Source organism: Nonomuraea sp. NPDC050328 (genome assembly GCF_044459405.1).
Lineage (GTDB): Bacteria > Actinomycetota > Actinomycetes > Streptosporangiales > Streptosporangiaceae > Nonomuraea.
In genome coordinates this window covers 665,293-722,186 of the sequence record NZ_JBITIW010000002.1, presented here as the reverse complement: position 1 = coordinate 722,186, position 56,894 = coordinate 665,293, and the positions used below count along the sequence as shown (strand labels likewise).

The 56,894-nt window shown below is 71.8% G+C and carries 48 protein-coding genes, 1 pseudogene and 1 riboswitch (2 of these 50 only partly in view); of the genes and pseudogenes, 15 read left to right on the top strand and 34 right to left on the bottom strand.

Going from position 1 to position 56,894, the window contains the following annotated elements; genetic code table 11:
- On the bottom strand, window positions 1-704 hold the 5' portion of the coding sequence (locus tag ACIBG7_RS09505; protein WP_357924115.1) for a metallophosphoesterase. 64 nt of this gene lie to the left of the window's left edge; the window shows 704 of its 768 coding nt (coding positions 1-704); the start codon lies at window positions 702-704; its stop codon lies beyond the left edge, outside the window.
- A gap of 60 nt (window positions 705-764) precedes the next feature.
- Between ACIBG7_RS09505 and ACIBG7_RS09500 the strand changes: the two genes are divergently transcribed.
- Window positions 765-2,474 carry an AMP-dependent synthetase/ligase gene (locus tag ACIBG7_RS09500; RefSeq protein WP_397335759.1) on the top strand — a complete coding sequence of 570 codons (1,710 nt, stop codon included), beginning with the start codon at window positions 765-767 and terminating at the stop codon, window positions 2,472-2,474.
- 12 nt (window positions 2,475-2,486) lie between these two features.
- Here ACIBG7_RS09500 and ACIBG7_RS09495 read toward each other — a convergent pair whose 3' ends face one another.
- The 6 genes from ACIBG7_RS09495 to ACIBG7_RS09470 form a co-directional block, all read right to left on the bottom strand.
- Window positions 2,487-3,095 carry an NAD(P)H-dependent oxidoreductase gene (locus ACIBG7_RS09495; protein WP_357924111.1) on the bottom strand — a complete coding sequence of 203 codons (609 nt, stop codon included), beginning with the start codon at window positions 3,093-3,095 and terminating at the stop codon, window positions 2,487-2,489.
- A gap of 116 nt (window positions 3,096-3,211) precedes the next feature.
- Window positions 3,212-3,772, bottom strand: a complete 561-nt coding sequence (locus ACIBG7_RS09490; protein ID WP_397335758.1) for a DUF1062 domain-containing protein — start codon at window positions 3,770-3,772, stop codon at window positions 3,212-3,214.
- A 267-nt stretch (window positions 3,773-4,039) separates the two neighbouring features.
- A complete protein-coding gene (locus ACIBG7_RS09485; RefSeq protein WP_397335757.1) occupies window positions 4,040-5,353 on the bottom strand; it encodes a family 2B encapsulin nanocompartment shell protein in 1,314 nt (437 codons plus the stop codon).
- 28 nt (window positions 5,354-5,381) lie between these two features.
- Window positions 5,382-7,484, bottom strand: a complete 2,103-nt coding sequence (locus ACIBG7_RS09480) for a germacradienol/geosmin synthase (protein WP_397335756.1) — start codon at window positions 7,482-7,484, stop codon at window positions 5,382-5,384.
- Window positions 7,484-8,878 (bottom strand): family 2B encapsulin nanocompartment shell protein, encoded by a 1,395-nt coding sequence (locus tag ACIBG7_RS09475; RefSeq protein WP_397335755.1) that lies wholly within the window; start codon window positions 8,876-8,878, stop codon window positions 7,484-7,486. The genes ACIBG7_RS09480 and ACIBG7_RS09475 overlap by 1 nt, the downstream gene beginning before the upstream one ends.
- A 57-nt stretch (window positions 8,879-8,935) precedes the next feature.
- On the bottom strand, window positions 8,936-9,976 hold the full coding sequence (locus ACIBG7_RS09470) for a polyprenyl synthetase family protein (protein WP_397335754.1): 1,041 nt from the start codon (window positions 9,974-9,976) through the stop codon (window positions 8,936-8,938).
- 130 nt (window positions 9,977-10,106) lie between these two features.
- On the opposite strand from ACIBG7_RS09470, the gene ACIBG7_RS09465 reads away from it, so the two are divergent.
- Together ACIBG7_RS09465 and ACIBG7_RS09460 are read left to right on the top strand one after the other, a co-directional pair.
- Window positions 10,107-11,843, top strand: coding sequence for a 1-deoxy-D-xylulose-5-phosphate synthase (locus ACIBG7_RS09465; RefSeq protein ID WP_397335753.1), 1,737 nt, complete (start codon window positions 10,107-10,109; stop codon window positions 11,841-11,843).
- A gap of 79 nt (window positions 11,844-11,922) precedes the next feature.
- Complete coding sequence (locus ACIBG7_RS09460) at window positions 11,923-12,714, top strand: IclR family transcriptional regulator (protein ID WP_397335752.1); 792 nt, start codon at window positions 11,923-11,925, stop codon at window positions 12,712-12,714.
- Between the two features lie 94 nt (window positions 12,715-12,808).
- Here ACIBG7_RS09460 and ACIBG7_RS09455 read toward each other — a convergent pair whose 3' ends face one another.
- From ACIBG7_RS09455 to ACIBG7_RS09390, 14 genes and pseudogenes are all read right to left on the bottom strand, one after another.
- On the bottom strand, window positions 12,809-13,669 hold the full coding sequence (locus tag ACIBG7_RS09455) for an NADP-dependent oxidoreductase (protein ID WP_397335751.1): 861 nt from the start codon (window positions 13,667-13,669) through the stop codon (window positions 12,809-12,811).
- Between the two features lie 206 nt (window positions 13,670-13,875).
- The gene (locus ACIBG7_RS09450; RefSeq protein WP_397335750.1) at window positions 13,876-14,736 is read right to left on the bottom strand and encodes an enoyl-CoA hydratase/isomerase family protein; all 861 of its coding nucleotides are present in this window, start codon (window positions 14,734-14,736) and stop codon (window positions 13,876-13,878) included.
- Window positions 14,733-16,625, bottom strand: coding sequence for a class I adenylate-forming enzyme family protein (locus ACIBG7_RS09445; RefSeq protein WP_397335948.1), 1,893 nt, complete (start codon window positions 16,623-16,625; stop codon window positions 14,733-14,735). The genes ACIBG7_RS09450 and ACIBG7_RS09445 overlap by 4 nt, the downstream gene beginning before the upstream one ends.
- Window positions 16,626-17,274: 649 nt before the next feature.
- Complete coding sequence (locus ACIBG7_RS09440; RefSeq protein WP_397335749.1) at window positions 17,275-17,979, bottom strand: TetR/AcrR family transcriptional regulator; 705 nt, start codon at window positions 17,977-17,979, stop codon at window positions 17,275-17,277.
- Between the two features lie 919 nt (window positions 17,980-18,898).
- Window positions 18,899-19,102, bottom strand: a complete 204-nt coding sequence (locus ACIBG7_RS09435) for a hypothetical protein (RefSeq protein ID WP_397335748.1) — start codon at window positions 19,100-19,102, stop codon at window positions 18,899-18,901.
- Window positions 19,099-19,842 (bottom strand): DUF4097 family beta strand repeat-containing protein, encoded by a 744-nt coding sequence (locus ACIBG7_RS09430; RefSeq protein WP_397335747.1) that lies wholly within the window; start codon window positions 19,840-19,842, stop codon window positions 19,099-19,101. Before ACIBG7_RS09430 ends, ACIBG7_RS09435 begins: the two co-directional genes overlap by 4 nt.
- Before the next feature lie 484 nt (window positions 19,843-20,326).
- Window positions 20,327-20,878, bottom strand: a complete 552-nt coding sequence (locus tag ACIBG7_RS09425; protein WP_357935658.1) for a toxin-antitoxin system HicB family antitoxin — start codon at window positions 20,876-20,878, stop codon at window positions 20,327-20,329.
- Window positions 20,879-20,904: 26 nt separating this feature from the next.
- Window positions 20,905-21,726: pseudogene (locus ACIBG7_RS09420) on the bottom strand (glycosyltransferase); the annotation flags it as partial.
- Window positions 21,727-22,226: 500 nt separating this feature from the next.
- Window positions 22,227-23,498, bottom strand: a complete 1,272-nt coding sequence (locus ACIBG7_RS09415; RefSeq protein WP_397335746.1) for a M48 family metallopeptidase — start codon at window positions 23,496-23,498, stop codon at window positions 22,227-22,229.
- A 34-nt stretch (window positions 23,499-23,532) separates the two neighbouring features.
- The gene (locus tag ACIBG7_RS09410; RefSeq protein ID WP_397335745.1) at window positions 23,533-24,309 is read right to left on the bottom strand and encodes a hypothetical protein; all 777 of its coding nucleotides are present in this window, start codon (window positions 24,307-24,309) and stop codon (window positions 23,533-23,535) included.
- Window positions 24,310-24,412: 103 nt separating this feature from the next.
- Complete coding sequence (locus ACIBG7_RS09405; protein WP_357935648.1) at window positions 24,413-24,973, bottom strand: C40 family peptidase; 561 nt, start codon at window positions 24,971-24,973, stop codon at window positions 24,413-24,415.
- 49 nt (window positions 24,974-25,022) lie between these two features.
- Window positions 25,023-25,167: riboswitch (cyclic di-AMP (ydaO/yuaA leader) on the bottom strand.
- Window positions 25,168-25,409: 242 nt separating this feature from the next.
- A complete protein-coding gene (locus ACIBG7_RS09400) occupies window positions 25,410-26,912 on the bottom strand; it encodes an alpha-amylase family glycosyl hydrolase (RefSeq protein WP_357935646.1) in 1,503 nt (500 codons plus the stop codon).
- A gap of 37 nt (window positions 26,913-26,949) precedes the next feature.
- On the bottom strand, window positions 26,950-27,924 hold the full coding sequence (locus tag ACIBG7_RS09395; protein WP_357935643.1) for an NlpC/P60 family protein: 975 nt from the start codon (window positions 27,922-27,924) through the stop codon (window positions 26,950-26,952).
- Window positions 27,925-28,016: 92 nt separating this feature from the next.
- On the bottom strand, window positions 28,017-29,330 hold the full coding sequence (locus tag ACIBG7_RS09390) for an NYN domain-containing protein (RefSeq protein ID WP_357935640.1): 1,314 nt from the start codon (window positions 29,328-29,330) through the stop codon (window positions 28,017-28,019).
- 101 nt (window positions 29,331-29,431) lie between these two features.
- Here ACIBG7_RS09390 and ACIBG7_RS09385 point away from each other — a divergent pair, with 101 nt between their 5' ends.
- A complete protein-coding gene (locus tag ACIBG7_RS09385; RefSeq protein WP_397335744.1) occupies window positions 29,432-30,490 on the top strand; it encodes a phosphotransferase family protein in 1,059 nt (352 codons plus the stop codon).
- Here the strand turns inward: ACIBG7_RS09385 and ACIBG7_RS09380 are convergent.
- On the bottom strand, window positions 30,487-31,131 hold the full coding sequence (locus ACIBG7_RS09380) for a response regulator transcription factor (protein WP_357935634.1): 645 nt from the start codon (window positions 31,129-31,131) through the stop codon (window positions 30,487-30,489). The genes ACIBG7_RS09385 and ACIBG7_RS09380 overlap by 4 nt on opposite strands.
- Entirely contained in the window at window positions 31,128-32,297 is a 1,170-nt protein-coding gene (locus ACIBG7_RS09375) for a histidine kinase (RefSeq protein WP_357935631.1), read from the bottom strand. Before ACIBG7_RS09375 ends, ACIBG7_RS09380 begins: the two co-directional genes overlap by 4 nt.
- 111 nt (window positions 32,298-32,408) lie before the next feature.
- Between ACIBG7_RS09375 and ACIBG7_RS09370 the strand changes: the two genes are divergently transcribed.
- The 6 genes from ACIBG7_RS09370 to ACIBG7_RS09345 all read left to right on the top strand — a co-directional run bounded on the left by ACIBG7_RS09370 (window position 32,409) and on the right by ACIBG7_RS09345 (window position 39,147).
- The gene (locus ACIBG7_RS09370) at window positions 32,409-32,621 is read left to right on the top strand and encodes a hypothetical protein (RefSeq protein ID WP_357935629.1); all 213 of its coding nucleotides are present in this window, start codon (window positions 32,409-32,411) and stop codon (window positions 32,619-32,621) included.
- Complete coding sequence (locus tag ACIBG7_RS09365) at window positions 32,608-33,093, top strand: PH domain-containing protein (protein WP_397335743.1); 486 nt, start codon at window positions 32,608-32,610, stop codon at window positions 33,091-33,093. Before ACIBG7_RS09370 ends, ACIBG7_RS09365 begins: the two co-directional genes overlap by 14 nt.
- Entirely contained in the window at window positions 33,090-34,586 is a 1,497-nt protein-coding gene (locus ACIBG7_RS09360; protein ID WP_397335742.1) for a PH domain-containing protein, read from the top strand. Before ACIBG7_RS09365 ends, ACIBG7_RS09360 begins: the two co-directional genes overlap by 4 nt.
- Window positions 34,587-34,713: 127 nt before the next feature.
- On the top strand, window positions 34,714-35,361 hold the full coding sequence (locus tag ACIBG7_RS09355; RefSeq protein WP_357935621.1) for an ATP-binding cassette domain-containing protein: 648 nt from the start codon (window positions 34,714-34,716) through the stop codon (window positions 35,359-35,361).
- The gene (locus tag ACIBG7_RS09350; protein WP_357935618.1) at window positions 35,342-36,154 is read left to right on the top strand and encodes an ATP-binding cassette domain-containing protein; all 813 of its coding nucleotides are present in this window, start codon (window positions 35,342-35,344) and stop codon (window positions 36,152-36,154) included. Before ACIBG7_RS09355 ends, ACIBG7_RS09350 begins: the two co-directional genes overlap by 20 nt.
- On the top strand, window positions 36,151-39,147 hold the full coding sequence (locus ACIBG7_RS09345; protein WP_397335741.1) for an FtsX-like permease family protein: 2,997 nt from the start codon (window positions 36,151-36,153) through the stop codon (window positions 39,145-39,147). The genes ACIBG7_RS09350 and ACIBG7_RS09345 overlap by 4 nt, the downstream gene beginning before the upstream one ends.
- A 17-nt stretch (window positions 39,148-39,164) precedes the next feature.
- On the opposite strand, the gene ACIBG7_RS09340 is transcribed toward ACIBG7_RS09345, so the two are convergent.
- From ACIBG7_RS09340 to ACIBG7_RS09330, 3 genes are all read right to left on the bottom strand, one after another.
- Window positions 39,165-40,658 carry a hypothetical protein gene (locus ACIBG7_RS09340; protein ID WP_397335740.1) on the bottom strand — a complete coding sequence of 498 codons (1,494 nt, stop codon included), beginning with the start codon at window positions 40,656-40,658 and terminating at the stop codon, window positions 39,165-39,167.
- 64 nt (window positions 40,659-40,722) lie between these two features.
- Window positions 40,723-42,144, bottom strand: coding sequence for a serine/threonine-protein kinase (locus ACIBG7_RS09335; RefSeq protein WP_397335739.1), 1,422 nt, complete (start codon window positions 42,142-42,144; stop codon window positions 40,723-40,725).
- Window positions 42,134-43,612, bottom strand: coding sequence for a protein kinase (locus tag ACIBG7_RS09330; RefSeq protein WP_397335737.1), 1,479 nt, complete (start codon window positions 43,610-43,612; stop codon window positions 42,134-42,136). Before ACIBG7_RS09330 ends, ACIBG7_RS09335 begins: the two co-directional genes overlap by 11 nt.
- Before the next feature lie 81 nt (window positions 43,613-43,693).
- Between ACIBG7_RS09330 and ACIBG7_RS09325 the strand changes: the two genes are divergently transcribed.
- Both ACIBG7_RS09325 and ACIBG7_RS09320 read left to right on the top strand, forming a co-directional pair.
- Window positions 43,694-45,436, top strand: coding sequence for a DEDD exonuclease domain-containing protein (locus ACIBG7_RS09325; RefSeq protein WP_397335947.1), 1,743 nt, complete (start codon window positions 43,694-43,696; stop codon window positions 45,434-45,436).
- 31 nt (window positions 45,437-45,467) lie between these two features.
- Window positions 45,468-45,755, top strand: a complete 288-nt coding sequence (locus tag ACIBG7_RS09320) for an Lrp/AsnC ligand binding domain-containing protein (protein ID WP_357935604.1) — start codon at window positions 45,468-45,470, stop codon at window positions 45,753-45,755.
- Window positions 45,756-46,029: 274 nt separating this feature from the next.
- Here the strand turns inward: ACIBG7_RS09320 and ACIBG7_RS09315 are convergent, their stop codons facing one another.
- Genes ACIBG7_RS09315 through ACIBG7_RS09300 form a run of 4 tightly spaced genes read right to left on the bottom strand, consistent with a single transcriptional unit; the run spans window position 46,030 to window position 50,273 of the window.
- The gene (locus ACIBG7_RS09315) at window positions 46,030-47,697 is read right to left on the bottom strand and encodes a ubiquinol-cytochrome c reductase cytochrome b subunit (RefSeq protein ID WP_357935603.1); all 1,668 of its coding nucleotides are present in this window, start codon (window positions 47,695-47,697) and stop codon (window positions 46,030-46,032) included.
- Complete coding sequence (locus ACIBG7_RS09310) at window positions 47,694-48,815, bottom strand: Rieske 2Fe-2S domain-containing protein (protein WP_357935600.1); 1,122 nt, start codon at window positions 48,813-48,815, stop codon at window positions 47,694-47,696. Before ACIBG7_RS09310 ends, ACIBG7_RS09315 begins: the two co-directional genes overlap by 4 nt.
- On the bottom strand, window positions 48,812-49,615 hold the full coding sequence (locus tag ACIBG7_RS09305) for a c-type cytochrome (protein WP_357935598.1): 804 nt from the start codon (window positions 49,613-49,615) through the stop codon (window positions 48,812-48,814). The genes ACIBG7_RS09310 and ACIBG7_RS09305 overlap by 4 nt, the downstream gene beginning before the upstream one ends.
- A gap of 13 nt (window positions 49,616-49,628) precedes the next feature.
- Window positions 49,629-50,273, bottom strand: coding sequence for a heme-copper oxidase subunit III (locus tag ACIBG7_RS09300; RefSeq protein WP_357935595.1), 645 nt, complete (start codon window positions 50,271-50,273; stop codon window positions 49,629-49,631).
- Window positions 50,274-50,480: 207 nt separating this feature from the next.
- Between ACIBG7_RS09300 and ACIBG7_RS09295 the strand changes: the two genes are divergently transcribed.
- A complete protein-coding gene (locus ACIBG7_RS09295; protein ID WP_357935664.1) occupies window positions 50,481-50,879 on the top strand; it encodes a hypothetical protein in 399 nt (132 codons plus the stop codon).
- Between the two features lie 8 nt (window positions 50,880-50,887).
- Entirely contained in the window at window positions 50,888-51,931 is a 1,044-nt protein-coding gene (trpD, locus tag ACIBG7_RS09290; RefSeq protein ID WP_357935592.1) for an anthranilate phosphoribosyltransferase, read from the top strand.
- A 435-nt stretch (window positions 51,932-52,366) separates the two neighbouring features.
- On the opposite strand, the gene ACIBG7_RS09285 is transcribed toward trpD, so the two are convergent.
- The 4 genes from ACIBG7_RS09285 to coxB all read right to left on the bottom strand — a co-directional run bounded on the left by ACIBG7_RS09285 (window position 52,367) and on the right by coxB (window position 56,554).
- A complete protein-coding gene (locus ACIBG7_RS09285; RefSeq protein ID WP_357935590.1) occupies window positions 52,367-53,557 on the bottom strand; it encodes an Ig-like domain-containing protein in 1,191 nt (396 codons plus the stop codon).
- Window positions 53,558-53,694: 137 nt separating this feature from the next.
- Window positions 53,695-54,111 carry a cytochrome c oxidase subunit 4 gene (locus tag ACIBG7_RS09280; protein ID WP_357935588.1) on the bottom strand — a complete coding sequence of 139 codons (417 nt, stop codon included), beginning with the start codon at window positions 54,109-54,111 and terminating at the stop codon, window positions 53,695-53,697.
- A complete protein-coding gene (gene ctaD, locus ACIBG7_RS09275; RefSeq protein WP_357935585.1) occupies window positions 54,108-55,778 on the bottom strand; it encodes a cytochrome c oxidase subunit I in 1,671 nt (556 codons plus the stop codon). Before ctaD ends, ACIBG7_RS09280 begins: the two co-directional genes overlap by 4 nt.
- Window positions 55,775-56,554 (bottom strand): cytochrome c oxidase subunit II, encoded by a 780-nt coding sequence (gene coxB, locus ACIBG7_RS09270; RefSeq protein WP_357935584.1) that lies wholly within the window; start codon window positions 56,552-56,554, stop codon window positions 55,775-55,777. The genes ctaD and coxB overlap by 4 nt, the downstream gene beginning before the upstream one ends.
- Window positions 56,555-56,743: 189 nt before the next feature.
- Here coxB and ACIBG7_RS09265 point away from each other — a divergent pair, with 189 nt between their 5' ends.
- On the top strand, window positions 56,744-56,894 hold the beginning of the coding sequence (locus ACIBG7_RS09265; RefSeq protein ID WP_357935581.1) for an aminotransferase class V-fold PLP-dependent enzyme. 956 nt of this gene lie beyond the right edge of the window; the window shows 151 of its 1,107 coding nt (coding positions 1-151); the start codon lies at window positions 56,744-56,746; the stop codon falls past the right edge of the window.

Below are 56,894 nucleotides of genomic sequence, written 5' to 3'. Positions count from 1 at the left end.
CGCCCGATCCGCGTGCGGGCGCACAACGGCTGGTGCACGTGCCCGAAGAGCGCGTAGCGCGGCTGGACCCGCTCGATCAGCCGCAGGATCGCCTCGCTGCCGCGCTCGAAGCGCCGCGCGACGGTGTCGTACAGCAGTTGCGGCACGGCCGGAGGGATGTGCGTGCACAGCACGTCCACCTCGCCGAGCGCCTCGACCTTGGCGGCGAAGCTCTCCTCGTCCAGCTCGTACGGCGTGCGGTAGGGCGTCTTCAGCCCGCCGCCGACGAACCCGAAGACCAGCCCGCCGAGCTCGACCGTCTGCCCGTCGAGCACGGTCTGTCCCGGCCTGAGGTGGTCGGCCCACAGGTTCGGCAGATCGACGTTGCCGTAGGTCAGGTAGGCGGGCGTGGGCATCGCCGTGAACAACGTCTCGTACTGCTGCCGGACGTTGCGCTCGATGTGCTCGCGCGGATCCCCCGGCAGCGTCCGCCACAGCCGCTGCGACATCGCCCGCGCCTCGTCGAACCGCTTGGCCGTGCGCAGCGCGATGAACTCCGCCGCCCGCTCGGCCCCGAACAGGTCGCCGAAGATGCCCTGCGCCGGGTCCTCGTAGTCGATGAACAGGATCAGGTCGCCCAGGCAGACCAGCGCGTCCGCGCCGTCACCCGCCCTGGCCAGCGCCTCGGAGTGACCGTGAACGTCGCTGACGACATGAACCCGCATGGGCGTCATCCTACGGAGCTGCTGCTAGCGTGAGTATCGTCCCTTCTGAGGAGTCTTTCCGTGCGTGAGTTCAGCATCCCTGTGCTGGTGGATGTGCCCGAATCGGCGAATCTGGCCGACACCGTCTTCAGCCGCGCCGAGCAGCAGCCCGACCTCGTGGTCATCCGGCGCCAGGACGGTGACTCGTGGGCCCCCGTGACCGCCCGTGACTTCCGCGACCAGGTCGCCGCCCTCGCCAAGGGCCTCATCGCGGCCGGCGTCGAGCCGGGCGACCGCGTGGCGCTGATGTCGCGCACCCGCTACGAGTGGACGCTCATCGACTACGCGGTCTGGGCGGCCGGTGCGGTCACCGTGCCGATCTACGAGACCTCCTCGGTCGAGCAGGTGCGCTGGATCCTCACCGACAGCGGGGCCAAGGCCGCCTTCGCCGAGCTCGACGGGCACGTCGAGACCATCCGCGAGGCCATGCCCGAGCTCAAGCACCTGTGGCAGGTGACCGACCTGCCGCTCGCCGAGGCGGACGTCCCGGACAGCGAGCTGGAGGCCCGCCGCAGCGCGCCGGTCGGGGCGGACCTGGCGACCATCGTCTACACCTCGGGGACCACCGGCCGGCCCAAGGGCTGCCGCATCACGCACGACAACCTGCTCTTCACCGCGCGCAACGTCGCCTTCGGCCCGCTCGACCCGCTCTTCAACGACCGCTCCGCCTCCGCGCTGCTCTTCCTGCCGCTCGCGCACATCTTCGCCCGCGTCATCCAGGTCGTCTTCGTCGAGACCGGCGCCGTGCTGGCGCACACCCCGAACATGAAGAACGTCGCGCCCGACCTGGCCTCCTTCCAGCCGTCGTTCCTGCTGGGCGTGCCGCGCGTCTTCGAGAAGGTCTACAACGGCGCCGAGCAGAAGGCCACCGCCGACGGCAAGGGCAAGATCTTCGCCAAGGCCGCCGAGGTGGCCATCGCGCACAGCCGCGACGGCAGCCACCGCTTCCTGCACTGGGTCTTCGACAAGCTGGTGTACGGCAAGCTGCGCGCCGCCACCGGCGGCCGGCTCACCGCGGCCGTGTGCGGCGGCTCCGCGCTCGGCGAGCGCCTGGGGCACTTCTTCCGCGGCGTCGGCATCGAGGTCTACGAGGGCTACGGCCTCACCGAGACCACCGCGCCCTGCTCGGTCAACATGCCCGGCGGCAACAAGGTCGGCACCGTCGGCAAGCCCTTCCCCGGCGTCACGCTGCGCATCGCCGAGGACGGCGAGGTGCTGGCCAAGGGCCGACACATCTTCGACGGCTACTGGAACAACCCGGCCGCCACCGCCGAGGCCCTCGACGCCGAGGGCTGGTACCACACCGGCGACGTCGGCGAGCTCGACTCCGACGGCTACCTGCGGATCACCGGGCGCAAGAAGGAGATCCTGGTCACCGCCGCCGGCAAGAACGTCGCGCCGGCGCCGCTGGAGGACGTCATCCGGGCGCACCCGCTGATCTCCCAGGCCATGGTCGTGGGCGAGAACCGGCCCTTCGTCGGCGCCCTGGTCACCCTCGACCCCGACGCCCTGGCGCAGACCCCGCTCAGCGACGTGGAGATCCACGCCGCCGTGCAGTCGGCGATCGACGCGGCCAACCTGACGGTGTCGCGGGCGGAGCAGATCAAGAAGTTCACCATCCTCGACATCGACCTCACCGAGGAGTCGGGGCACCTCACGCCCACCCTCAAGATCAAGCGCAACCTCGTCCTGCGCGACTTCGCCCCCCAGATCGAGGCCCTCTACTCCTAGGCCCCGAGGGGTTCAGGACGGAGGCGGGCCGATCGGGTTGGCGGCCAGGGCCTTGGCGGCGGCGTGCAGGTTGGCGGCCATGGCCCGGCCGGTCTTGGCCGACCACTCGTGCCCCTCGCCGGTCTCGCTGTAGCTGGGGCCCGGGCCAGGGCCGCGGTTCCAGTACGTCCAGGCCTGGCCGGGGATGGTGTAGCCGATGTCCATGAGCCCGCCGGCGATCTCGGAGATGACGTGGTGGGCGCCGTCCTCGTTGCCGGTGACCACCACGCCGGCGACCCGGTTGTAGGCCACCGGCCGGCCGGCGTCGTCGGTCTCGGAGATCATCGCGTCCATCCGCTCCAGCATCCGCTGCGCCAGCGAGGACGGGTGCCCGACCCAGGTGGGCGTGGCCACGACGAGGATCTCCGAGGCCAGCAGCTTCTCGTGCACGGCAGGCCACTGGTCGGCGCCGTCGCCGAGGTCGGTGACGACGCCGGGCGGGATGACCAGGTCGGCCAGCCGTACCGAGGCCACCTCCACCCCGCGCTCGCCCAGGGCGTCGACGACGACCTGGGCGAGCTGTTCGGTGTTGGACGGCGCAGGGGAGGCTTTCAACGTGCAGTTCAGGACCAGCGCCCGCATGGAACAGCTCCTCAACGATCGAGGTGGCCCGGCTACCCGGTGTAACGGCCACGAGTGGAAGCCTTACCCGCCACCCGCCGATCGAACGCCTCCCCCGCACCCTGACCTGCGGCTGTTCAGTCCGCGGGCAGCACCGTGAAGGTGAACCCGGTGGTGGCCGGCCGGCGGAGCGAGGTCTCGGACTTGACCCGGCGAGCCACCTCGTTCCGGCTGAGGCCGAGTGTCTGGGCGATGAGCCGGTCCGGGCGGATCGGCACGGGGTCCTCCAGCACGACCTCCACCTGGACCGGCCAGCCGGCCTCCACCCAGGGCACAGGGACCAGGAGCCGCCAGGCGCCGGTCCAGTCGAGGGCGAAGCGGTTGCGCCGGGCGAACAGCGGGTCGAGCAGCAGGGCGGCCACCAGGGCCGGGTCGTTGGCGTGGTAGCCGTCGAGGACGGCCGGATCGAGCGTCCGGACCGGCACGCGCTCGTGCACGGCGAGCTTGCGGGTCCGGTCGCAGGACACGCAGTGCACGAGCAGCCACACGTCCAGCAGCTTGCCGTTGGCGTTGACCCGGAAGCGGCCCTCGCCGGTGGTGGCCGTCTCCGCCGGGCAGTCCACGCAGCGCAGCGACAGCAGCGGCAGCCTGGTCCGGCGGACGATCCAGGGCAGCGCGATATGGGATTGTGAAGACATGATCTCTCAAGACCTGACACGAGGCCGATTGCGCGCGACCTCAAACGCGGAACGACCGGGTGCGCGAGGGCAGCCCGGCGGAGCCGGCGGCTGGGCGGCCGGCTGGGAATGAGCGGTAGGACGTGTCAGGTCAGGCGAGCGGGCGGCGTCACGCGGTGGAGTCCTCTGTCTTCACGGGGTACGGCGGGCGACGCCGCGGAAAGGGCGTCTCCCGGAGTCGCAACGTACGCGAGCGCGGGAGACGCCCTCAACCGGTTTTCCGGCCGCTCAGATCTCCACGTTCTCCAGCACCCCCAGCGCGTCCGGCACCAGCGGGGCCACGGAGTGGTAGGTCGTCACCAGGTAGTGCAGCACGGCCTGGTCGTTCACCCCCATGAACCGCACCGACAGGCCGGGCTCCCACTCGTCGGCCAGCCCGGTCCGGCGCAGCCCGATCACGCCCTGTTTCTCCTCGCCGGTCCGCATGACGATGATCGAGGTGAGCCCCCGCTCGGAGATCGGGATCTTGTCGCAGGGCAGGATCGGCACTCCCCGCCAGGACAGCACGCCGGGCAGGTCGGACACCCCGGGATTGACCCGGAGCCGGTTGCACTGGCGGGAGAAGGCGGCGATGGCCAGCGGGTGGGCGAAGAAGTAGTGCGAGCTGCGCCGCCGGCACAGCAGCTCGTCGAGGTCGTCCGGGGTCGGCGGCCCGGTGCGGGTGTGGATGCGCTGTTTCAGGTCGGCGTTGTGCAGCAGGCCGAAGTCGGGGTTGTTGACCAGCTCCGACTCCTGCGCCTCGCGCAGCGCCTCCACGGTCAGCCGGATCTGCTGCGCGGTCTGGTCCATGGGCTCGTTGTAGAGGTCGGCCACGCGGCTGTGCACCCGCAGCATGGTCTGCGCGACGCTCAGCTCGTACTCGCGGGGCGCGAGGTCGTAGTCGACGTAGGTGCCGGGCAGGACGGGCTCGCCGGAGTGGCCCGCCGCCAGGTCGATGGCGGCCTCGCCGTGCCGGTTGCTGGGCGGGGCGCCGGGCGGGCGGGACAGGTGGTCGCGCAGGTCGGGGTTGCGCGAGAGCGTCTCGTCGAGCGCCTCGCGCGACAGGACGAGGACGGTGCAGCCGGTGAGCGCCTCGCCCGAGGCCGAGGAGGGCAGGTGGTCGCCGCCGGCCAGCACGCCTAGCTGGGTGCGCTTGCCGTACGCTCCGGGACCGAAGACGGCGACCTTGCCGTGCGCGACGAGGACGATCTCGCCACCGGGCACCGGCTGCCCGGGGTCGAGGTCGTGCTGGACGAAACGGGCGGCCAGCGCGTGCAGGCCCGCCTGGTCGCCGTCGAAGTCACGGAAGGCGGGCAGCTCGCGCAGTTCCTCCGGGACGAGCCACACCCGGGTGCCCTCGTTGACGAAGGACAGCCGGCCGTCGCCCACGGTGAGGGTGAGCCGCCGGTTGACCCGGAAGGCGCCGCCGGGCACCTCCACCCAGGGCAGGACGCGCAGCAGGTGGCGAGGGGTGATCTCGCGCATCTGCGGCGGCGTCTTGGTGATGGAGGCGAGCTTGCGCGCCGCCGCCGTGCTGAGACTCAACTGGTGCTGTTCGGTCATCCCCCGGCCCCCAACCGTGCGGAAAACGTCAACGCCGGCCCCCGATCAGGTTCGCGATCCGGGTCGAGGCGGTCCCGAGGCCGCTCGGACCGGGCTTCCACTGCGCGTAGGCGCGGTAGCGCCCGGTTTCGAGATGCCAGCGAAGCACGCCGGCCATCCAGTCCTTGAGCTCCTGGACGTAGCCCGCCACCCGCTCGCGGACCGCCTCGCCGGCCGCGATGTCGTCGAGCCAGACCGGCAGGTCGTTGGTCTCGACGTGGCCGAACTGCCGCACCCGCGACTCCATCAGCGCGTGCACGATGTCCAGCGCCTCCTGCGTCCCGACGCCGAAGAAGGTCTCCATGACCAGGACGGCGTTGTGCAGCTCCCCCTCGAACTGGATCTCCTTCTGGTAGGAGACGACGTCGTTGGCCATGGCCATGAAGTCCATGGCCGCGTTGGTCATCGACCAGATCGGCCGTGCGCGGTACAGCTCCGGCGGCAGGTTCTTGCCGGGGGTCAGCCGAGCGAGGCCGATGGTCATGTCGGCGCCGAAGGTCTTGCGGCGCATCTCCAGGTAGTCGATCGGGTCGGGCACGCGGTGCTGGATGTGGTTGGCCAGCTCCCAGATCCAGCTGTCGGTCATGGCCTCCACGTAGCGGCGGAACTCGGCGCGCTCGGCCGGGCCGAACGGCTCCGCCGTACGGACCCAGAGGTCGGCGAGGCCGCGCTCCAGGGCGTTGACCGGCACGACGGTCTGCACCAGATCGAGCGGCATGAACTGGGCGAAGCGCGCGTTCTGCGCCTTGGCCCCGGCCAGGTCCCGGGCCTGGCCGAAGATCAGCGGGTAGTAGTCGTCGCCGTAGGTCCCCCAGGTCAGCCAGTGCGCGGACAGGATCAGCTCGGCCTCGGAGGCGTCGGGATCCATGCCGGAGGAGGCCAGCGCGAAGTCGTGCCCGGCGATCTTGCGCTCGTCCCAGACCACGTTGTCGCACATGCCCATCCGGTGGGTCCACTCCAGCTCGGCCGCGAGCGCGGCCTGCCGGTGCGGGCTCTCCCCGCACGGGTACGGCAGGACGACCCGGCACTCCAGCGGCCCCACCTGCCGGAACGGCACGGCCGCCAGGTTGCGCAGCCCGCCGGGCCCGGTCAGGTGGTGCACGGTCAGCCCGCCGGACGACTCCCCCTTGGTGTAGCGGTTGGACCGCATGTGCCACTCGTGCCCGCCGGCCTGCCAGTCCTGCAGGCCCTTGACGTAGGCCAGCACCGCCGCCTGCTCGTGCGGCAGCAACGCGTGGTCGGCGAACAACTGCGGCAGCTCGGTCAGCACGGTGTTCTCGAACTGGTGCAGCCGCGAGGTGAGCAGGTCGTTGGTGATCTCGACCGCGCGCCCGGTGTCGCAGCCGAAGAAGCGCTCGCAGACCAGCACGCAGTTGGACAGCTCGCCCTCCCGCTGCACCTCGCGCTCGTAGGAGAACAGGTCGTTGCGCAGGTGCACGGCGTCGGAGAAGGTCTCCATCAGCACCCGCACCGGCCGGGTGCGGGCGATCCGGGGCGGCAGCTCCGCCCCGGAGACGTGCTCGACCAGGCACGCCGACCAGGGGGCGCCGCCGACCTTGCGGCGCTCCTCGATGTACTCGATGGGGTTGGAGACCTGGCCGGTGTCGATGTGGAACAGCTCCCACATCGACTCCTGCATCAGGTCGCGGGTGACCTCGACGAAGCGCTCGCGCCAGCCCTCGCTGCGGTGCGGCACGGTGCGCGCCCACAGGTCGGCCAGGCCCTTCTCGCACGGGTTCTGCGGCTCCAGGCCGGGCTCGTCGGCCATGAAGGCCTCCAGCCGGTCGAGGTAGGCCTGGCCGCCGGCGATGTCGCGGGTGCGCTTGAAGGTCTCCAGGAAATGATCGTCGAAGTAGAAGACCCAGACGTACCAGTCGGTGACCAGGTCGAGCTCCTCGGCCGGGCAGTCGGGGTGGGTGTAGGCGCACATGAGGCCGTAGTCCATCCCGTCGAACCCGGCCTCGGTCCAGACCACCTCGTCGATCATGTCCATCGCGCAGGCCCACTGCTTGGTGTGGGCCCGGGCCCGCTCCATGTGCGGATTGAGGCGGGCCGGGTACGGAAGGTAGAACTCGGGCAGCCGGTAGGTCACTAGCCGACCTCGACGCTCTCCAGGATGCCCAGCGCGTCGGGCACCAGGACGGCGGCCGAGTAGTAGGTGGTCACCAGGTAGCTGGTGACGGCCTGGTCGTTGATGCCCATGAAGCGCACCGACAGGCCGGGCTCGTACTCGTCGGGCAGGCCGGTGCGCCACAGGCCGACGACGCCCTGGTTCTGCTGGCCGGTGCGCATCACCATGATCGAGCTGATGCCCTTGTCGGTGACCGGGATCTTGTTGCACGGCAGGATCGGCACGCCACGCCAGGCGGGCGCCTTCTGGCCGTTGATCTCGACGGCGTCGGGGTAGAGGCCACGGCTGTTGCACTGGCGGGCGAAGGCGGCGATGCCGCGCGGGTGGGCCAGGATGACGCTGGGCTCCTTCCACACCGTGGCCAGCAGGTCGTCCAGGTCGTCGGGGGTGGGCGGGCCGGTGCGGGTGTGGATGCGCTGCTTGAGGTCGGCGTTGTGCAGCAGGCCGAACTCGCGGTTGTTGACCAGCTCCGACTCCTGACGCTCGCGCAGCGCCTCGATGGTGAGGCGCAACTGCTGCTGCGTCTGGTTCATGGGCTCGTTGTAGAGGTCCGCGACGCGGGTGTGCACCCGCAGGATCGTCTGCGCGACGCTCAGCTCGTACTCGCGGGGGGACAGGTCGTAGTCGACGAAGGTGCCGGGCAGCCGGGGCTCGCCGGTGTGGCCGGCGGTGAGCGCGATCTCCGCCTCGCCGTGGGCGTTCTGGCCGCGGGACCCGCCCTCGGCGCGTTCCCGCAGGTGCTCGCGCAGGCTCGGCTCGCGTTCCAGCAGCTCCTCCAGCGCCGGGCGCGGCAGCGCCAGCACGGTGCAGGCGGTCACCGCCTGGACGGTGAAGCCCCACGGCTCCCGGTCGCCGGTCAGCACCTGCTCGCCCAGATGGTCGCCGTCGGCCAGCACGCCGAGCTGCGCCTGGTTGCCGTAGGCGCCCTCGCCCAGCTTGCGCACCTTGCCGTGCGCCAGCAGCAGCACCTCGTCGGAGGGGCCGCCCGACTCGGCGATGACCTGGCCGGCCTCGTACTCCCGTTGCACGAAGCGCCCGGCCAGCTCGGTCAGCACGTCGGTGTCGTCGAACCCGCGCAGCGGCGCCAGCTCGCACAGCTCCGCCGGGATGACGCGGACGGCGGCGCCGGTGGTGGTGAAGGTCACCCGGCCGTCGCCGACGGCGTAGCTCAGGCGCCTGTTGACCCGGTAGGCGCCACCAACGACCTCGATCCAGGGCAGCACCTTGAGCAGATGGCGGGAGGTGATCTCCTGCATCTGCGGGGCCGTCTTGGTGGTCGTCGCGAGATTTCGCGCAGCCGCGGTACCGAGGCTGAGCTGGCTCTCGTCGTGGCCGTTCACCGGAGTTTCCGTCATTCAGCACAACCCTTCATCGCTTTGCTCATTGCTCTTGCGCACTGCTGTGCTCACCGCTCACTGCTTGCGGTGGGCGATTCGGTCGGCCAGGGCGGTGAGGGCCTCCCTGGCCTCGGTGGCGATCGGTGCGGTGGTGAGGGTCTCCAGCGCCTCGTCGACGCGCTGGGTGATCATGGACTCGACGTGGGCGAGGGAGCCGGTGCCGGCGACGATCTCGCGGATCCCGGCCGCCTGCCGCTCGTCGAGTACGGCGTTGCCGTACCACTGGCGCAGGTGGGCGGCGGCGGGCCCGGAGGCGTGCGCCCGGGCGTGCGCGATCATCACGGTGTGCTTGCCCTCGCGCAGGTCGTCGAGGCAGGACTTGCCGGTCTGGGCGGGGTCGCCGAACATGCCCAGGATGTCGTCACGGAGCTGGAAGGCCTCGCCGAGCGGCAGGCCGAGGCGGGAGTAGGCGGCGAGCAGCGCGGGTTCGGCGCCGGCCAGCTCGCCGCCGATCTGGAGCGGGCGTTCTACGGTGTACTTGGCGGTCTTGTAGCGGATCGTGGTCAGCGTCTGGTCGACGGTGACGCCGGTTCGGGTGGGCGCGAGCAGGTCGAGGTACTGGCCGGTGATCACCTCGGTGCGCATCGCGTCGTAGCGGACCCGGGCGGCGCGCAGCCGTACCGGATCGGCGCCGCAGGTGGCCAGCAGCTCGTCGCCCCAGGTCATGGCGAGCACGCCGAGCAGGATCGCGGGCGACTCGCCGAGCGCCCGGTGCAGCGTGGGGCGGCCGCGGCGGGTCGCGCTGGCGTCCATGATGTCGTCGTGGATGAGCAGGCCGGCGTGGCACAGTTCGAGAGCCGCGGCGGCGTCCACGATCGGGCGCGGCTCCTCGGCCGCGCCGCCCGCGCCGCGCCAGCCCCAGTAGCACAGCACCGGCCGGATCCGTTTGCCGCCGTCGAGCACGAACTCGCGCAGCAGCTCGTAGGCCGCGCTCACCTCCGGATCGGGCACCGGCGAGGGGTGCTCGTCGAAGAAGGCGGCCAGGCGCCGGTCGACCCGGCCGCGGATCCACCCCGTCCGTCCGGCCACAACCATCTCCACGGTCTCGGCAGCCACTGCAGCCCCTTCGTTCCCCCCAGTGCGTGCATACGCAAGGTCATCTATCTGTCACGGGAAGTAAATGCGGCATCCCGGAGAGTGGAACAACTGGTTCCCGAGGCCGCCCGATCCGCCCACACTCGACCACATGTCGACGACTCTGAGCCGGCTGCTGGCCCGCGTCTCCTCCCCGGAGGAGCTCCGCGCGTTGCCGCCGGACGAGCTCCCCGCCCTGGCCGCCGAGATCCGCACCTTCCTGGTCCGGAAGGTCACCGCCGGCGGCGGGCATCTCGGGTCGAACCTCGGCGTCGTCGAGCTGACCATCGCGCTGCACCGCGTCTTCCGCTCCCCCGCCGACACGATCCTGTTCGACACCGGCCACCAGGCCTACGTGCACAAGCTGCTCACCGGCCGCCGGCCCGGCTTCGACCGGCTGCGCAAGCGCGGCGGGCTCAGCGGCTACCCCGAACCCGCCGAGTCCGAGCACGACCTGATCGCCAACTCGCACGCCTCGACCGCGCTCAGCTACGCCGACGGCCTGGCCAAGGCCCGCGCCCTCGCCGGCGAGCGGGACCGCGCGGTCGTCGCGGTAGTGGGCGACGGCGCGCTGACCGGCGGCCTGGCCTGGGAGGCGCTCAACAACCTGGGCACGGCCAAGGACCGGCCGGTGATCGTCGTGCTCAACGACAACGGCCGCTCCTACGCCCCCACCCACGGCGCGCTCGCCGACCACCTGGCCACGCTGCGCGGCAACCGGCTCACGATGACGCTCTTCGAGAACCTCGGCTTCCGCTACCTCGGCCCGGTGCACGGCCACGACGTCGCCGCCCTGGAAGGCTGCCTGCGTACGGCACGCGAACTGCCCGGCCCGGTCGTGGTGCACTGCGTCACCCGCAAGGGCGCCGGCTACCGCCCGGCCGAGCAGGACCTCGAAGACCACCTGCACGCCGTGCCCGCTCCCGGCGCGGGCACCCTGACGAGGGTCTTCGCCGACGAGCTCTGCGAGCTGGGCGAGCTCCGCCCCGAGCTGGTCTGCGTCACCGCGGCCATGCCCGGACCCACCGGCCTGTCCGCCTTCGGCGCGCGCTTCCCCGGGCGGATGTTCGACGTCGGCATCGCCGAGCAGCACGCCATCACCTCCGCCGCCGGGCTCGCCCTCGGCGGGCTGCGGCCGGTGGTCGCGGTCTACGCCAGCTTCCTCAACCGCGCCTTCGACCAGGTGCTGCTCGACGTCGCCCTGCACCGGCTGCCGGTCACCCTCGTCCTCGACCGGGCCGGCCTCACCGGGCCCGACGGGCCGAGCCACCACGGGATGTGGGACCTCGCCCTGCTGTCGGCCGTCCCCGGGCTCGGTGTCGCCGCGCCGCGTGACGCCCGCCGGCTTCGCGAGCTGCTGCGCGAGGCCGTCGCGCTGCCCGGCCCGGCCGCCGTGCGCTTCCCCAAGGGGTCGGCCGGGCCGGAACTGCCGGCTCTGGAACGTTCCGGAACCGTCGACGTTCTCTACCGCAGCGGCTCGCCGGACGTCCTGCTGGTCGCGGTCGGCGCCATGGCCGAGGCCTGCCTGGACGCCGCCGACCGGCTGGACGCCGGCGGCCTGGGCGTCACCGTCGCCGACCCCCGCTGGGCGCTGCCCGTCCCGCCCGACCTGGTCCACCTCGCCGCCGGGCACCGCCTGGTCGTCACCGTCGAGGACGGCGTGGTCTCCGGCGGCGTCGGCGCCGCCGTCGCGCAGGCCTGTTCGCCGGCAACCCGGGTCCGCACGCTCGGGCTCCCCCGGGCCTTCGTCGAGCACGGCACCCGCGACGAGCTCCTCACCGCCGCCGGACTGACCGGCCCCGGCATCGCCCGCTCCGTCCGGCGCGAGCTCTTGGAGCACCAGGTGTGACGGTTCGGCACTCAGGGTAGTCATCGGTTCGTCAACCACCGATCATTCCCCCGGGGCCACAGAGAGGTTCGATCTACCGATGGCGCGGGCCCTCTCCGCTCATGAGGACACCACCCTGCACACCCCCACCAGCCTGGAGAAGGGCGTCGAGATCCTTCGCGCGCTGGCGGGCCACCCCCACCCGGTCGGGCTCGCCCAGCTCTCCCGCCAGATCGGGCTGCCCAAGTCGACCGTGCACCGACTGCTCGGCGTGCTGTGCACGCAACGGCTGGCCCGTCGCGTCGGCACGGGCTACGCCCTCGACAGCCGCATGGCCGAACTGACCGGCGGCGGGCGGCTGCCCGGCGACCGGCGGCTCGTCCTGCCGCACCTGCTCCACCTGTACGAGAGCACCCGGCAGACGGTCAACCTCGCCATCACGCGGGGGCTCGAACTCGCCTACGTCGAACGGCTCTACGGGGGCGACCGGGTGCGGTCCCTCTCCGACGGGCTCGACCGGGCGCCCCTGCACTGCACGGCGGCCGGCAAGGTGCTGCTCGCCTTCGACGCCGAGCTGCGGCGGGCCTTCTTCACCCACGGGGCGCTCGACCGCTTCACCCGCCGGACCGTCACCCGGCTCTCCCCGCTGGAGCAGGAGCTCTCCGGGGTGCAGCGGCGGCGGGTGGCCTACTCGGTCGAGGAGTTCACCGGCGGCGTCTCGTGTGCGGCGGCGCCCGTTTTCGGGGCGGACGGGCGGGTGTGCATGGCCGTGGGGGTGGCGTTGCCCGCCGGGGACGGGCGGCTGGCCGACCTCGGCCTCACCGTGGTGCGGGCCGCCCTGGCCATCACCACCTCCCTCCGCGCCGCCGCCACCACCCTCCGCCAGGCTTAGCCTCGTCAGCTCGTCGCCTTTTGTCCCGCCTCTCTGTCCCGCCCTTATCCCGCCTCTTTGTCCCGCCTGTTCGTTCTGCCGCCCTGTCGGCCTGTCAGCCTGTGGTCAGAACGATCTTGCCCCGGACGTGGCCAGCCCTGCTCAGCTCGAACGCCTCGGCCGCCCGGTCGAGCGGCAACACCCAGGCGACCTCCGGAACGAGCAGCCCCTCCCCGAGCAGCCGCCCCAGCTCCTCAAGGTCGTCCGCGCTGGGCCGGGCGAAGACGAACCTGCCGCCCAGCTCCCGGATGCCGTCGTCAGCCAGCGAGACCGCCCACCCCTGCGGCGTCAGCAGCCGCACCGCCTCCCGCAGGTCGGCTCCGCCGTACATGTCGAGCACCACGCTGACCCCCTCAGGCGCGAGCTCCCGCACCCGCCCCTCCAGCCCAGGCCCGTAGACCACCGGCTCGGCCCCGAGCCCCCGCAGGTAAGGATGGTTCCGAGACGAAGCCGTCCCGATGACCCGCGCCCCGCGCAACCGCGCAAGCTGTACGGCGAAGCCCCCCACCCCACCGGCCGCCGCCTGGACCAGCACGGTGTCACCCCCGGACACCCCGTCCAGGGCCTGGTACGCGGTCAGCCCCGCCACCGGCACCGCCGCCGCCTGCTCCCAGCTCAGCCCGGCGGGCTTGCGGGCCACCGTACGCACGGGCGCGGCCACCCGCTCAGCGAACGTCCCCGCCCCGATCTCATCCCGCCGCACGTAGGCGAACACCTCGTCCCCCGGCCCGAACTCCCTCACCGTGGGCCCGACCCGGCTCACCACCCCGGCCACATCCCAGCCCGGGATCACCGGGAAGTGCACGTCGAACCGGCTGTCCAGCAGCCCGGCCGCCGTCTGCCAGTCGACCGGGTTCACTGAGACCGCCTTCACCTCGATGAGCACCGACTCCGGCCCCACCTTCGGCTCAGCCACCTCAGCCAGCTCCAAGACCTCCGAGCCCCCATAACGGCGATACACGACAGCCTTCACCCGCCCACCCCCCGCCCGCCACCTCGCGCTCGCTGCTCACCACGCCACCTCGTCCCCATTCACGCTCCCCACCGCTCCACCCCGCACCGGCCCTTCATCCACCTGCTGCGGACCCTCACCACGCCGGCTCGCGCCGGTGGCTGCGCCCTTCACGGCCCCACCTCGTGCTCACCCTCCCCCTCCTCCCGTTCCTGCTCCTGCTCCTGCTGACCCGAAGCCGCCGACGCCCTCCCCCGCTGGACAAACCGCTCGATCCCCGTACGAGCCACCCCAGCGGCATCCACCTCGGCAGCCGCCAAAGCCTCCCGCTCCATCGCCGCAGCCACCACCTCTGGATCCGGCCGCAACAACCGCAGATGCACCTCAGCCGCCCCACCCACCGGCGTCCACCGATGAACCAGCTCCACGCAGTGCTCCACCAGCCGATCCCGCGGAACCACCTCATCCACGAGCCCCAGCTCCACCGCCCGCTCGGCACCGACCCGCGCCGACCCCATCACCAGCCGCATCGCCCGGCCACCCACCAGCCTCGGCAACAGCACACTCGCGGCGTTGGAGACGGCCAGCCCGATCGTGTTCTCCGGCAGAAAGATCTCAGCCTCAGGAGCCGCGACCCGCGCGTCGAAGCAGAACGTCATCTCCGCCGCGCCCCCGACCGCGATGCCGTTGAGCGCCGCGACCACCGGCACCCGCGTCTCCAGCACCGCCCGGGTGATGTCGTTGAACAGCTCCGCCTCCGCGGTCAACGATCCTTCCGGCAGCCCGGCCGCCTCCCGCAGGTCCTCCCCCGCCGAGAACGCCCGCCCTTCCCCGGTCACGACGATCCCGCGGACCGCCTCCCCGGTCCCGAACCGCCTGATCACCGCGGCCAGCTCGCGCCGCATCACGCCGGTCAGCGCGTTCAGCTTCTCCGGCCGCCGCAACGTCACCACCGCCACGTCCCTGACCACCGCAATAGCTAAGTGGCCGCTCTCCTCCGTGTACGGCGCCGCATCCTTCCCAGCCATCATCGTTCCCCTTCCTCCTCCTGCCAGGAGCCCGCAGCCCCCGACCCTCGCCACGTATCCGTCGCCGCCTCGTACGCACCCGCCCGCTGATCCCGCTCCGGCTCCAGCAACGCCCGCTTCCGAATCCGCTCCGACGGCGTCATCTCGAACCCCTCGACGAACTCGAGATAGGCCGGAACCTTGAACGGCGCCAGCGACGCCCGCGCGTACTCGATCAACTCCCGCGCCCCCACCGTGCACCCCGTCTTGACCTGCACGAACGCCTTCGGCAACTCCCCGAACAGCTCATCCGGAATCGCCACCAGCGCCACCGCCGCCACCGCCGGGTGCTGCGCCAGCACGCTCTCCACCTCCGCGCACGAGATGTTCTCCCCACCCCGCCGCACGCTGTCCGTCAACCGCCCCGCGTGATGGATCCGCCCCTCCGGATCGCGGAACCCCAGGTCACCCGTGTGATACCAGCCCCCCGCGAACACCTCCGCGGTGGCCTCCGGCTGGTTCCAGTAGCCCAGCATCATGGGCAGCCCCCGCACCACGATCTCCCCGACCGCCCCCGCGGCCACCTCCCGCCCGTCCGGGCCCGCGACGCGCACCTCCTTGCCCGGCGGCGCGCACCCCATCGCCCCCGTCCCCACGGTCTCGTCCTCCTGGGGCGCGACCAGCAGATCCAGCCCGCTCTCGGTCGAGCCGTAGATCTCCCGCCACGGCACCCCCCACCGCTCCTCGAAGACCTCGTGCAGATGCGGCGCGATCCCCGAGCACAGCACCACCCGCATGTCGTTCACCCGATCCAGCGGGCTGGGCGGCTGCTTGTGCATCAGCAGCGGCATCGTCCCCAGCACGTAGGTCAGCGTCGCCCGATGCTCCCGCACCGCCGGCCAGAACCCCGACGCCGAGAACCTGGGCAGCACCACCAGCGGAATCCCCGCATACAGGCACAGCACCGCCATCCACTGGTCATCCATGTACGAGAACGGCTGCGTCATCAGCACCACGTCGTCTTCCCGCACCCTCACCTGCCGCGCCACCAGCCACGCGGTCCTCAGCCAGTAGTCGTGCGTGAGCATGCACGCCTTGGGAAACCCCGTCGTCCCGGACGTGTACTGAAAGTTGGCAATCCCCCCGCCGTCCCCGAGCGCTCTTTCCGAAGCGGCGATGCCACCCTTCGCGGCCGCACTCCCAGCCGAGGACCCCCCGCCCGCCGACCTCCCGCCCGTAGCCAGCCCACTCCCCGACCAGCCCCCCGGCCAGTCGTTCACCCAGCTACCAGGCCAGACACCCACCCCACACTCTGCCCCCTTGCCGCGCGGCCCGACCCCCGCTCCACCCTCTGGCCCCTCACCCCACGGCCAGACACTCGCTCCGCCCGGAGACTCCCCAGCCTGCGACCAGTTGCCCGCGCCCGGCCCCATCTCCCCACCATCCGGCGTAACCACCAGCGGAGTCTCCGGCGCCCGCCGAACCGCCGCCTCCAACCCCGCCAACGTCTGAACCACCGGAGCCCGCTCCAGCCGCCCCACCACCCCCTCGACGACCCCGAGATGCTCCTCTTCCGTCAACACGAAACAGGCGCCCGAATCCCGCAACACAAACCCGAGGTCCGCCTCCCGTAACCGCGGATTCACCGGCACCGCAATCGCCCCGGCCTTCAGAACCGCGAACCAACTCAGCGGCCACCCGAGCGTGTTCCCCATCATGATCGCCACGCGATCCCCCGAGCTCACCCCCTGAACCGCCAGCACGTGAGCCAGCCGCTCACTCCGCGCATCAACCTCCCGAAAACTCAGCGCCCCCTCCGCAAACCGCAAAAACTCCGCCTCCCCGAACCGCACCGCCGCCGCCCGCACCAACTCCGAAACCGAGCCGTACGGCGGAGCCACCCCGTCCCCCATCAGCCCAACCCGCGAACCACCCATGCCCACCACCACACGCCACCTCCACTACGAGCCCTCCACCGACAACGACCACTCACCCACCAGCCCGCACCCACCCACCCCAGAGACCGCCCTCGACACCACTGCGGTCCCCGGCCACCTGCCGCAGTCCAGCAATCACCGCTGCCGACCAGCGCTCACCGCCCCACCCCACCGTTCACCGCCCCGTCCGCCGGTCATCGCCCACTCCGCCGTTCGCCGCCCACTCCGCCGTTCACCGCCGGTCCACCGTTCACCGCCCACTCCACCGTTCACCGCCCGTCCACCGTTCACCGCCTGTCCACTGGTCACCGCCGCAGTGCACCGCCGCTACTGTGATCCAGCCGTCGTAGCCGCGATCTCGACCGCCACCACCACCGGTGCACCGGTGGCCGCCACGGCCACACCAGCCGGCCAACCGGATCTCACCGCGATCCACCGTCACCACTCAGGCCTTCGGGGATCTCCGCCATCCACCGCCGCAGCCGCGCTCCAGCAGAGGCCGCCCCCACGCGCCGCCACAACCGCGGTCCCATCCGTCATCTCCGCGGCCCGCCGATGCCGCCGTGATCCGCCGCTTGCCGCCCCGACCACCGCCACCACCGCAACCGTCGCCGCCACCTACTCCCTACGGCCTCTCAGCTCCACCGGCTCCCACAACTGCCGGAGCTCCCGCGGCCTCCCCAGGCCCTTCCGCTGCTGTGTCTCGAGGCTCAGACCCCAGCATCGAGACCCGAACCTCCGGCCCGCACTCCGCCCGAACCACCGCCCGAGCCCCGACCAACCGACAGGCCAGCTCAAGGTAGAGATCCTGCACCTGCGAGATCGACAACCGCCCACCAGGCCGGAACCAGTGAGCCACCCCGTTGCACATCTCGACCAACGCCAACCGCGTCACCCCGACATCGGTGATGCGAAAGTCCCCTCGCCTGACGCCCTCCTCCAGCACCCCCTGGAACAGGGCCTCGTACTCGTCCCGCATCTCGACCATCGCGACAAGATTGCCCCCCGTCAGCGACCGGATTTCCCGATCGTTCACCGTCGAGGTCAGCGGATTGACCGCCTCCATCGTCACGTGCGCCACCACCAGCCGCCCAAGCTGCACCGTCGGCTCTGTACTCAGACCGACCGCTTCCCGTCCCACCCTGAGCAGTTCCTCCATTCCGGCCCGCATGATGCCGACCAGCAGTTCCTCTTTGCCGCTCGCGTAGTGGTACAGCGTCCCCGAGTTCAGCCCCACTGCCTTGCCGATCTCCCGGATCCCCGTCGCGGCGAACCCCCGCTCCGCAAACAGCCGTACCGCTGCCTGCCGTACTCGGTCGAGATTCGACACTCCAACTCCCAATCAATCGATTGACTGGCTTTACTGTCACACCCCATCCGCGATCCCGTCAACGCCCAGTTCCGCTCTCTGCGCGGGTTCCCATCGCCTCCTCGCCGGCCCGGCTTCGGTCGCCTCCCGGCAGCAGGAGTGGAGCAGGTATGCGTCTCATGAGTCGCCTCATCGGTCGGGCGGCCACTTAGAGATGCCGCAGGAGGCGAAGCCGGAGCGGCGGGCAGTACGGGCGGAGGCGAGGAGCGCAGCCTGGGCGGGATGTCGGGAGCCGAGAGCAGCGGAGCTGGAAGCTGGGGATCAGGCCGCGATCGTGCTGGGCCGGAATTGGACTGACCCAGAGCCGGGGCTGAGAGCGAAACCGAAGCTGGGGCCGTAGACGAACCCGAGGCCGGAATCGGGGCTGAGGCCGATACCGGGCTGACTCAGGAGACGGAGGAAGTCGAGGGCAGCGGAGTCGGGCCGGCAGGCCGAAGAGTAGGCGGGACGGGAACGTCCGGTAGGGCGGAGGTCGCTAGGTAGCCCACGACCAGGGACGACGGCCAAGGCTGCGGGCCAGCCCGAGACAGAGGGCGGGACCGGGACCGGAAGCCCGCGACCGGGACGGAGGCCGGAGACGAAGGCATGGGCCGGGGGGTGGAGACCTGGGCCGGGGACACGCGGAGGGACGGCGAGGCAGGCCGCGGAGGCGGAGACCGGACCGGCGGGCCCGCGGGCGGGGGACGGTGTGGGCGGACGTTGGGGAAGGCAAAGAGTAGGCGGGGCGGGGCGGGGCGGGGCGGGGCGGGGGCGGGGGCGAGGGCGGAGGCGAGGGCGGAGGCCGGGGTCAGCGGACGGCGGGGGCGAAGTGGACGAGTGGGCCGGGGGCGTGAGGGTGCCCTTGGCGAAGGGGTCGTGAGGGTTCCGCTTGGCCGAGGGGCTAGGTGCGGTGGGGGGTGGGGTCGATGGTGTCGGCGAGGTGGTGGAGGGCGGTGGCCATGCGGTGGCGGAGGGGGGTGCGGAGGGTGGAGGGGTGAGGGCGGGGGTGGTGGGGGCGGGTGCGGGCTATCAGGCGGGCGTGCTCGGCTTCGGCGAGGCGCTCCTGATGGTCGAGGATGAGGAGTTCGGTCATGAAGGCGTTCATCGGGTGGCTCCTGCTCGGACGATGGTGATGGAACCGCTGATGGTGCGGACGCCGACCTCGACGGTGGGGTCGCCGTCGGCGGGGGCCGGGCTGTTCTCCAGACGGGAGGAGACGCGGCCGCTGATGGAGGAGACGTCCAGCCAGGCGGCGGTGCCGTCGGGGATGCCGACGGTGACGTCGCCGGAGGCGGTACGGGCGTTCAGGCTTCGGCCCTGGACGTTGGTGAAGTCGAGGTCGCCGGAGGCGGACTTGGCGGTGATGTCGCCGGCGACGTGGCGGAGGGTGTACTCGCCGGAGGCGGTGTCGATTTTGGCGTCGCCGGTGATGGAGGCGATGCGGACGTCGCCCGAGGCGGTGGTGATGTCGGCGTCGCCCTCGATGACGTCACCGGCGACGTCACCTGAGGCGGTCTTGATGCGGGTGGCGCCTAGGCGGTCGAAGTGGATGTCGCCGGAGGCGGTGTGGAGGCGGGCGACGTCGAAGGGGCCGTGGAGGGAGATGTCGGCTGAGGCGGTTTTGACGGTGGGGTGGGAGCCGGCGGGGAGGGCGACCAGGACCTCGACGGAAGGGGAACGCATCAGGCTTTGGCGGGGGCCGAGGATCGAGATGGTGTCGCCGGAGTGTTGGACAGAGATGGATTCGGCGTATTCCTCGCCGCTTTTGTTGAGGCCGCGGATTTCGACCGTGGTGTCGGTGCGGGGGGAGGCGGTGAGGCGGATCCGCCCGGCGGGGATTTCCACGTGGAGGCTGATGGGGGCTGGGGTGGGGAATTCGGGCATGGCAAAGCTCCGGTTCGGTGGGTTATGGGTGGGTTAGGGCTGTGGTTCTGCTGGTGGGCCGCGCGGGGTTGGGTGCGTAGCTCACCTGCACGTTGGGTGGTTCGGGCGCCTCAGGCGTCTTAGGTGCCTCATGTGCCTAAGGTGCCTCACATGCGTCAGGTGCCTCAGGTGCGTCAGGTGCGTCTAGCGGGGGCGGCAAGGGGTGGGCCATGAATCGGCGGGCGGGTGAGGTCGCACCCGCTGACGTCGCACCGGGCGCCACCTTCCGCGCTCGTCAAAACGTTGACGTCGTGGTGGCCGGCGTCGTGGTGCCTGGCGTCCTCCCGCTGTCGTCGTAGCCGAGTTGGGCTGGTCTTGCTCAGAGCAGTGTCCGCCAGGGGTGGTGCTGCGGCCCCCGTGACGAGGCGCTGGTGTCGGCGGCTCCGAGGGGGCTTGGGTGGGCTTTCTAGCGGACCCAACCGCTGAGGCGTTTGCCGGTTGGGGGTGGGGTGGGGTGGGCGGTGGTGGGGTCGGAGAGGGCTGTCGAGAGGGCTCGGACAAGCCAGGAGTTCACCGAGACGCCGGCGGAGCTCGCGGCTTGTTCGATGCGGGATTTGAGGGATTCGGGCAGGCGCAGCGTCATGCGGGCTGTGCCGTCCTCCGTGGGCTCGTAGCCGGGTGGGGGCGGGGGGAAGGGCGGAGTGGGGGGTACGGGCGGGGCCGGGGGGCTGGCGTAGTCGGGGTGGCCCGGGTGGGCGGGGTGGCCTGGGTGGGCCAGGGGGCCGGAGACCACGAATTGGGGCTCGCGGCCGCGGATGCGTAGTTCGACGACGGCCGGGTCGATCTGGCGGGTGACCTCGTCGGCGGCGTCGGACAGGACCTCGATGAGGGTGAGCCGGATCGCCGACTCCAGGACCGAGGTCAGGCGGTCGGCTGCGGACGCGGCCTCCGGGCCGGCGGCCTCTGCCGCCGAGCCGAACTCTTGGCGGAGGCCTTCGATGTACGTCGTCAACTCCATGACGTCATCATGGCATCATCGCGACGTCATGGCAAGCGCAGGATGCTGTCGAAGCGGGTGACTACTTGGTCCCAGGACCATTCCTGGGTGATCCACTCTCGGCCCAGGATGCCCATTTTTCGGGATCTGTCCTGGTCGGAGAGGAGGTCTATGAGGGCTGTGGTCAGGTCTGGGAGGGATTCGCCGTCGACTATCAGGCCGGTTTCGCCGTGCCGTACCGCGTCGGGGGCGCCGCCCGAGGCGCCGGCGATCACCGGGAGGGCGGCGGCTGAGGCTTCCAGGAAGACGATGCCCAGGCCTTCGACGTCTATTCCGCGCCATCTGGTGCGGCATGGCATCGCGAAGACGTCAGCGGCGGCGTACAGTGACGCCAGGTCTTCGGCGGGGATGGTGCCGGTGAAGTGGATGTCGGCGGGTGCGCAGGTTGGTGACAGCGGCGTAATGGGTTGGCCGGATGGAAACGGTTGGACCGCCGCGGGGGGCTGACCCGCCGGAACGGGCGGGGCGGACGTGGTGGGCTGACCCGCCGGAATGGGCGGGGCGGATGTGGGGGGCTGGTTAACCGAAGTGGGGTGGGCCGGCGTAGGGGGCTGGGTGGGAGTGGGCCAGCCGGTGGAGGTGGTGAGGGACAGGGAGGCGGCCAGGCGTTCCAGACGGCGGCGGTAAGGGCCGCCACCGGCCAAGAGGAGCACGGCGTCGGGCAGAGCGCGAAGGACGTACGGCCAGGCCCGGATGAGCTGGTCCTGGCCCTTGCGCGGGACAAGGCGCGACACGCACACCGCGACGGGCCGGTCGCCGAGGCCCAGGCGGGCGCGGACGGCGGAGGCGGCGGCGGGGGAAGGGCGGAAACGGGCGGGGTCCACCCCGGGGGCCAGGCGGACGAGCTTGGCGGCGGGCACGGCGCGCAGGAGCCGCGCACGGGTGTAGTCGCCCAGGTAGGTGACGACGTCGGCCGAGGCGGCGATCCGGCGCAGCACAGAGCGGAAGCCCGGCGCCGCCGCCCAGGAGGCCTCGTGCCCGTGGGTGAGCATGACGACCCGCCGCACCCCCGCGGCCCGCAGGCGCGGCGCGAGCAGCCCGAGCGGAGCGGCGGCGCCGAAGACGACGGTGTCCACGCCGTACGCGGCGACCAGGGCGGCGGCCCGGCGGGCGACGGCGGGCGTGGGCAGCATGACGGAGGAGGGGTGCCGGATCACCGGGTACGGCTGGCGCGCGTCGAACTCGGCGCTCCCCCGCCACGAGGAGGCGTACACGACCACCCCGGGCAGGCGCGAGGCCAGACCGTGGACGAACGACTGGATGCCGCCGGGCCGGGGCGGGAAGTCGTTGGTGACGATCAGGACCCTGCTCACGGCTCGGGAAGGCCGTTCTCCAGGGCCCAGGTGCGGGCCATGGCGATGCGCTGGGGGGCGGTCGGGTGGGAGGCGTACAGCAGGTACTCCAGCCAGTCGGGCGAAAGGTCGGAGATGTTGGTGACGGCCAGCCGCTTCTGCATGGCGATGAAGGTGGCCGGGTCGCGGGTGAGGTCGAGGGAGTTGAGGTCGGCCCGGGCCTCGACGTGCCGGCTGACGACGTTCTGGAGCGGGCCGGACAGGACGGTGGCCAGGCTCATCAGTCCCATGACGACGCCGACCGCGCGGGGGTCGGCGATGGACAGGCCGCCGGTGCGCCGCCGTACCAGACCGTAGACCAGGAAGAGCAGGACGGCGCCGAAGGCGGCGCCCAGCCCGCCGATGAGCGTGCCGTTGAGCACGTCGCGGTTCTTGGCGTGGCCGAGTTCGTGCGCGACGATCAGCTCGACCTCGTCGGCGGGCGCCTTGAGCAGCGTGTCGTACACGACGATGCGGCGGGTGGCGCCGAAGCCGGAGACGTAGGCGTTGAGCGCGGTGGTGCGCCGGGAGGCGTCGGCGATCAGCACGTCGTCGACGGGCACGCCGTCGCGCTGGGCCATGGCGAGCAGGTCGGTGCGGAGCTGGCCGGGAGGCATCGAGCGGAAGTCGTTGAAGAGGGGCTCGAAGACGATCGGGTAGACGAAGGAGGCGGCGAGGGTGAAGGCGAAGGCACCGGCGGCGGCCGGGATCCACCAGCGCTTGAGCCGTCGCGCCAGCGCCGCCAGCACGACGATCATCACGCCGAGGATGGCGACGCGGACGGCGATGTTCTTGAGCCGGTCGGCGCTCCACGAGCCCCAGTCCTGCGTGGACAGCCCGAACTCGCGCAGCCGTACCTCGTACCACATCCCCAGCGGCCAGCGCAGCGCCTCGACCAGCAGGGTGAGCACGAGCACGCCCAGCAGCACCCGCAGCCACCACGGCCCGCGCAGCCGGGCCAGGACGCGGGCGCCGAAGGGCGTGGCGATGAGGATCCCGGCGAAGAGCACGGTGAGGCCGAGCGACAGGTAGGCGGGCGCGCTGAGCGCCGCGTCGAACGCCTGGGCGCGGGCGATCTCGGCCGGGGTGAAGTCACGGGCCGGATCGGGCTGCACCCGCAGCGGCAGCGGGTCCCAGGGCGTGGTGAACGCGACCACGGCCACGATCGCCGTGCCCAGTACGGCCAGCGCGATGCCCGCCTGCCTGCGCAGCAGCCCCGGCCTCGGCGCACCGCGCTCCCCCTCGGCCATCGCCTCTCCCTGAACCTCTCCTTGAACCTCTCCCTCAAGCCCCCGCTCCGTCATCGCCTCTCCCCAGGTGCTTGAGATGGGCGCGCCATCTCGCGGTGAAGTCGCCGAACGGCGTCAGATCAAGCTTGCCCTGCGCGGCGTCCCGGTAGAGCCGCACGAGCCGCGCCTCGCCGTACTCGGCGGCGATGAGCCGGCAGGCGAGCCACGCCTCCTGGTAGGCCTGAGCCTGCCGGGGCGGCCCGAAACCCTCCGGCAGCCGGTACGGCAGGCGTCCCGCCCGGATGTCGGCCAGCAGCTCGGCGGCGGCGGCCTCGACGCTCAGGCCGGAGTCGCGGTAGGCGACGTAGTCGGCGAAGCCCTCGCGCAGCCACGGCGGGACGCGGCCGGTTCCGGCGGCCACGTGGGTGAGCTCGTGGGTGAGGACGACGTCGCGGCCGGTCTCGGTGAGGCGGGTGTAGCCGCCAGGGACGATGATCACCCGGCCCTGGTCGGCCAGGGCGGCGAGGCCGGCGACGGCTTCGGGCGCGGCGCCGATCAGGCGGGCGGCGCCGGCGTCGGTGGCGGGGACCAGGACCAGGGGCCGGACCCGGGTGCCCAGCGTGCGGTCCACGCGGGTGGCGGCGGTGTCGGCGCGGCGGGCCAGGTCGGGGAGGTCGAGGCCGGCCGGCGTGCCCGGCTCGGCGAGCACGCGGGAGGCGGCGCCGTGGGTGGCGGTGGCCCCGCGGAAGGGGGCCGGCGGGTCGAGGGGGGCGGCCGCGGTGCAGGTGAGCGCGAGCAGCAGTGCGGCTCTGCGGGTCACCCGGGTCGGCATCCTGCCAGGTTAGCGGCACCCGCCCACCCAGCCGGAAAAGCCGGGAAGCAGAGGGGGAAACCTGCGAAGGCCCCGCCCGGAACAGGGCGGGGCCTTCACGAGGTCAGCCGCCGGGGCGGACCGCTCCGGCGAAGGCGCGCTTGCGCCAGCCGCTGAGCTTCTCGACCCGCACGGTCTTGCCGGTGCGAGGCGAGTGGACCATCCGGCCCTTGCCGACGTACATGCCGACGTGCCCGCGCCCGCTGAAGAACATCAGGTCGCCGGGGCGCAGGTTGCGCCACGACACCTTGGTCCTGATGCCCGCGTACTGGCTGTGCGTCACGCGCGGGATCCTGATCCCGGCCTTGCGCCAGGCGTACTGGACGAGGCCGGAGCAGTCGAACGAGCCGGGCCCGGTGGCGCCGAAGCGGTACGGGTCACCGATCTGGGCCTTGGCGACGGCGACGGCCTTGGCGGCCCTCACCTTCTGCCTGGCCGCCTTGGCGGCCCGGGCGGACCGGGCGGCCTTGGCGGGCCAAGCGATCTTCGCAGGCCGCCCGGTGGTCGTGACCACCGTGGCGGTACCGCTCGAAGTGACCGGAGCGGCGGCGGGGGTGTTCGTCACGGCCTGTGCCGGAGTGGCGGTGAGGCCGGTGAGGGCGGTGCCGAACACGACTCCGCCCATGGCAAGGCATGACAAACGGGGGATCTGACGGGTAGACAGGGTGTCTCCTCGGGACTTCCACGAACGCCTACCGGGTTAGCTGACGGATTCGGGCGTGGAAGGTCGCCCTACAGCGCGCTGCGCTGATTCACCCCTGGAACTCTGGGTCCCCGGCTCCGCGCCTCCTGGCTGCGCGGATTCGGCAAGCGGATCTCAATCTGTCCGATCGGCGATCTTGCGGCCGACTCGCGAAATCGCGGCGTCCTGGCTGGAACGCCGCGAGGCCAGAAAGTACCCCGCACGCCAACGGAGGGCAAAGCCACCGTCAAGAGTCAGGATTTCCCCGCGCGATAGTCAGAAGAGCGATCCCTGCTCCATCACCGTTTCGTGATGTCTTTGTGATTCGCGTCACACTGACCTCCTCACAATGCCCGTCAAGTCACATCTGTCACATGCGTCACACCAGTTCGAAGATCGCGTGACCGAAGCCGTCGAGCCGGATCCAGTCCGCCGCCGCGCCGGATACGAGCCGGCCTCGCGAACCCGGCAGCTCGACCGACGCCGGCGCGGCGCCCGGGTTGACGGCGACCACGAACCGCCCGCGCCGGTAGACGAACGGGTAACCGGCGTGCAGCACTTCGACCGGCTCCGCCGTACCGAGATCGGGATGGGCCCGGCGCAGGGCGATCAGCTCGCGGACGGTGTGCAGCAGCGAGCCGGGGTCGGCGCGCTGGTCGGCGACGTTGGGGCGCGCCGGGTCGGGGTCGGCGGGCAGGTAGGTGATCTGCGGGTCGGCCTTGTCCCACTGCATGGGGGTACGGGAGCCGGCGCGGTTGTAGCCGGGCAGGAGCCGGCTGCCCTCGACGTCCGGCAGGCCGGGCACGTACCGCATGCCGATCTCGTCGCCGTAGTAGATCGCCGGCAGGCCCGGCCAGGTCAGCAGGAAGGTGAAGGCGGCCCTGAGCTGCTCGCCCTCGCGCGTGCCGCTGGCCAGGCGCGGCCAGTCGTGGTTGCTGGAGGGCAGCGAGATCAGGCCGGAGGCGCCGATGACCTCCATGGCCTCCTGCCACTCGGCCAGGAAGTGCGCGGTCGTGCCGGCCCCGGCCGGGTCGAAGTAGGGCGAGTCGATCTTGTCCCACTCGGTGGTCACCGCGCCGTTGTCCCACAGCGAGCGGAAGGCCAGGCCGGAGAAGTGCAGGAAGAAGTCGGCGTGGAAGCCGCCGGGCACCGAGACCTTGGGATCGCCCCACTCCGACAGCAGCACGGCCTCCGGGAAGGCCTCGTCGAGCCAGCCGCGCAGCTCGCGCCAGAGCTTGGCGGTCTCCACGTGGCCGGGGTCGTCCTTGACCAGCGAGGCGGCCATGTCCACCCGGAAGCCCGACACGCCGCGCTCCAGCCAGTGGGACATGATCTCGCGCAGCGCCCTGCGGTTGACCGTGGGCCCTTCCGCGTCGACCGGCTGGCGCCAGGGCTCGGCCTCGTCCTGACGCGCGTAGCCGAAGTTCAGGGCCGGCTGGAAGGCGAAGAAGTTGGGGCGGTAGGAGCCCGGCCGGCTGCCCGGTGAGGGCACGAAGCCGGGGACCTCACGGTCGGACCAGATGTAGCGGTGGTCGCCGGGGTCGGCGGCGGAGGCCAGGAACCACGGGTGCTGGTCGGAGGTGTGCCCGGCGACCAGGTCGAGCAGGATGCGGATGCCCTTGGCGCGGGCCTTCTCCACCAGGGAGAGCAGGTCCGCCTCGGTGCCGTAGCGGGGGTCGATGCTGAAGTAGTCGCGCACGTCGTAGCCGGCGTCGGCCATCGGCGAGGCGAAGCACGGGCTCAGCCAGAGCGCGTCGACGCCGAGCCAGGACAGGTAGTCCAGGCGCGACTCGATGCCGGCGAGGTCGCCGATGCCGTCGCCGTTGGCGTCGGCGAAGCTCTGGGGGTAGATCTGGTACAGGACGGCGTCACGAAGCCACACGGAAGCGCCCCTTTATAAGGTGATATTTCTCACCACCTTAGGGGCGGACGGCGCCTACCAGCGGTCGGCCGTAGTCGGCGAGGTTGACCACCTTGACCACATCACCGGTCTGCGGCGCGTGCACGATCTTGCCGTCGCCCGCGTACAGGCTCACGTGCCCCAGACCCTCGCTGAAGACCAGGTCGCCCGGCTGGAGCGCCTTGAGGTCCACCTTGCGGTTGGCGCCCCAGGCCCACTGGTCCCACGTCGTGCGCGGCAGCTCCACGCCGCCCGCCCGCCACGCGGCCTGGGTCAGCCCGGAGCAGTCGAAGCCGTCCGGCCCCGTGCCTCCGTACCGGTACGGCTTGCCGACCTGGGCGTAGGCGAAGGTGAGCGCGGCGGCGGCGTTGCCACGGGCCGGGCCGTTGTAGACCAGACCCGGGCTGTTGGGGTCACCGGTCTTGTAGGCGCCCAGCCGGACCAGCAGGGCCTTCTGCTTCTTGATCAGCTTGAGGATCTCGGACCGGTCATCGGCGACCTTGTCCCGCTTGGCGTCGGCGTCGCTCAGCGCGCTCTCGGCCTCGTCCCGCTGGGCCTTCAGGCCCTGGTTCTCCTGGAGGAACTGCGCCAGGCGCTGGCCGCGCTCGGCGGCGAGCTGGTCGGCCAGGGCCATGCCGGTGAGCGTGTCGGCCGGGCTGTCGTTGCCGAGGACCACCGTGGCGGCGGTCAGGTCGGTGCCGGTCTGGTAGCTGTCGACCGCCATGGTGACCACCTGCGAGCGCAGCCCGGCGACGGTGGCCAGCTTGGCCTTGTAGCGCTCGTTCAGCTTGCCGTACCGGCTCTTGGCGGCCTTGTAGTCCTCGGTCGCCTTGTTGTAGCGGTCGACGACCTTGTCGGCCTGGTCGTTGAGCTTCGCCAGGCGGGCCTTGGCCTGCCGGACGGTCGGCTTGGGGTCGGCGACCGCCCCGCCGGGATGTACCAGCAACGCTCCGACCGCCAATCCGGCGACCAGCGGTACCCGGCCCAACCTCACAGCGTCGCCTCCCAGTGATCACACCTGGGGCAAATGGTACAGAAGTTGCAGGTGTGAACTGAACGCTTCGGGGAATCCTGCCCCGGCAAACGCTAGGCGCGGCCGAGCCGGCGCAACAGCAGAGCGGACGGAACCGGTCTGGCTCCCATCTTCCGCACCGATTCGGCCACCTCTCGGTCGGAGGAGACCACGGCCACCGCGCGGCCCGGCGGCTCGGCGCGCACGAGCTGCCGGATGAGGTCGTCGGCGATCTCCCCCGGCTGGCTGAACAGCACCCGGACGCCGCGCGGGGCGTTGACCGCGACGTGCGCGTTGAGCTCGGCGCCGTCGAAGACCACGGTGACCTCGATGCGGGTCTGCGCGACCAGCCCGGCCAGGCCGGTCATCAGCCGGGCCCGCTGGTCGGCCAGGGTCAGCGTGCCGTACCCGGTCTTGGTGACGTTGTAGCCGTCGATGATCAGATGGACCTGGGGCAGCGCCACGATCTGGTCGAAGAGCTGCGGGTCGTCGTCGGCCAGCGCCCGCGCCGCGACCTTGGGCGTGCCCGGGGCCAGGCCGGTGACCGAGTCGGCCGGCCGGTGGATGGTGGTCGGCAGCGCCAGCTCGCGGCGCAGCCCGGCCGAGGCGTCCTGCAGCGCGTCGAGCAGCACGCGGATGCGCGCGTCCTCGATGCTGCGGCCCTCGCGGGCGGCGCGGCGGGAGGCTTCGAGCTGCCGTTCGACGTCGTGGAGCCGTTCCTTGAGCCGGCGCAGCTCGGCCTCGCCCGAGCTGCCCGCGCTGGCGGCCAGCGATCGGGCCTCCTGGGCCTCCTGCTCCAGCTCCTCGGCGCGCCGGTCGGCGGCCTTGGCGCGCTCGCGCGACTCGTGAAGCTTGCGGCGCAGGTCGGAGTTCTCCGCGCGGGCCGCCTTGAGCTGCTCGCGCAGCCGCTCGGCCTCCTCCTTGGCCGCGCTCTTCAGCGCGGCGACCTGCTCGCGCAGCCGCACGACGGTCTGCTCCTGCGCGCTGCCCTCGGCGGCGGCGGCCACCTGTTCGAGGTCGGCGCGGGCGGACTCCACCATCTGCGGCCAGCCGGGCGGGCGGATGAGATAGGCAGCGGCAGCCACCAGCACGGGGTCGGCCGCGGGCGGGACGGTGCCTTCGGCCAGGCTCGCCGCGAGCTCGGGCCAGCCCTTCTCGACGGCCTCGGCGACCAGCTCGCGGAATTCCTTGTCGTTCTCGAGCTGGGCGGCGATCGGCGCGCCGCCGAGCTTGGCGCGCTTGCGCGGATCGAAGCGCGCGATGCCGCGCAGCGGCGGCGGAATGGCGGCAGCGGGCGCCGACCCGAGCACCTGGGCGGCCAGATCCACGACGTTGAGCCGGACTTGCTCGGGAAGCGGACGAGACAGGCCTTCGCCGGCTGAGCTCATCCTTACGCCTCCGTCAGGTTGTCTTTCTTTTCACAAGGGTACGGCTGCCGCACCCGTGACCGAACCTGGACAAGCGCTTGGTAGGGGTATACGACTGTGCCATGCCGGAGCAGTTGCGCACCTCCACCCGCGACCTCGACGACCTGCGCCTGCGCGTCCAGACCTGGCTGCGCGGCCGGACCGGCGAGCGCTCGGCGGTCTCCGAGCTGGAGCGCCCAACCGGCAACGGCCTGTCGAGCGAGACGCTCTTCTTCACCGCCAGGCTCGCCCCGGACGGCCGCGAGCAGCGGTGCGTGGCCCGGCTGGCCCCGGCTCCCGAGGCGGTCCCGGTCTTCCCCAGCTACGACCTGGGCGCCCAGTTCGAGGTGATGCGGCTGGCCGCCGAGCACGTGCCGGCCCCGCGCCCGTTGTGGTTCGAGCCCGATCCGGCGCACCTGGGCGTGCCGTTCCTGGTCATGGCGCGGGAGGAGGGCCTGGTGCCGCCGGACGTCATGCCGTACACCTTCGAGGGCTGGCTGCTGGAGGCCGACCCGGCCGACCTGCGGCGGTTGCAGGACCGCACGGTCGGCCTGCTGGCCGCCCTGCACACGGCGCCCCTGTCCCCCGGCCGGCTGGACTTCCTCGGGCCGCCCGGCCTGCGCGCGCACGTGACGGCGACCCGCCGCTACTACGACTGGGCGCACGGCGCGCTGCCCGTCCCCCTGCTGGAGCGGGCCTTCGCCTGGCTGGAGGACCACTGGCCGGCCGAGCCCGGGCCTGACGTGCTGAGCTGGGGCGACGCCCGGATCGGCAACGTGATGTACCGCGACTTCGAGCCGGTGGCCGTGCTCGACTGGGAGATGGCCGCCTGCGGCCCGCCGGAGCTCGACCTCGGCTGGATGATCTTCCTGCACCGCTTCTTCCAGGACGTGGCCGAGGTGTTCGGGCTGCCGGGGCTGCCCGATTTCCTGACCCGGGAGCAGGTCTGCGCCGCCTACCGGCAGGCGAGCGGCTACGAGCCGCGCGACCTCGACTTCTACGAGACCTACGCGGCCCTTCGGCACGGCGTGATCATGGCCAGGGTCTGGCACCGCCGCATCCACTTCGGCGAGCAGGCCATGCCGGACGACCCCGACGACCTGGTCATGCACCGGGCGCGGCTGGAGGCCATGCTGGGCTAGCCCGCGTCGTAGACCAGCAGGGCGATCTGCACCCGGTTGTTGAGCCCGAGCTTGGTCAGGATGCGCGAGACGTGCGCCTTGACCGTGGCGACGCTCATGTAGAGCTCGCCGCCGATCTCGGCGTTGGACTTGCCCTGCCCGACCGCGATCGCCACCTCGCGCTCGCGCTCGCTGAGCCGTTCCAGCAGGCCGCGGGCACGGGTGCGCCGGTCGGGTCCCGCGCCGTCGGAGACGTGGGTGATCAGTTGGCGGGTCACCGCCGGCGACAGGATGGGCTCGCCCGCGGCCACCCGGCGGATCGCGGCGACCAGGTCGGCGGGCGGGATGTCCTTCAGCAGGAAGCCGGCCGCCCCGGCCCGCAGCGCGCGCAGCACCTGGGCGTCGGCGTGGAAGGTGGTGAGCACGACCACCTCGGGCGGCTCCGGCGCGGCGCGCAACGTCTCGGTGGCCGCCAGGCCGTCGATCTGCGGCATGCGGATGTCCATCAGGACGACGTCGGGCCGCAGGCTCGAGACCAGCGGCGGCACCTGGGCGCCGTCGGCGGCCTCGCCCACGATCTCGATGTCGCCGGCGCCCGCCAGGATCATGGAGAGCCCGGCGCGGACCAGGGCGTCGTCGTCGACGATCAGGACACGGATCACGCGTTCCACGGTAGCCAGGCCTCCAGGTCGAAGTCGCCGCCGGGTGCGGTGCCGTGCGTGAGGCGCCCGCCGAGCAGCGAGACGCGCTCGGCCAGGCCGATCAGGCCCGAGCCCGCGCCCGGCAGGGGGAAGCGGCCGGCGCGCACCGGCTGCGGGTTGCGCACCCGGATGCTCAGCCCCTCGCCGGGCGCGCCCCATACGCGGACCGTGACGAGAGCGCCGGGCGCGTGCTTGCGCGCGTTGGTGAGCGCCTCCTGGACGATGCGGTAGGAGTCGCGCCCGAGCCGCTCGGGCACCTCGCCCGCCTCGACCGACAGCCGGATGAGCATCCCGGCCTGCCGGCACTCGGTGACCAGCTCCTGGATGTCGTCGAGAGTGGGCTGGGGACGTTCGGGCGCGGCCTCCTCGCCGCCCGCCCGCAGCACGCCGATCACCTCGCGCAGGTCTTGCAGCGCCTGGTGCGCGCTGGCCCGGATGGCGCCGGCCGCCTGGGCGATCTCCCGGGGCGAGGCGTCCGGCCGGAACTCCAGCGCCCCGGCGTGCAGGCTCAGGATGGAGATGCGGTGGGCCAGCACGTCGTGCATCTCGCGGGCGATGCGCTCGCGTTCGAGCCGGCGCGCCTCCTGCGCCGAGTCCTCGGCCTGGCGGCGCAACGACCAGACGAGCTGGCGCCGCGCCCGCACGAGCATGCCCCAGGCGGAGAAGACCAGCACCAGGCCGGTGCCGAACCAGAACGCGCCCCAGTAGCCCAGATCGGGATCCGGCCGCCAGGCGCCGGCCGGGAACAGGGTGGCCACGTTGAGCAGCATGAGCGGGCCGGAGATCCGGAACGGCCGGTGCACCGCCACGGTGAACAGCAGGATCGCGGCGGCGACGCCGACCAGGATGAAGTAGGCCGACACCAGCGTCAGCACCACGCACAGCGTGACCGGCCAGCGGCGGCGCAGCCACAGCGAGATGCAGGACAGCGCGGCCAGCACCTGCTCGACCACGTCGATGGGCCGGTCGCCCAGCCGCAGGTCCTCGATGACGAAGAGGGTGGCCAGCGCGGCCAGCACGAAGAGCGCCACGTCGACGATCCAGTCCCGCGTCGAGCGCTTGACCGGCCGGCCCTCCCGCCCGTCGCCGAGCAGGACCGAGGGCAGCAGCCACCGATACTCCGTCACGTTCTCCGAGGTTAGGGGGTGGCGGGCCCCGCTGAACACCGACCAAAGTCGGTGTCGCTCCCGACCGCTGGCCGACGCGGGACGTCCCACCGGGCGGCCATCGTGGAGGCCATGAGCAAGGTCCTGAACATCATCGGCGTGATCCTCATCATCCAGAGCGTCGGCGGCGTCGCCAACGCCATCTGGTGGAGCGGCGACGGCTTCTCCCTGGTCAACCGGCTGGCGCTCTTCGAGGGGTACGAGGTCTTCGCCAACCTCATCGTGGGCGTCCTCGCGGTGGTGCTGATCGTGCTGGTGGATCGGAGCGCCGGTGACGACGCTTAGGCCGCCGCGCCACGCCCCCGACCCGCGCGCGGTCGCGTGCTGGACCGCCGAGCGGCTGATCCTCACCGCCGTGCTGGCCGCCGTGGTCGTGCCGGCGTACTGGTTCCTGACCGACCGGCCGCTCTGGCTCGGCGCGGTGATCGCGGCCGTGCTGCTGGCCTGCTGCGCGATGTCGGTGATCGGGCCGCGCATGCTCTACCGCTTCCAGCGCTGGGAGGTCACCGAGGAGGCCGTCTACACCCGCACCGGCTGGCTGGAGCGGGTCTGGCGGGTGGCACCGATGTCACGGATCCAGACCGTCGACACCCGGCGCGGGCCGCTGCAGAACCTGTTCGGGCTGGCCGACGTGAAGGTCACCACGGCCTCCTCCGCCGGGGCGATCACCCTGCACGCGCTCGACGCGGCCCAGGCCGCCGAGCTGGCCGAGCGGCTGACCGCGATCACCCAGGCCACGCCAGGTGACGCCACGTGAGCGCCGAGGTCGCCGGCACGGACTGGCGCGGCCTCGACCGCCGCAGCCTGGCCGCCTCCGCGGTGCTCTCCTTCACCATCGTCGCCCCGGCGGTGCTGGTGCTGGTGCGCATCGCCTCGGCCAACGACTGGGGCGTCACGCCGACCGTGCTGGCCTGCGCGGGCGCGGGCGTGCTCATTGTGCTGGGCACGCTGGTCTACGACCTGCTGCGGTTGCGCACGACGAGCTGGCGGCTGACCGGCGAGCGGCTGGAGCTGCGCAGCGGCGTCGCCGTACGGCAGCACCGCTCGATCCCGCGCGAGCGGGTGCGCAGCGTCGATCTCAAAGCCGACCCGGTACGGCGGGCCCTGGGCCTGGCCGTGGTGAAGGTCGGCACCGGCGAGCAGGCGGGCGGCGAGCACGCCGAGCTGACCCTCGACCCGCTCACCCGGCAGGAGGCCGAGGACCTGCGGCACGCCCTGCTGCTGCGCGCCCCGGCCACGGGAGCGGCCGGGGCCGCCGAGCACGAGCGTCCGGCGCTGGCCGTGCTCGACTGGTCGTGGCTGCGGTACGCGCCGCTCACGGTGTGGTCGTTCATCGGCGCCGCCCTGGTGCTCGGCGCGGCCTACAAGCCGCTGGACGCACTCGGCCTGGACGAGGGCCTGGCCGAGTCCGCATGGAAGTGGGTCACCGGCGACCCGTGGCGGGCGGTCCCGCTGATCCTCGCGGTGAACGTGCTGGCCGGCGCGGCCGGAGCGGCGGCGGTCTTCGCGACCTCGTGGGGCCGCTACCGGCTGGAGCGCGAGCCGGGGCGGCTGCGGCTGAGCCGGGGGCTGCTCACCACGCGCTCGATGACGCTGGAGGAGCGGCGGCTGCGCGGCGTGGAGCTGGCCGAGCCGCTGCTGCTGCGGCTGGGCGGCGGCGCGCGGGTCAAGGTGGTGACCACCGGCCTGCGCAAGCGGGAGGAGAAGGAGGCCGACGACGTCTCGGTGCTCACCCCGCCCATGCCGCTGGCCGGCGCGCTGGAGCTGGCCGGCCAGGTCTCCGGATCCGCCCTGCCGGCCCGGCTGCACGGCCGGCCGAAGGCGGCGCTCCATCGCCGGCTGCGACTGGGCGTGGTGGAGACGGTCGTGCTGGCCGGCGTGGCCGGGCTGCTCGACCTGTGGTGGCTGCCGGCCTGGATCTGGCTGCTGCCGCTGGTGAACCTGCCGATCGCGCTGCTGTACGCCCGGGCGGAGTACCGGGCGCTGGGGCACGCGCTGGGCGAGCGGCACCTGGTCTCGCGCCAGGGCGTGGCCGCGCGGCGGACGGTGGCGCTGGAGCGGCGCGGCATCATCGGCTGGCGGATCAAGGAGAGCTACTTCCAGCGGCGGCTCGGCCTGATCACGCTCACCGCGACCACGGCCGCCGGCCCCGGGCACTACGACGTGCCCGATCTGGACGGCTCCGCCGGGCTCGACCTGGCGGCGCGGACGGTACCAGGCCTGCTCGACGAGTTCCTCACGAAACAATAACGAACGGATCACCCAGGCCCCTGTGCTGGGTGATCCGTTTTCACGCTATCGGGGGACCTTGCAACTTACTTGCAACGCTTTAGACACCGATGTTGCCGTTCAGGAGGGATGCGCCAATGCTCGCAGCGTGCTTGCCGCGCTGTCCTGCCACGCCCTGACCTGCCGGGCGGGCGGCAGGGAGATCATCACCGACTTCACCTTCGACCTGCGGCCCGCCGAGCGGGTGGCGCTGATGGGACCGTCGGGGTCGGGGAAGACCACGTTGCTCACCACGCTCGCCGGGCTGCTGCCTCCAGCCGCCGGGCGGGTGATGGTCCGGGGCGTGCCCCTCGACGAGCAGCCCGCCCTGCGCGCCGACCTGGCGCTCATCTTCCAGTCCTACGGCCTGCTGTCGCTGCTCACCGCGGCCGAGAACGTCGAGGTCGCGCTGCGCGCCGCCGGGCGGCCGCCGGCCGAGGCGATGGAGCGCGCCGCGCACGCCCTGGACCGGCTGCGGGTCGAGCGGTTCGCCGACCACCTGGTGGAGGAGCTGTCCGGCGGCCAGCAGCAGCGGGTGGCGGTCGCGCGGGCGCTGGCCCTGCGCCCGGCCGTCCTGCTGGCCGACGAGCCGACCGCCGAGCAGGACGCCGGCCACCGCGCCGTCGTCCTGGACGAGCTGATGAACGTCACCGCCGAGGGCACCGCCCTGCTGGTGGCCACGCACGACCCGGAGGTCGCCGAGCGCTGCGACCGGGTGATCCACGTGGGGAGGTCGCATGAGCGTCGTCCGGTGTGACGGGGTCGTCCAGATCTACAAGGCGCAGGACGTCGAGGTCGTGGCGCTGCGGGACGTGGACCTCGTGGTGGAGGCCGGTGAGACGGTCGCCCTGCTCGGCCCCTCCGGCGCGGGCAAGACGACGTTGCTCTGGCTGCTGGCCGGGCTGCTGCGGCCCAGCGCCGGGCGGGTGGTGGTGAACGGCGCCGACCTGGGCGCGCTCGACCAGCGCAAGCTCGACCGGGTACGGGCCGCCAACCTGGGCGTGGTGCTCCAGAACCCGGCGCGCAACCTCATCCCCTACCTGAGCGCGGCCCAGAACGTCGCCTTCGCCCAGCGTGGCGTGCGGCGCGACCGGCGCCGCGTGCGCGACCTGCTGCGCCGCGTCGGCCTGGAGCCGCTCGGCGGCAGCCCGGCGGGCCGGCTGTCCGGCGGCGAGCAGCAACGCCTGGCCGTCGCGGTGGCGCTGGCCAACCGGCCCCGGCTGCTGCTGGCCGACGAGCCGACCAGCCAGCTCGACGGCGACAGCGGCCGGGCCGTGGTCGAGCTGATCCGCAGCTCGGCCGCCGAGGAGGGCACGACCGCCGTCGTGGTCACCCACGACCAGGCCGTCGGCGAGGGGCTGGGCCGTACGGTGACCATCCGGGACGGCCGGGTGGGCGCCGAGGGCCGGCGCGGCGAGGACTTCGTGGTGGTCGGCCGGGAGGGCGCGATCCAGGTGCCGCCCGAGTACCACCACCTGCTGCCGCCGGGCTCCATGGCCAGGATCGAGGCGATCGAGGACGGCGTGGTCCTGCGGAGGGCGGAGCGATGATCTGGCGTGGCCTGTGGGAGCGCCGCGCGCTCGCGCTCATCGTGCTGATCGTCGCGATCGTCCCGGTCGGCGCGGCGAGCATCGGCCCGCTGTACGCCGAGGCCTCGCGCACCACGATCGTGCGCGACGTGCTGCGGGCGGCGCCGACCGACGGCCGCGGCTGGCGCTACACCACCCCGGTCGCCATGGAGTCGGGGCTGCGGGAGTTCACCGCGGGGGCGGACTTCCTCAGCGCGCCGATCCGCGGCTTCGAGGCGCAGAGCCAGGTCGCCCGCCAGGACACCATCGTCTCGCTCATGTGGCAGGACGGGCAGTGCGAGCACGTCACGCTCCTGGAGGGCCGGTGTCCCACGGCGCCGTTCGAGGTCATGGTGGGCGAGGGCTTCGCCGGCCGGTTCGGCGAGGAGGTGATCCTGAGCTCCTTCGCCGCCCACGACAAGAAGACCAACCAGTTCGTCGCCAGGCCGCTGAAGGTGGTCGGCGTCTACCGCGCCAACAGCCCGGCCGACCCGTTCTGGTTCAACCGCAGCCTGTTCGCCGCGCTGGCCACCGAGGGCCGGCTGGAGCGCGCCGAGCCGTTCTTCATCACCCCGGAGACCCGCTCGGAGGGCTACCTGCTCGGCTCGGGCCAGTGGACCGACTACGCGCTCGTCTTCGCCGACCCGGAGCGCATCACCGGCGGCGACCTGGACACCATCGCGGTCATGCAGGCCCGGGTGGAGCGGGTCGGTCGGGTCAGCTCGGCCGCGGTCTTCACCCGGATGGGCGACACGCTGCGAACCATGACCCGCCAGGCCGGGGCGCTGGCCGTGCCGACCTACGTGGTGGTCGGCCAGCTCGTCGCGCTGGCCTGGCTCCTGCTCTTCCAGACCGTCGCCGACCTGGTGCGGGCCCGCTCCCCCGAGATCGCGCTGGCCCGGCTGCGCGGCCACTCCCTGCCCAGGGTCTGGCGCTTCGCGCTGGCCGAGCCGCTGCTGCTGCTCGCGCTGGCCTACCCGCTCGGCGTCCTGACCGGCCGCGCGGTGGCGCAGGCCGTGGTCCGCCACGTGCCGGCCGAGTGGCCGCCCGCCGCCCTGGGGGCCGGGGCGGGCGCGCTGGCCGGCGGGCTGCTGGCCGCCGCGGTCGCCGCCTGGCGTACGGCCCGCCGCCCGGTCACCGAGGAGTGGCGCAGGACGCCGCGCCGGGCCGGCCGGGGCTGGGTGCTCGACGCCGTGGTCCTGGCGCTGGCCGGGATGGGACTGGTCGAACTGCTCGGCGCCGGGGTGATCACCGACGCGTCCGGTCAGCGTACGGGGGCGCTGGCCGTACCGGGGCTGATCGCCCTGGCGCTGGCCCTGCTCGCCCGGCGCGCGCTGCCGGGCCTGGCGAGGCTCGGCTACGGCCGGACCCGGCGGCGCGGCGGGCTGGGCGCCTTCCTGGCGCTGCGGCAGGTGGCCAGGGGGCCGGTGACCGCGGGCAGCATGATCGTGCTGGCCACCGCGTTCGGCCTGGCCACCTTCGCCGTCGCCGCCTGGACCGCCACGCTGGGCAACTACGCCGAGACCGCCCGCTTCCACCTCGGCGCGCCCGCGGTGATCGAGGTGGGCCGGGTGACGCCGGAGCAGCTCGCCGCGGCGGTCGCCAAGGCCGATCCCTCCGGCCGGCAGGCCGCGCCGGTGATCCGGGTGCCCGGCAGCCCGCAGATGGTCGCCGCCGACCCGGCCCGGCTGGCCGAGGTCGCCTCCTGGGATCCCCGGCACGCCGGCGGGATCGCCCTGCGCGAGGCCGCCGCGCGGATGAAGGCGCAGCGCGCGCCCCGGGCCATGCTCGGCGGGGAGCAGGTGCGCATGACGGTGGCGCACGGCCGGATCCCGCCGAAGGCGACGGTCCGGTTCTTCCTGACCATCCGGGTGCCGGGGCGCGTCGGACCGGTGTCGCTGCCGATCGCGCGGCTGGAGAAGGGCGTGACCCGGCACACGTGGCGGCTGCCGGCCGGCTGCCACAAGGAGGCCTGCGAGCTGCGCGGCCTGCGCGGCGAGATGGTGCTGCCCGTGGCGGGCGAGGACGAGTTCGACCCGGTGGTCCTGCCGGTCGCGGTCAACCGCCTGGAGGTGCTGTCCGGCGGACGGTGGCAGGAGGTGGACGCGGGGCTGACCGATCCCGCGCGGTGGGCCCCGGTCGACGACAGCGACCCGGTCCAGGCCGACGAGTACGGCCTGGAGCTGCGGCTCGTCGAGAACTCCGGCTCCGGCGTACGGCTGGTCACCTACCCCGACCCGCTGCCCGCGATCACCACCGGCCAGGTGGGCGCGAAGGCGCTGCCCGGCCTCGACCTGCTGGCCGGGGTCGGCGTGGAGGCCGCCGTGCCGAGCGCGGCCGCGCCGGGGCTGAGCGACACGGGGGCGGTCGTCGACCTCGACCTGGCCGACCGGGCCGCCTTCGGCATCGCCCCGCAGGCGCGCTTCGAGGTGTGGGTGCGCGAGGGCCGGGCCGCGCCGATCGCCGGCGCGCTGGCCGCGGCCGGGCTGGAGGTGATCGCCACTCAGCGGGTCGGCGACCTGGAGCGGCGCTACGCCGGGGAGGGACCCGGACTGGCGCTCCTGCTCATGCTGGTGTCGGCGCTGGCCGCCGCCGCGCTCGCGCTCGGGCGGACCGTCCTGGCGCTCTACACCGCGGCCCGGCGGCGGCGCTACGAGCTCGCCGCCCTGGCCGCCGCCGGGGCGCGGCTGGGCGCGCTGCGCGGCTCGCTGCTGATGGAGCAGCTCGTCGTGGTCTGCGCGGGCATGGCGACCGGGCTGGTCGCCGGGCTGCTGGCGGCCCGGGTGGCGCTGGCGCGGATCCCGCAGTTCGCCGAGGCGCCGCCCACCCCGCCGCTCCCCTTCGACCTGGCGCCCGGGCCGCTGGCGTTGCTGCTCGGCACCGGGGTCGTGGTCAGCCTGCTGGCCACGATGGCGGTCAGCGAGGTGCTGCTGCGCGGCATCCAGGTGGACCGGCTGCGCGAGGCCCAGGCCTGACGCCCGGGCCGCGCGGCTCAGCTCCCGGTGGCCGAGCCTCCGGTCAGGGCGTCGGCGACCGCCCTGGCCACCTGCTTGGCGCCCTCCCCGGTCTCCTGGCGGGTCATCAGCTTCACCTTGGACCCGTTGGTCTTCTCGCCGACCGGCAGATCGGCCCCGGCGTAGGAGACCTCCACGACGACCTCGCCCTGGCGGATCCACAGGCTGGTGCCGCCGTTGAAGACCTCGTTCTTGCGGTCGGCCACGTACTGCAGGAAGGCGGCCTCGCCGTACCCCTTGAGCTCGACCGGCGGCCCCCAGGAGATGTCGCCCGGCTCGAAGTCCTGCATGAGCTTGGCGCTGCCGAACTTCTGGGTGTACAGCCCCTTGGCGGAGGTCGGGTCGGCCTGCCCGGCCCGGTTGGTGAAGGTGTGCAGGGTGATCAGCACGCTGCGGATCTTCTTGCGTCCCTCGCCGCCGGGCAGTTCGAGGTTGAGCCAGCGGCACTCGGTCTGGGTGTCGTTGCCCTGCGCGGTCTGCCGGGTGCGCTTCATCGGCCCGGGGACCAGCGCGGTGGCCGCCTGGTCGGCGGCCTGGCAGGGCGGCGGCATCGCGGCGAGGGTGGTGAAGGTGGGCGTCGGCACCGGCGAGGGCGGGGCGGTGGACGTGGGCGTGGGCGAGGCCTCGGCGACGACGCCGGGGTTGCGGGCCTGCCAGTCGGCCACGCTCTTGGCGACCTGCGTGACCAGCAGGGTGACCTCGCGCAGCGCGTTCTCCTCGGTGATCGACTGGGTGGTCTCGTTGGACAGGATCTGGGCGTCCTTGCGCTGCTGGCTGGCGTCGTACTTGACCTCGACGACCATGTCGCCGAGCCGGGTCCAGGCCTCGCCGTAGGAGTACCAGGTCGTGGTGCCGGAGCGCCGCCAGGTGTACTGGGCGTAGGCGCCCTCGCCCACGCCCGGGATGTCCTTGACCTCGGAGATCTTCTCTCGCTCGTCCGGGTCGAGCTTCGGCTTGGAGGTGGCGCGGAAACGCGCCTGCGTGTAGTCCAGGTCGTAGGAGCGCTGGGCCAGCGCCCGGCCGGTGTCGGCGCCCTCGGCCTTGTACTGCGAGATCGTCACCTCGATCTCGCGCTGGCGCCACCACTCGCCGTAGGAGATGCGGTGGTTCTCCCAGGAGCACTTGAAGATGCCGGCGTACCCGTTGTCCCGTGAGTAGGGGAGGACCTTGGCCTCGGGGACCAGCCGGTCGACCTCCTCCTTGGGCAGCATCGAGCACACCTGGGGCGCGGCGGGCTTGGCCGGGCCGGCCGAGGCCGCCGAGGAGACGGTGGGCTTGATCTCGGTGACCTTCGGCAGCGCACCGGCCGCCGACGTCCTGCCGAAGTAGAGGTAACCGCCGACGCCCGCGCCGAGGAGCACCACGACCGCCGCCGCCACCACCGGCAGGATCCAGGGCCGCCCGGTCCGCACCGGCTGGGTGTACGGCTGGCCCGGCGGCATCCGGTAGGGGTTGGTGGGCGGTTCGGTCACGGGTGCTCCTGGTGTCGCCTGGCAAGACGGTGACCCATGCTAGAAGGGTCTCTTGCAGGATGCTTTAAAGCGCTTTGGATACGTTATGGGCGGCCCGCTGCGCGGCGTCCCGGTCGGCGGGCGTGAGGCTGCCCTTCCGGTACACCTGCATCTGCACCTCGACGAGCAGGTTGCTGACCCGGAAGTACACCGTGCTCGAACCGCGCCAGGTGCGCAGGTTGCGCTCGTCCTGGACGAAGGCGGCCTCGCCGAGTCCGGGCAGGTCGACGACCTCGGAGGTGACCGTGCCGCTCCGCTCGCCGGCCCGGGTGATCCGCGTCGCGCGCTCGCCGGCGAACAGCCGCTGGGCGCGCTGCGGCCCGCTCAGGTCCTCGCCGGGTGCTTGCGGGTACAGCCGCACGACGACCGTCCTGGGCGGCGTGGAGGCGCCCTGGAAGCCCTGCCAGCGGCAGCCCTCGGCGCCCACCATCTCGCGCCGCCCGTCGCCGCCGACCAGTTCCACGGCCTGCTCGTCGGTGAGCAGGCCGCACGGCGCCGGAGCGGCGGCGAACCGGCCCGGCTCCGGGGGCGGGTTGAGCGCGCGGTAGCCGTACCAGCCGCCTAGGGCGAGCACCGGCACCAGCAGCAGGGGCGCCAGCAGCGGCAGGAGCCGGCGGCGGCTCTTCGGCACGGCGACAGGACCGGTGACGGCCCCGGCCAGCCGGGCCCGCACCTGGGCGGCGGCCGGACGGCGTGCGGGGTCCTTGGCCAGCAGGTCCATGATCAGCGAGCCGAGCTCGGGCCCGGCGCGCTGCGGGAAGGGCGGCTCCTGCATGAGCACGGCCGCCGCCACCGCCGCGGTGTGCGGGCGCTCGAACGGCGAGCGGCCCTCGACCGCCGCGTACAGGCTCGCCCCGAGCGACCACAGGTCGGAGGGCGGTCCTGCGGGCAGGCCGTTGAACCGCTCCGGCGCCATGTAGGCGGGCGAGCCGGCGCTGCCGAGGCCGTCGTCGGCGCCGTGCATGGGGGTGGCGATGCCGAAATCGGTCAGCATGGCCGTGCCGTCCAGGTCGAGCAGGATGTTGCCCGGCTTGACGTCCTGGTGCAGCAGGCCGTGCGCGTGCGCGGTCTCCAGCGCCGACAGCACCCGCAGGCCGATTGCCCGCACGTGCTCGGGCGGCAGCGGGCCGTACTCGGCGATCACCTTGTCCAGGGAGCGGCCGGTGGCCAGGTCCATGACGATCCACGGCTGGCCGTGGTCGACGACCACGTCGTGCACCAGCACGATGGCCGGGTCGCGCAGCCGGCCGGCCGCCCGCGCCTCGTCGATGGCCCGGCGGGCGAACGCCTCGCGCCGGGCCGGGTCCTGCGGCATCCGCACCTGCTTGACCGCCACCTCGCGGCCCAGCGTCAGGTCGAAGGCCCGCCAGACGGTGCCCGCCCCGCCCTCGCCGAGGCGCTGGGCCAGCCGGTAGCGCCCGGCCAGCACGGGCGCCTCACCGTGCACGGGTCAGCCCGCGCTCGGTGAGCTGCGCGGCCCGCAGGCCGGTGTCCTTGATGCCCTGGTCGGTGGCCCGGCTGGACAGCGTCGTGTAGTCCACCTTGACCACCAGATTCGCCACGCGGAAGAAGTGCGTCGTGGTGTGCACCCGGCCCTCGGGGCCGGTGAGCTGGAAGGTGAAGGCCTCCTCGCCCAGCCCGCTCAGCCAGGTCAGCGGGCCGCGCTTGGCGTCCACGCCGCCGGCGAGGCCGATCTCGGGCCACGTCCAGCGCAGCTCGGTGCGGCGCTGCCAGGCGCGGTCCTGCGCCGCCATGAGCTGGTGGGCCCGCTCCGGCCGCATGGCCCACGGGCTGGGGGTGTCGGAGTCGTGCTGCACCTGCACCTGGATGCCGGTGTTGGGGATGGTCCAGCCGCAGACCGGGCCCTCCTCGTCGGCGCCGGCGACGCCCGCGGGCGGCTTCGCCGTACCGAGGAGACCGCGCACCTCCTCCACGGTCAGCAGCGTGCACAGGTCCAGCGGCGTGGCGTAGAGCTCGGGCTTGGCCGGCTCACGAGGGATCACCAGGAAGCCGGTGACGGCCAGGGCCACCAGCGCCACCGCCCCGGCGATCAGCAGGGGTCTGGTCCGGCGGGGCCGCCGCGCGGGCTGGGTGACGTCCGGCAGCCGCAGCTCGACCGGCTGCCCGGCGGCGAGCGCGCGCAGGGCGGCCAGCGTGGTCTGGGCGTCGGGCCGGGCGGCCGGGTGCCGGGCCATCATCGCGGCGATCAGCGGCACCCGGGTGGGCGGCGGCGGCGCGGCCAGCGTGGCCCTGATGCGGTCGCCGGGCGGCCCCTCGTAGGCCGAGCGCCCCTCGACCGCGTAGTAGAGCGTCGCGCCCAGCGACCACAGGTCGGCGGCCGGACCGCCGGACTCGCCTTCGAGCCGTTCCGGCGCGATGTAGCCGGGCGAGCCGATCATCGTCCCGGCCTGGGTGAGAGTGACCTGGCCCTCCTGGCGGGCGATGCCGAAGTCGGTGAGCACGACGCGGCCGGAGTCGGTGAGGAAGACGTTGCCCGGCTTGACGTCGCGGTGCTGCAGCCCCCGCGCGTGCGCCGCCGTCAGCGCCTCCAGCACGTCGGCGCCGATGCGGGCGGCGTGCTCGGGCGGCATCGGGCCGAACTGCTGGACCGTCTCCCCCAGCGTGCGCCCGCGCAGCAGCTCCATGACCAGCCACGGGCGGCCGTGCTCCTCGACGACGTCGTGCAACGCCACGATGCCGGGATGGCGCAGGCTCCCGGTCACCTGGGCCTCACGCACCGCCCTGGTCAGCATCTCGGCCCGCAGGGCGTGGTCGAGCCCGTCGGGCAGCGTGAGTTCCTTCACGGCCACGTCCCGGTCGAGCATCTCGTCCCGGGCATGCCAGACCGTCCCCATGCCGCCGCTCCCGAGCTGGCGGATGAGGGTATAGCGCCCGGCTAGGCGTCCCCCAGACATAAAGGGGAGAGTAACGAATAATGCCCCGAAATGAGATCTGAGTCCGCCTCCTCGGGCCGCCAACTGTCGGTCGCGCCTTCTATGGTCTTGGACGTGGACGCGGTTCAAGGCACTCTCGACGAGCTGGGCACCCCCCTCCAGGAGGTGACCTTCGTCGTCTTCGACCTCGAGACGACCGGCGGTTCGCCCGCCGAACACGCCATCACCGAGATCGGGGCGGTGAAGGTGCGCGGCGGCGAGGTGCTCGGCGAGTTCGCCACCCTCGTCGACCCCGGCGGGCCGATCCCGCCGTTCATCTCGGTGCTGACCGGCATCACCGACGCCATGGTCGTGGCCGCGCCGCGCATCGAGTCGGTGCTCCCGGCCTTCCTGGAGTTCATCACCGGCAGCGTGCTGGTCGCGCACAACGCCGGCTTCGACACCGGCTTCATCAAGGCCGCCTGCCAGGCCCACGGCTACCCGCCGCCCAAGAACGCGGTGCTCGACACCGTCGACCTGGCCCGCCGGGTGCTGACCCGCGACGAGATCCCCAACGCCAAGCTCGGCACCCTCGCCCGCTTCTTCCGCAGCTCCACCGAGCCCATCCACCGCGCGCTGCACGACGCCCGCGCCACCGTCGACGTGCTCCACGGGCTGATCGGCCGCTCCGGTTCCTTCCAGGTGCACACCTTCGAGGAGCTCAAGTCCTTCGTCCGCGCGCCCACGCCCGAGCAGCAGCGCAAGCGCCACCTCGCCGAGCACGTGCCGCACGCGCCGGGCGTCTACCTCTTCGAGGACGAGCGCGGCGAGGTGCTCTACATCGGCAAGAGCACCAACCTGCGCAACCGGGTGCGCTCCTACTTCACCGCCAGCGAGACCCGGCCCCGCATCCGCGAGATGATCGGCATCGCCGACCGGGTGCGCCACGTCGTCTGCGCCACCAACCTGGAGGCCGAGGTTCGCGAGTTGCGGCTGATCGGCGGCGCCAAACCCCGCTACAACCGGCGCTCGCGCTTCCCGGAGAAGGTCGTCTGGCTCAAGCTCACCGACGAGCCCTTCCCGCGGCTGTCCATCGTGCGCGAGCTGCGCGCCGACGACGGCACCTACCTCGGCCCCTTCTCCTCCCAGCGGGCCGCCGACGACGCCCGCACGGCCCTGTACGACGCCGTGCCGCTGCGCCAGTGCACCGAGCGCATCTCGCTGACCACCCGCCGCCCCGCGTGCGCCCTGTACGAGATGGGGCGGTGCGGGGCGCCCTGCGCCGGGCTCGAGTCCAGCGCCGACTACTCCGTCCACGCCGAGCTGGCCCGCCGCGCCATGCTCACCGACGTCGGCCCGGTCTACTCGGCCATCTCGGCGCGCATGGAACGCCTGTCGGTCGAGCAGCGCTACGAGGAGGCCTCCGTCGACCGCGACCGGCTGGCCGTCTTCGTCCGCGCCGCCGCCCGCATGCAGCGCCTCAGCTCCCTCACCCGCCTGCCCCACCTCGTCGCCGCCTCCCCCGCCTTCGACGGCGGCTGGGACCTGCACGTCATCCGGTACGGCAGGCTGGCCGCGGCCGGCGTGATGCCCCGCGGCGCCCACCCCACCCCCTTCGTCGAGTCCCTCGTCACCTCCGCCGAGCAGGTCCAGCCCGGCCCCGGCCCGGTCCACGCCGCCAGCGCCGAGGAGACCGAGTGCATCCTGCGCTGGCTCGAATCGCCCGGCGTCCGGCTCGTCCAGGTCGACGGCGACTGGACCCTCCCCGTCCACGGTGCCGCCCGCGTCAAGGCCCGCATCGAACAGGCCTACCGTGGCCTCGACCTGGACCGCTCCCGCTCCCGCGAAGGCCGCCCGCTGCGCTGAGCCGGCCGGGGCGAGGCGCTACAGTGGGCCCATGGTCACGGCAATCGTTCACATCAGCGCCGAGGTGGATCGCATTCCGGAGGTCGCCCAGACGATCGCCGAGATCTCCGGCGTCAGCGAGGTCTACTCGATCACCGGGGAGTACGACCTGCTCGCGATGGTGCGGGTGCCCAACTACGAGCAGATCGCCGAGGTCATCCCGGGGCGGATCAACAAGGTGCCCGGCGTGCTCGCCACCGAGACGCACATCGCCTTCCGCGCCTACTCCAAGCACGACCTCGACGCCGCCTTCTCCATCGGCCTCACCGAAGCCGACTAGCCTCCCGCTTCCTCTGAACCGAAGCCGGCCAGCCTCCTACGGCCCCGGCTGGTTCCTCCGAACCGGAGCCGACCAGCCTCCCCCGGCCCGCCCGGTTCCTCCGAACCCGCCGGCGGTCGGGAGGGCTCCGCCGTACAGGTGGGTGGTCGAGAGCCCTGGGAGCACGCTGGAGGGCGAGCCCAGCAGGACCCCACCATGCCCCACCTACGCCGCCTCCCCTCGAGAACACGAAAAGGCCCGGACGGAAACCCGTCCGGGCCTTTCCTTCACCCCGCTAGTGGGTGATCGACTTGTCGTCGCTGTCGGTGCCGATGGCGGCGTGCCCGTCGTCGTGACCGTGCCCGTCACCGTGCCCGTGGCCGTCGTCGAGCGGGATCTTCTCCCCGCCGTAGGCCTTGGACATCCGCCCGCGCAGCTTGCCGAGCGGTCCACGCATGCCCTTCGGCGGGATGCCCGCCTGGTCGGCGTCGACGTCGACGGTCGGGACCGCCGACTTGCCCCGCAGGTGCGCCTCGATGTCCTCCGACGGCGGCGTGTGGACCTCGATGAACTCACCGTGCGGCAGGCGCTTGATGACGCCCGACTCCACGCCGTGCCCGATGATCGCGGCGTCGGAACGCTGCAGGCCGAGGCAGACGCGGTAGGTGATGATGTAGGCGAGCACCGGCACCAGGAAGACCGCGACGCGGCCCACGTAGGTGGTCCAGTTGAGGCTCACCTGGAAGTTCGCCGCGAGCTCGTCGTTGGCGCCCAGCAGCCACAGCACACCGTAGAAGCTGATCGCGGCCATGCCGATCGAGGTGCGGTGCGGGTTGTTGCGCGGCCGGTCGGCGACGTGGTGCTCGCGCCGGTCGCCGGTGACCCACTGCTCGATGAACGGGTAGAGGGCCAGGCCGGTCATGATGATGCCCATCGGGACCAGCGCCGGGATGATCACGCTCATCGGCAGCGTGCCCCACATGGAGGTGCCGCCCAGGTTCATCTCCCAGGGCACCATGAGGCGCAGCGAGCCTTCGAGGAAGCCCATGTACCAGTCGGGCTGCGAACCGGCCGAGATGTCGGCCGGGTTGTAGGGCCCGAAGATCCAGATGGGGTTGATCTGGGCGAAGGTCGCCAGACCCGCGATCACCGCGAAGGTGAACAGGAAGTACGCGCCGGCCTTGAGCATGAAGGCCGGGTAGAACGGCGCGCCGACCACGTTCTGGTTCGTCCGGCCCTTGCCGGGCATCTGGGTGTGCTTCTGCACCCACATGAGGACCATGTGAGCCGAGACCAGCGCCAGGATGATGCCCGGGATGAGCAGGATGTGCAGCGAGTAGAACCGGGCGATGACATCCTCACCCGGGTATTCACCGCCGAACAGGAAGAACGTGATGTACGTGCCGACGATCGGCAGCGAGATCGCCACGCCCTCGGTGATGCGCAGACCGGCGCCGGACAGCAGGTCGTCGGGGAGCGAGTAGCCCGTCAGACCCTCGGCCAGAGCCAGGGTGAGCAGGAGCACACCGATGATCCAGTTGATCTCGCGCGGCTTGCGGTAGGCACCCGTGAAGAACACGCGGAGCATGTGAACCGTCATGCCGGCGACGAACAGCAGCGCGGCCCAGTGGTGCATCTGCCGCATGAGCAGACCGCCGCGGACCTCGAAGCTGAGCTCCAGCGCCGAGGCGTACGCCTCGGACATCATGACGCCCTTGAGCGGGGCGTACGGGCCGTCGTAGATCACGTGGCCCATGCCCGGCTGGAACCAGAACGTCAGGAAGGTTCCGGTGAGCAGCAGGATCACGAAGGAGTACAGCGCGATCTCGCCCAGCAGGAACGACCAGTGGTCGGGGAAGACCTTGCGCAGGTTGCGCTTCATGAACTGCCCCGCGCCCAGCCGCTCGTCGAGCCAGTTGGACGTGCCGGCGATCGGCTTCGGGACGGTGGTGATGTCGCTCATGCCTTGCCTCCTTCCCGGGCCAGCTGCTCGGCGTCGCCGCGCTCCCAGTAGCTGGGGCCGACCGGGACCGCGAAGTCGCCCTGCGCGATGAGGTAGCCCTCACCGTCAACGGTGATGGGCAGCTGCGGCAGCGGCCGGGCGGCCGGACCGAAGATGACCTTGGCGCCGTCGGCGGCGTCGAAGGTCGACTGGTGGCAGGGGCACAGGATGTGGTGCGTGGTCTGCTCGTACAGGGCCGCGGGGCAGCCGACGTGCGTGCAGATCTTGGAGTACGCCACGATCCCGTCGACGGTCCAGTTCTTGTTCACGCCCGCCTTGAGCTCTTCGGGACGGAACTTGATCAGGATCAGCGTCGCCTTGGCCAGGGCGTTGAGGTCGTGCTCGTAGCCTTCGGGCACGACCGACAGGATGCCGCCGGGCGAGTTGAAGTCGGCCGCCCGGATGCGCTGCGGCGGGTTGGTGCCCTCGACGACCAGGTGGAGGTTGGTGCCCTCCTTGGTCTTGGCACCCCACACCGTGTGCCGCAGCTCCTTGTGGAACTGCGAGGCCGGCTTGTCGGTGTTGTTGTCCAGGTCACGCAGCAGGACCAGAGGAAGCAGGCCCAGCGGCGCCGAGGCCAGCAGCAGGGTACGGCGGAGCAGCTTGCGCTTGACGAAGCCGCTCTCGCGCGCGCCCTGCACGAAGGTGTCGGCCACGTACTCGCGGGTGCCGGCCTCGGTCGCCATCTCGTGGCGCTCCTGGACCAGGTTGTACTTGGGCATGAGCCCGCGCACCCAGACCACGATGCCGACGGCCAGGCCCAGCAGGGCCAGGGTCAGCGTGCCGCCCAGCGCGAAGTTGGACACGCCGGTGCTGTCGATGTCGCCGACCTGGAAGACCACGTAGGACACCAGGAAGCCGATGGCGGCCAGGAAGGTGATCGTGAAGCAGAGCGCCACGATCTTCTCGGCCTTACGGGCCTTGGCCTCGTCCGGCAGGATGACGCCGGGAACGTCGGCGTCCTCCTCCTGCTGCTGCGCCGTGGCGCCGAGCATCGAGGTGCCCGGCGCTGGGGTGCCGATGACGCGCTTGGGTACGCGACTCTCCGGCTGCTCGATCTCGTGCTCGTTGTCTGTCATGACTTTCGCTTCTTCGCGGTGATCCAGATGGCGGCCAGGCAGAGGGCGGCAATGCCTACGATCCACGCGACGAGGCCTTCTGTCACGGGGCCGATGCGCCCGAGGCCGAAGCCTCCGGGGTCCTTCTGCTCACGGACGGTCTTGACATAGGCGACGATGTCGCGCTTCTCCTCAGGCCGGATGGTGGTGTCGTTGAACACCGGCATGGCCTGCGGGCCCGTCACCATGGCCTCGTAGATCTGCTTCTCCGAGGAGTGGTTGAGACTCGGCGCGTACTTGCCCAGGGTCAGCGCGCCACCGGCGCCCGCCCAGTTGTGGCACTGGATGCAGTTGGCGCGGAAGAGCTCGCCACCACGTGCCGGGTTGCCCTGCGAGGCGTCCGTCCACTTGGCCTCGGGCACGGTCGGCCCGCCGCCGAGCGACTGCACGTAGGCGCCCAGGGCGGCGATCTTCTCCTCGGTCACCCACTTGGCCACCGGCTTGCGCGGGGCCTGGGCGCCGGGGTTGGCGGCCGGCATGCGGCCGGAGCTCACCTGGAAGTCGACCGCGGCCGCGCCGACGCCCACGAGCGTCGGGCCGGTCGAGGTGCCCTCGGCGTTGAGGCCGTGGCAGCTCGAGCAGTGCGCCTGGAAGAGCGACTTGCCCTCGGCCACCGGGTCCTGGCTGGTCGCGAGCGTGGCCTCGGCCGGACGCGAGAACTTGGCGATCGCGGTGTAGCCCACACCGAAAATCGCCAAGGCGAAGATCAGGACGGCGTATCTCGCGAGGGGATGCCGCCGTCGAGCGGTGATCCTAGTCACAGAGATCCCGTCCCTATCGAATGATGTAGATGGTCGCGAAAAGACCGATCCAGACGACGTCTACGAAGTGCCAGTAGTAGGACACGACGATCGCGCTGGTGGCCTGCTCATGCGTAAAGCGCTTCGCGGCGTACGTGCGTCCCAGCATGAACAGGAACGCGATCAGGCCACCGGTCACGTGCAGGCCGTGGAAGCCCGTCGTCAGGTAGAACACCGAGGTGTAGGCGTTCGCGGACAGCGTCGCGCCCTCGTGCGCCAGCTCCATGTACTCGTAGATCTGACCGGCGACGAAGACCGCGCCCATCAGGAAGCTGACGATGTACCAGAAACGGAGCTTGCCGACCTGCCCCTTCTCCGCGGCCCACACGCCGAGCTGGCATGTCACGGAGGACAGGACCAGGATGATCGTGTTGGCCGTCGCGAACGGGATGTTCAGGTGAGCGGTGCCCTTGACGCCCTCGGGCGGAAGCGAGGGCTCCCACGAGAAGCCCTCGCCGACACTCACCGACCGGATGGTGAAGTACATCGCGAACAGCGCCGCGAAGAACATGAGCTCAGAGGACAGCCACACGATCGTCCCCACGCTGACCAGGTTCGGCCGGCGCGACGAGTGTGCTGTCGTCGAAGTTATTGCGGATGCTGTCGCCACGGGCAGCATTATTGCGGTTCCCATGGTCGGGTCGCCCCTCGACCCCCCGATAGGGACAACATAGGTCCCACCAAGCAGGGATTTTGGGAATAATTCCCCCACCGGCGCCGCCGCCCTCGGTACCTGCGCAGGCCGACCGGTACGATCCTGTCTGACCATACAAGCTTCGACCGATAGTGAGCCCGTGACGTGAGCAGCGCTACCGCCAACGACACGATGAGGGTCCTCGTGTACAGCGACGACGCCAACACCCGGGAGAAGGTGCGCCTGGCGATCGGCCGGCGGCCCGCCGCCGACGTCCCCCTCGTGGAGATCGTGGAGTGCGCCACCGAGCCCAAGGTCCACCAGTGGCTGGCCTCGGGCGAGATCGACGTGGCCGTGCTCGACGGCGAGACCCAGCCGGCCGGCGGCATGGGCGTCTCCAAGCAGGCCAAGGACGAGGTCTACGACTGCCCGCCGATCTGCCTCATCATCGCCCGCCGCGACGACCGCTGGCTGGCCGACTGGTCCAAGGCCGACGCGGTCGTCCCGCAGCCGATCGAGCCGGTCGCGCTGGCCGACGCCGTGGCCGGCCTGATGCGCCGGCGCGCCGCCTCCCGACTCAACGCGAAGTAGGTACCGCCATGGACTCCCGCACCACCTGGCCCGCCCTGCTGTCCGCCCTGCTCGCCGGTGAGCATCTCACCGCGGACGAGACGGCCTGGGCGATGCGGGAGATCATGTCCGGTACGGCGACGCCGGCGCAGATCGCGGGCTTCGCGATCGCGCTGCGCGCCAAGGGCGAGACGGTGGCCGAGGTCACCGGCCTGGCCCGCACCATGCTCGAACTGGCCACTCCACTGCACGTGCGCGGGCCCGTGGTCGACGTGGTCGGCACCGGCGGCGACCGCGCGCACACCGTCAACGTCTCCACCATGGCCGCCATCGTGGCCGCCGCCGCGGGCGCCAAGGTCGTCAAGCACGGCAACCGGGCCGCCTCCTCCTCGTGCGGCGCCGCCGACGTGCTGGAGCACCTCGGCATCGTGCTCGACCTGACCCCCGAGCAGACCACGCGGGTGGCCGACGAGGCGGGCATCGCGTTCTGCTTCGCGCCGGTCTACCACCCCGCGCTGCGCTTCGCCGGGCCGCCGCGCAAGGAGATCGGCGTGCCGACGGTCTTCAACTTCCTCGGGCCGCTCACCAACCCCGCCCGGCCGGCGGCGCAGGCCATCGGGGTGTACGACCCGGGCATGCTGCCCGTGCTGGCCGGGGTGTTCGCCGAGCGCGGCGTGTCGGCGCTGGTGTTCCGCGGGGACGACGGGCTGGACGAGCTGACCATCGCGACCACGTCCACGGTGTGGGTGGTGAGCGAGGGGTCGGCCACGCAGACGGTGTTCGACCCGGCGGTGCTGGGGATCGCCCGGGCGGACGTGGGGGCCTTGCGGGGCGGGGACGTGGAGTTCAACTCGCAGGCCGTGCACGACCTGGTGCGGGGGAAGCACGGGCCGGTGCGGGACGCGGTGCTGTTGAACGCGGCTGCGGCGCTGGTGGCGCTGGACGGGGCCGGGGATGACCTGGACTCGGCGATGATCGACGGGTATGCGCGGGCGGTTCAGGCGGTTGACTCGGGGCGGGCGGCTGCGACGCTGGATCGGTGGATCGAGGTCAGTCGGTCGCTTCGGCGGTAAGCCGGGGGGTGCTCGCCGCATTGGGCCATCTCCGACGGCGGCTGGCCTCTTCACAGGGGCATGATCCTCGGCTGGGGTGCTCGCCGCACTGGTGGACGCTGGCCGTGGGGGGTGGCCGTGGCGGTGGGGGGCCGTTAGCCGCGGTTCTGGGGGGTGCCCGCCCTTAGGGCGGGCTGGGTAATAAGAGGTCGTAGTCGTGTAAGGCTCCGGGCCCCGCTAATAAGGCGAGTGGGCCCGAGGCGGCCGTCGCTTCGGCCACTTCCCCGCTCTGTCCCGATGAGGCCTCAGGCGCGGCCTGAGCCCCGTCGGGAGCCTCCGCGTCGCCGTACCCGAACCAGGTACGGCCTACGCTCGCCGTCCCCCGGAGGGGGAACGCGCGGCGGGCGACGGCGCAGCGGCCGGGCAGGCCGGTGCGGACGCCACCGCAGGAGCGCGTCAGGCGAGCGGGTCGGTGCCGAAGGACTTGGTGGTGCTCCACTTGAGCCACTGCTTCCAGTCCTCCTGCCAGTGCCCCCAACCATTGGTCGGCTCCAACTTACGCGGTGAACCCGTGATGATGATCGGGTCTCCGATCAAAGTGTTCCTAATGAACCACGAGGCGTTCGATGGGCTGACGTTGACGCAGCCGTGACTGACGTTCGCGTAGCCCTGGGAGCCGACCGACCACGGGGCGCTGTGCACGTACTCGCCGGAGCTGGAGATGCGCACGGTGTTGTAGACGGTCTTGCGGTAGTAGCCGGGCTGGCCGGGGCCGATGCCGGGCGAGATCATGATGGTGACGGGCTCGCGCGACATGGCCAGGTGCACGCCGGAGGTCGTGTAGTACTTCCAGGTGCCGCCCTGGCCGGCGCTCATCGGGATCTGCCGGATGACCTTGCCGTTGCGGCGCACGGTCAGGTGGTGGGTGTCGGTGCTGCCCTTGGTGATCTGCTCGCGGCCGATCTTGAAGTCGAGCACGTGGTCGCGCTTGCCGTACACGCCCTCGGCGCCCCTGACGCCGGCCAGGCGGGCCTCCAGGTGGACCTTGGTGTGCGCGGGCCAGTAGGTCTTGGGCCGGAAGTCGAGGTGGCGGTCGTCGAACCAGTGCCAGGCGCCCTCGATGGGCTTGGAGGTGCGCAGGTGCAGCGCGGCCTCGACGGCGACGCGGTCGGTGACGTCCCGGGTGAACTCGATCATGATCGGCATGCCGACGCCGACGGTGAGGTCGGTGTCGTTCTTGTTGGGGAGCATGCGCTCGATGTCGAAGGTGCGCTCGGCCTTGACCGTGCTGAACGTGCTGGTCGTCTGCGTGGTGGCGCCCTTGGCGTTGGCCGCGGTCGCGGTGACGGTGTAGGTCGTGCCGGGCCTGGCCAGGCGGGTGCTGCGCCAGCGGGTACCGTCGGCGCTGATCGCGCCGGGCAGCTCGCCGCCCGCGTGCCGTACCTTCACGCTCTTGAGCGTGCCGCCGCTGGCGCCGACGACCACGAGCTGGTCGGTCGGCAGGTTCTTGGCCTTGTCGGACGGGAAGACGGTCAGCTTCGCCTCGGCGACCGCCGGGGCCGCGCTCCCCGCCTCGTCGGCGGCGCTGACCGCCGAGCAGGCGACCAGCGAGGACAGGGCCAGCAGGCCGACCGAGCCGCGCACCATGGGTACTCCCCTACCGAAAGATCCAGCTTGACACCTTCTTACTACCCTCAGTGATCGTCCGGCCACAGCTTCGCTGCGGTAAAAACACGAAAAAGCGGGTGCCCCGGGAGGGGACACCCGCTTTGTCCGTTCAGTACTCAGTGGGCGAAGTGGCCCCGGTAGTACTGGAAGACGAAGCCGACCATCGCCATGATCACGAAGGCCGTGCCGATCATGAACATCCACAGGCCCACCGCGAAGCCGGCGAAGGCGAAGGCCGCCGCCAGGCAGACGAACAGCGGCCACCAGCTGCTCGGGCTGAAGAAGCCGATCTCACCGGCGCCCTCGCTGATGTCGGCCATCTTGTTGTCCTCCGGCTGGTCGCCGATGCGACGAGCGGTGAACATCAGGTAGTAGCCGATCATGAACGCGAAGCCGACCGAGATCGCCATGGCCGTCGTGCCGACCGGCTCGCCGACGCCGTTGTTCTCGGCCTTCGTCCAGAACCAGTAGGCCACGTCCACGGCGGCGAAGAACAGGCCGCAGAGCAGGAACAGCCAACCCTGAACCTTCATCGGACCTCACCCTCCACAGCGGGGCGCTTGGCGGAAACGTGCGGGTAGTGCAGGTCGAACGCGGGGCGCTCAGAACGGATCTGCGGCAGCGAGGTGAAGTTGTGCCGCGGCGGCGGGCAGGAGGTCGCCCACTCCAGCGATCCGCCGTAGCCCCACGGGTCGTCGACCGTGACCTTCGGCGCCGACCGCCAGGTCTTCCACACGTTGTAGAAGAACGGAAGCGTCGAGGCGCCGAGCAGGAAGGCGCCCACCGAGGAGAACAGGTTGAGCGAGGTGAAGTTGTCGATCGCGCTGTAGTCGGCGTAGCGGCGCGGGAAGCCCGCGGCGCCGAGCCAGTGCTGCACCAGGAAGGTGGCGTGGAAGCCGATGAACAGCAGCCAGAAGTGCAGCTTGCCCAGCGTGTCGTTGAGCATCTTGCCGGTGAACTTGGGCCACCAGAAGTAGAAGCCCGCGAACATCGCGAACACCACGGTGCCGAAGACCACGTAGTGGAAGTGGGCGACGACGAAGTAGGAGTCGGAGAGCTGGAAGTCCAGCGGCGGCGAGGCCAGGATGACGCCGGTCAGGCCGCCCAGGAGGAAGGTGATGAGGAAGCCCACCGAGAACAGCATCGGCGACTGGAACGACAGGTGGCCGCGCCACATGGTGCCGATCCAGTTGAAGAACTTCACACCCGTCGGGACGGCGATCAGGAAGGTCATGAAGCTGAAGAACGGCAACAGGACCTGGCCGGTGGCGTACATGTGGTGCGCCCAGACGGTGATCGACAGACCCGCGATGGCGATGGTCGCGCCGACCAGGCCGATGTAGCCGAAGATCGGCTTACGGCTGAAGACCGGCAGGATCTCCGTCACGATGCCGAAGAACGGCAGCGCGATGATGTACACCTCGGGGTGGCCGAAGAACCAGAACAGGTGCTGCCAGAGCATCGCCCCGCCGGTGGCGGAGTCGAAGATGTGCGTGCCGAGCTTGCGGTCGGCCTCCAGCGCCAGCAGCGCGGCGGCCAGCACCGGGAAGGCCATGAGCACGAGCATCGAGGTCAGCAGGACGTTCCAGGTGAAGATCGACATCCGGAACATCGTCATGCCGGGCGCGCGCATGCAGATGATCGTGGTGATGAAGTTCACCGAGCCGAGGATCGTGCCGAGGCCGGACAGCGCCAGACCCATGATCCACAGGTCGCCGCCGATGCCGGGCGAGTAGATCGCGTCCGACAGCGGGGCGTAGGCGAACCAGCCGAAGCTGGCCGCGCCGCCCGGGGTGAAGAAGCCGGAGACCGCGATGATGCTGCCGAACAGGTAGAGCCAGTAGCTCACCATGTTCAGCCGCGGGAAGGCGACGTCGGGGGCGCCGATCTGCAGCGGCATGAGCTCGTTGGCGAAGCCGGCGAACAGCGGCGTCGCGAACATCAGCAGCATGATCGTGCCGTGCATGGTGAACAGCTGGTTGAACTGCTCGTTGCTGACGAACTGCAGTCCGGGACCCGCCAGCTCCGCTCGCATGATCAGCGCCATGACGCCGCCGATCAGGAAGAAGATGAACGAGGTGATGAGGTACAGGTGGCCGATGATCTTGTGGTCGGTCGACGACAGCCACTTGGCGATCGTCTTCCCCTTGCTGGTCGGCCGGACCGGCACGGAGGTGATGGGGTGCTGGATGGCGGTCACTGGGCGCTCCCGGCCTGGGTCGCGAGGTACTGGTCAAACTCCTGCTTGGACACGAGCTTGACGTTGAAGAGCATCCGGCTGTGGTCGGTGCCGCAGAGCTCGGCGCACCGGCCCGCGTAGACGCCCGGCTTGTCCAGGGTGGTGACCTCGAAGCGGTTCTTCTCCGGCTTGATGCCGGGGATCACGTCACGCTTGAACAGGAAGGCCGGCACCCAGAACGAGTGGATCACGTCGGGCGACTCGAGCTGGAACTCGACCTTCTGGCCGACGGGCAGCACGAGCTGCGGGCCCTGGCGGTAGTCGCTCACCGGCTTGCCCATGACGACCGACTTCTTGCCACCGGAGTCGGTGGTGAAGCGCCAGCTCCACTGGACGGCCTCGACCTTCACCTTCACCGTGGCGTTGCCCTCGACCCTCATCAGGGCGTTCTGGTCGCGCGCGGTGAAGTAGAAGAACACCGAGACCATGACCAGCGGCACGAGGGTGTAGAAGATCTCGATCGGCAGGTTGTAGCGCACCTGGGGCGGCAGCGCGGAGGAGTTCTTCCGCCTCCGGTGGAAGAGGCACGCCCAGATGATCAGCAAGATCACGACGAGGCCGGTGGCCAGCGCGGCGATCCACGCGCCGTCCCAGAGGGACTTGACGATGCCGCCCTCCGCCGTGATGCGGTCCGGCGGCAGGAAGCTCTGCCCGGCGGAGTCGCTCAGGAACGGCTGCTCTTCACTACTACACGCCGTCGCGAGGACCAGCGGCAACGCCAAAGCGGCGGCGCTCATCACTCCACGCCGGGCCCACGGACGCCGCATCGAACGGCGGGTCGGACTCACGGATCGCCTACCCCACAGATGAAGCCCAGGAGTCGCTCCTGGGTGCTCGTATTTCCATATGCACAGCTTGATTGCAGACACATTAGCGCTAGGGCCCCCCGGCCTCCCGCGCGACCCCTCGATGGGACGATAACTATCGTGGCGTACTTCGACGCGGCCTCGACCGAGCCGCTGCACCCGGCGGCCCGAGAGGCCTATCTGTCCGCCCTCGGCGCGGGCTGGGCTGACCCGGCACGATTGTACGGCCCGGCCCGGCGGGCCCGGCTGCTCCTGGAGCAGTCTCGGGCGG

Coding starts and splice junctions, on each gene's coding strand:
- ACIBG7_RS09435 (WP_397335748.1), bottom strand. CDS start 19,102: ATGAACGCCTTCATGACCGAACTCCTCATCCTCGACCATCAGGAGCGC.
- ACIBG7_RS09425 (WP_357935658.1), bottom strand. CDS start 20,878: ATGGAGTTGACGACGTACATCGAAGGCCTCCGCCAAGAGTTCGGCTCG.
- ACIBG7_RS09465 (WP_397335753.1), top strand. CDS start 10,107: ATGTCGACGACTCTGAGCCGGCTGCTGGCCCGCGTCTCCTCCCCGGAG.
- ACIBG7_RS09310 (WP_357935600.1), bottom strand. CDS start 48,815: ATGACAGACAACGAGCACGAGATCGAGCAGCCGGAGAGTCGCGTACCC.
- ACIBG7_RS09320 (WP_357935604.1), top strand. CDS start 45,468: ATGGTCACGGCAATCGTTCACATCAGCGCCGAGGTGGATCGCATTCCG.
- ACIBG7_RS09330 (WP_397335737.1), bottom strand. CDS start 43,612: ATGTCTGGGGGACGCCTAGCCGGGCGCTATACCCTCATCCGCCAGCTC.
- ACIBG7_RS09445 (WP_397335948.1), bottom strand. CDS start 16,625: ATGGGGGACGGGGTGGCTCCGCCGTACGGCTCGGTTTCGGAGTTGGTG.
- ACIBG7_RS09350 (WP_357935618.1), top strand. CDS start 35,342: ATGAGCGTCGTCCGGTGTGACGGGGTCGTCCAGATCTACAAGGCGCAG.
- trpD (WP_357935592.1), top strand. CDS start 50,888: ATGGACTCCCGCACCACCTGGCCCGCCCTGCTGTCCGCCCTGCTCGCC.
- ACIBG7_RS09295 (WP_357935664.1), top strand. CDS start 50,481: ATGAGGGTCCTCGTGTACAGCGACGACGCCAACACCCGGGAGAAGGTG.
- ACIBG7_RS09410 (WP_397335745.1), bottom strand. CDS start 24,309: ATGCCGACCCGGGTGACCCGCAGAGCCGCACTGCTGCTCGCGCTCACC.
- ACIBG7_RS09280 (WP_357935588.1), bottom strand. CDS start 54,111: ATGAAGGTTCAGGGTTGGCTGTTCCTGCTCTGCGGCCTGTTCTTCGCC.
- ACIBG7_RS09370 (WP_357935629.1), top strand. CDS start 32,409: ATGAGCAAGGTCCTGAACATCATCGGCGTGATCCTCATCATCCAGAGC.
- ACIBG7_RS09285 (WP_357935590.1), bottom strand. CDS start 53,557: ATGGTGCGCGGCTCGGTCGGCCTGCTGGCCCTGTCCTCGCTGGTCGCC.
- ACIBG7_RS09460 (WP_397335752.1), top strand. CDS start 11,923: ATGGCGCGGGCCCTCTCCGCTCATGAGGACACCACCCTGCACACCCCC.
- ACIBG7_RS09475 (WP_397335755.1), bottom strand. CDS start 8,878: ATGACGGAAACTCCGGTGAACGGCCACGACGAGAGCCAGCTCAGCCTC.
- ACIBG7_RS09390 (WP_357935640.1), bottom strand. CDS start 29,330: ATGAGCTCAGCCGGCGAAGGCCTGTCTCGTCCGCTTCCCGAGCAAGTC.
- ACIBG7_RS09495 (WP_357924111.1), bottom strand. CDS start 3,095: ATGCGGGCGCTGGTCCTGAACTGCACGTTGAAAGCCTCCCCTGCGCCG.
- coxB (WP_357935584.1), bottom strand. CDS start 56,554: ATGAGCGCCGCCGCTTTGGCGTTGCCGCTGGTCCTCGCGACGGCGTGT.
- ACIBG7_RS09415 (WP_397335746.1), bottom strand. CDS start 23,498: ATGGCCGAGGGGGAGCGCGGTGCGCCGAGGCCGGGGCTGCTGCGCAGG.
- ACIBG7_RS09300 (WP_357935595.1), bottom strand. CDS start 50,273: ATGCTGCCCGTGGCGACAGCATCCGCAATAACTTCGACGACAGCACAC.
- ACIBG7_RS09325 (WP_397335947.1), top strand. CDS start 43,694: ATGGTCTTGGACGTGGACGCGGTTCAAGGCACTCTCGACGAGCTGGGC.
- ACIBG7_RS09450 (WP_397335750.1), bottom strand. CDS start 14,736: ATGATGGCTGGGAAGGATGCGGCGCCGTACACGGAGGAGAGCGGCCAC.
- ACIBG7_RS09385 (WP_397335744.1), top strand. CDS start 29,432: ATGCCGGAGCAGTTGCGCACCTCCACCCGCGACCTCGACGACCTGCGC.
- ACIBG7_RS09490 (WP_397335758.1), bottom strand. CDS start 3,772: ATGTCTTCACAATCCCATATCGCGCTGCCCTGGATCGTCCGCCGGACC.
- ACIBG7_RS09345 (WP_397335741.1), top strand. CDS start 36,151: ATGATCTGGCGTGGCCTGTGGGAGCGCCGCGCGCTCGCGCTCATCGTG.
- ACIBG7_RS09315 (WP_357935603.1), bottom strand. CDS start 47,697: ATGAGCGACATCACCACCGTCCCGAAGCCGATCGCCGGCACGTCCAAC.
- ACIBG7_RS09485 (WP_397335757.1), bottom strand. CDS start 5,353: ATGACCGAACAGCACCAGTTGAGTCTCAGCACGGCGGCGGCGCGCAAG.
- ACIBG7_RS09405 (WP_357935648.1), bottom strand. CDS start 24,973: ATGGGCGGAGTCGTGTTCGGCACCGCCCTCACCGGCCTCACCGCCACT.